This is a genomic window from Cyanobium sp. HWJ4-Hawea (assembly GCF_024345815.1).
Lineage (GTDB): Bacteria > Cyanobacteriota > Cyanobacteriia > PCC-6307 > Cyanobiaceae > Cyanobium_A.
On record NZ_JAGQBV010000018.1, the window covers coordinates 1 to 42,273 of the forward strand.

At 62.0% G+C, this 42,273-nt stretch carries 49 protein-coding genes and 2 tRNA genes; 25 read left to right on the top strand and 26 right to left on the bottom strand.

All coding sequences use genetic code 11. The annotated features are described in order from the left end of the window. Window positions 1-149 precede the first annotated feature (149 nt). Window positions 150-1,238 carry a chorismate synthase gene (gene aroC, locus KBY58_RS05670; RefSeq protein WP_255003378.1) on the top strand — a complete coding sequence of 363 codons (1,089 nt, stop codon included), beginning with the start codon at window positions 150-152 and terminating at the stop codon, window positions 1,236-1,238. On the opposite strand, the gene KBY58_RS05675 is transcribed toward aroC, so the two are convergent. The 4 genes from KBY58_RS05675 to psbO all read right to left on the bottom strand — a co-directional run bounded on the left by KBY58_RS05675 (window position 1,185) and on the right by psbO (window position 5,885). Next, window positions 1,185-1,805 carry a bifunctional 4-hydroxy-2-oxoglutarate aldolase/2-dehydro-3-deoxy-phosphogluconate aldolase gene (locus KBY58_RS05675; RefSeq protein WP_409995719.1) on the bottom strand — a complete coding sequence of 207 codons (621 nt, stop codon included), beginning with the start codon at window positions 1,803-1,805 and terminating at the stop codon, window positions 1,185-1,187. The genes aroC and KBY58_RS05675 overlap by 54 nt on opposite strands. An 83-nt stretch (window positions 1,806-1,888) precedes the next feature. After that, window positions 1,889-3,733, bottom strand: coding sequence for an ATP-dependent zinc metalloprotease FtsH3 (gene ftsH3, locus KBY58_RS05680; protein WP_255003379.1), 1,845 nt, complete (start codon window positions 3,731-3,733; stop codon window positions 1,889-1,891). 52 nt (window positions 3,734-3,785) lie between these two features. After that, a complete protein-coding gene (gene sat, locus KBY58_RS05685; RefSeq protein ID WP_254934595.1) occupies window positions 3,786-4,943 on the bottom strand; it encodes a sulfate adenylyltransferase in 1,158 nt (385 codons plus the stop codon). Between the two features lie 129 nt (window positions 4,944-5,072). Continuing rightward, entirely contained in the window at window positions 5,073-5,885 is an 813-nt protein-coding gene (psbO, locus tag KBY58_RS05690; protein ID WP_254934594.1) for a photosystem II manganese-stabilizing polypeptide, read from the bottom strand. 151 nt (window positions 5,886-6,036) lie between these two features. Between psbO and KBY58_RS05695 the strand changes: the two genes are divergently transcribed. Beyond that, entirely contained in the window at window positions 6,037-6,348 is a 312-nt protein-coding gene (locus KBY58_RS05695; RefSeq protein WP_255003380.1) for a hypothetical protein, read from the top strand. Here the strand turns inward: KBY58_RS05695 and coaBC are convergent. Then, on the bottom strand, window positions 6,293-7,624 hold the full coding sequence (coaBC, locus tag KBY58_RS05700) for a bifunctional phosphopantothenoylcysteine decarboxylase/phosphopantothenate--cysteine ligase CoaBC (RefSeq protein WP_255003382.1): 1,332 nt from the start codon (window positions 7,622-7,624) through the stop codon (window positions 6,293-6,295). The two genes, KBY58_RS05695 and coaBC, sit on opposite strands and share 56 nt — an antisense overlap. Next, entirely contained in the window at window positions 7,614-7,823 is a 210-nt protein-coding gene (locus tag KBY58_RS05705; RefSeq protein ID WP_254934591.1) for a DUF2555 domain-containing protein, read from the bottom strand. Before KBY58_RS05705 ends, coaBC begins: the two co-directional genes overlap by 11 nt. 50 nt (window positions 7,824-7,873) lie before the next feature. Here KBY58_RS05705 and KBY58_RS05710 point away from each other — a divergent pair. The 4 genes from KBY58_RS05710 to KBY58_RS05725 all read left to right on the top strand — a co-directional run bounded on the left by KBY58_RS05710 (window position 7,874) and on the right by KBY58_RS05725 (window position 8,864). Then, window positions 7,874-7,946: transfer RNA gene (locus tag KBY58_RS05710), tRNA-Ala, on the top strand. A 4-nt stretch (window positions 7,947-7,950) separates the two neighbouring features. Next, window positions 7,951-8,112, top strand: a complete 162-nt coding sequence (locus KBY58_RS05715; RefSeq protein WP_255003384.1) for a PCP reductase family protein — start codon at window positions 7,951-7,953, stop codon at window positions 8,110-8,112. 42 nt (window positions 8,113-8,154) lie between these two features. Continuing rightward, the gene (locus KBY58_RS05720; RefSeq protein WP_254934589.1) at window positions 8,155-8,349 is read left to right on the top strand and encodes a hypothetical protein; all 195 of its coding nucleotides are present in this window, start codon (window positions 8,155-8,157) and stop codon (window positions 8,347-8,349) included. Window positions 8,350-8,486: 137 nt separating this feature from the next. Next, on the top strand, window positions 8,487-8,864 hold the full coding sequence (locus KBY58_RS05725; protein WP_255003385.1) for a DUF565 domain-containing protein: 378 nt from the start codon (window positions 8,487-8,489) through the stop codon (window positions 8,862-8,864). On the opposite strand, the gene KBY58_RS05730 is transcribed toward KBY58_RS05725, so the two are convergent. After that, window positions 8,861-9,883 carry an aspartate carbamoyltransferase catalytic subunit gene (locus KBY58_RS05730; RefSeq protein ID WP_255003386.1) on the bottom strand — a complete coding sequence of 341 codons (1,023 nt, stop codon included), beginning with the start codon at window positions 9,881-9,883 and terminating at the stop codon, window positions 8,861-8,863. The two genes, KBY58_RS05725 and KBY58_RS05730, sit on opposite strands and share 4 nt — an antisense overlap. A 168-nt stretch (window positions 9,884-10,051) precedes the next feature. Between KBY58_RS05730 and KBY58_RS05735 the strand changes: the two genes are divergently transcribed. Then, a complete protein-coding gene (locus KBY58_RS05735; protein WP_255003387.1) occupies window positions 10,052-10,189 on the top strand; it encodes a hypothetical protein in 138 nt (45 codons plus the stop codon). A 24-nt stretch (window positions 10,190-10,213) separates the two neighbouring features. On the opposite strand, the gene KBY58_RS05740 is transcribed toward KBY58_RS05735, so the two are convergent. Further along, the gene (locus KBY58_RS05740; RefSeq protein WP_254934585.1) at window positions 10,214-10,510 is read right to left on the bottom strand and encodes a glycine/sarcosine/betaine reductase component B subunit; all 297 of its coding nucleotides are present in this window, start codon (window positions 10,508-10,510) and stop codon (window positions 10,214-10,216) included. Window positions 10,511-10,573: 63 nt separating this feature from the next. Between KBY58_RS05740 and KBY58_RS05745 the strand changes: the two genes are divergently transcribed. Next, window positions 10,574-11,359, top strand: a complete 786-nt coding sequence (locus KBY58_RS05745; protein WP_254934584.1) for a creatininase family protein — start codon at window positions 10,574-10,576, stop codon at window positions 11,357-11,359. A gap of 32 nt (window positions 11,360-11,391) precedes the next feature. Further along, window positions 11,392-11,679 carry an Asp-tRNA(Asn)/Glu-tRNA(Gln) amidotransferase subunit GatC gene (gene gatC, locus KBY58_RS05750; protein ID WP_255003388.1) on the top strand — a complete coding sequence of 96 codons (288 nt, stop codon included), beginning with the start codon at window positions 11,392-11,394 and terminating at the stop codon, window positions 11,677-11,679. A gap of 6 nt (window positions 11,680-11,685) precedes the next feature. Here gatC and crtR read toward each other — a convergent pair whose 3' ends face one another. Together crtR and KBY58_RS05760 are read right to left on the bottom strand one after the other, a co-directional pair. Continuing rightward, window positions 11,686-12,705, bottom strand: a complete 1,020-nt coding sequence (gene crtR, locus KBY58_RS05755; RefSeq protein WP_254934582.1) for a beta-carotene hydroxylase — start codon at window positions 12,703-12,705, stop codon at window positions 11,686-11,688. Between the two features lie 51 nt (window positions 12,706-12,756). Further along, window positions 12,757-12,838: transfer RNA gene (locus KBY58_RS05760), tRNA-Leu, on the bottom strand. A gap of 109 nt (window positions 12,839-12,947) precedes the next feature. Between KBY58_RS05760 and KBY58_RS05765 the strand changes: the two genes are divergently transcribed. The 3 genes from KBY58_RS05765 to KBY58_RS05775 all read left to right on the top strand — a co-directional run bounded on the left by KBY58_RS05765 (window position 12,948) and on the right by KBY58_RS05775 (window position 16,909). After that, window positions 12,948-13,448 carry a Ycf66 family protein gene (locus tag KBY58_RS05765; RefSeq protein ID WP_255003389.1) on the top strand — a complete coding sequence of 167 codons (501 nt, stop codon included), beginning with the start codon at window positions 12,948-12,950 and terminating at the stop codon, window positions 13,446-13,448. A gap of 102 nt (window positions 13,449-13,550) precedes the next feature. Beyond that, on the top strand, window positions 13,551-16,403 hold the full coding sequence (ileS, locus tag KBY58_RS05770) for an isoleucine--tRNA ligase (RefSeq protein WP_255003415.1): 2,853 nt from the start codon (window positions 13,551-13,553) through the stop codon (window positions 16,401-16,403). Further along, window positions 16,400-16,909, top strand: coding sequence for a cupin domain-containing protein (locus KBY58_RS05775; RefSeq protein ID WP_255003390.1), 510 nt, complete (start codon window positions 16,400-16,402; stop codon window positions 16,907-16,909). The genes ileS and KBY58_RS05775 overlap by 4 nt, the downstream gene beginning before the upstream one ends. Window positions 16,910-16,943: 34 nt before the next feature. Here KBY58_RS05775 and KBY58_RS05780 read toward each other — a convergent pair whose 3' ends face one another. Then, window positions 16,944-17,255, bottom strand: coding sequence for a hypothetical protein (locus tag KBY58_RS05780; RefSeq protein WP_254934579.1), 312 nt, complete (start codon window positions 17,253-17,255; stop codon window positions 16,944-16,946). An 8-nt stretch (window positions 17,256-17,263) separates the two neighbouring features. Further along, entirely contained in the window at window positions 17,264-17,881 is a 618-nt protein-coding gene (locus tag KBY58_RS05785; RefSeq protein ID WP_255003391.1) for a DUF3177 family protein, read from the bottom strand. A gap of 58 nt (window positions 17,882-17,939) precedes the next feature. Between KBY58_RS05785 and KBY58_RS05790 the strand changes: the two genes are divergently transcribed. The 4 genes from KBY58_RS05790 to KBY58_RS05805 are packed head-to-tail and all read left to right on the top strand — an operon-like array spanning window position 17,940 to window position 22,216. Then, the gene (locus KBY58_RS05790; protein ID WP_255003393.1) at window positions 17,940-19,205 is read left to right on the top strand and encodes an FIST N-terminal domain-containing protein; all 1,266 of its coding nucleotides are present in this window, start codon (window positions 17,940-17,942) and stop codon (window positions 19,203-19,205) included. After that, entirely contained in the window at window positions 19,205-19,903 is a 699-nt protein-coding gene (gene trmB / locus KBY58_RS05795; RefSeq protein WP_315858035.1) for a tRNA (guanosine(46)-N7)-methyltransferase TrmB, read from the top strand. The genes KBY58_RS05790 and trmB overlap by 1 nt, the downstream gene beginning before the upstream one ends. Beyond that, window positions 19,900-21,234 (top strand): IctB family putative bicarbonate transporter, encoded by a 1,335-nt coding sequence (locus KBY58_RS05800; RefSeq protein WP_255003395.1) that lies wholly within the window; start codon window positions 19,900-19,902, stop codon window positions 21,232-21,234. The genes trmB and KBY58_RS05800 overlap by 4 nt, the downstream gene beginning before the upstream one ends. Further along, window positions 21,227-22,216, top strand: a complete 990-nt coding sequence (locus tag KBY58_RS05805; RefSeq protein WP_255003396.1) for a BadF/BadG/BcrA/BcrD ATPase family protein — start codon at window positions 21,227-21,229, stop codon at window positions 22,214-22,216. The genes KBY58_RS05800 and KBY58_RS05805 overlap by 8 nt, the downstream gene beginning before the upstream one ends. On the opposite strand, the gene glmM is transcribed toward KBY58_RS05805, so the two are convergent. After that, window positions 22,203-23,609, bottom strand: a complete 1,407-nt coding sequence (gene glmM / locus KBY58_RS05810) for a phosphoglucosamine mutase (RefSeq protein WP_255003397.1) — start codon at window positions 23,607-23,609, stop codon at window positions 22,203-22,205. The two genes, KBY58_RS05805 and glmM, sit on opposite strands and share 14 nt — an antisense overlap. Before the next feature lie 48 nt (window positions 23,610-23,657). Continuing rightward, on the bottom strand, window positions 23,658-23,885 hold the full coding sequence (locus KBY58_RS05815; protein ID WP_255003399.1) for a hypothetical protein: 228 nt from the start codon (window positions 23,883-23,885) through the stop codon (window positions 23,658-23,660). A gap of 50 nt (window positions 23,886-23,935) precedes the next feature. On the opposite strand from KBY58_RS05815, the gene KBY58_RS05820 reads away from it, so the two are divergent. Further along, the gene (locus tag KBY58_RS05820; RefSeq protein ID WP_409995720.1) at window positions 23,936-25,945 is read left to right on the top strand and encodes a transglycosylase SLT domain-containing protein; all 2,010 of its coding nucleotides are present in this window, start codon (window positions 23,936-23,938) and stop codon (window positions 25,943-25,945) included. On the opposite strand, the gene KBY58_RS05825 is transcribed toward KBY58_RS05820, so the two are convergent. Beyond that, entirely contained in the window at window positions 25,931-26,419 is a 489-nt protein-coding gene (locus tag KBY58_RS05825; RefSeq protein ID WP_254934572.1) for a hypothetical protein, read from the bottom strand. The genes KBY58_RS05820 and KBY58_RS05825 overlap by 15 nt on opposite strands. After that, on the bottom strand, window positions 26,416-26,847 hold the full coding sequence (locus KBY58_RS05830; protein WP_255003401.1) for an NIL domain-containing protein: 432 nt from the start codon (window positions 26,845-26,847) through the stop codon (window positions 26,416-26,418). The genes KBY58_RS05825 and KBY58_RS05830 overlap by 4 nt, the downstream gene beginning before the upstream one ends. Window positions 26,848-26,922: 75 nt before the next feature. Here KBY58_RS05830 and KBY58_RS05835 point away from each other — a divergent pair, with 75 nt between their 5' ends. Then, window positions 26,923-27,501, top strand: a complete 579-nt coding sequence (locus KBY58_RS05835) for a thioredoxin domain-containing protein (protein WP_255003402.1) — start codon at window positions 26,923-26,925, stop codon at window positions 27,499-27,501. A 40-nt stretch (window positions 27,502-27,541) separates the two neighbouring features. Continuing rightward, a complete protein-coding gene (thyX, locus tag KBY58_RS05840; RefSeq protein ID WP_255003403.1) occupies window positions 27,542-28,267 on the top strand; it encodes an FAD-dependent thymidylate synthase in 726 nt (241 codons plus the stop codon). A 32-nt stretch (window positions 28,268-28,299) separates the two neighbouring features. On the opposite strand, the gene dcd is transcribed toward thyX, so the two are convergent. Together dcd and KBY58_RS05850 are read right to left on the bottom strand one after the other, a co-directional pair. After that, window positions 28,300-28,893, bottom strand: coding sequence for a dCTP deaminase (dcd, locus tag KBY58_RS05845; RefSeq protein WP_255003404.1), 594 nt, complete (start codon window positions 28,891-28,893; stop codon window positions 28,300-28,302). Window positions 28,894-28,908: 15 nt separating this feature from the next. Then, a complete protein-coding gene (locus tag KBY58_RS05850; protein WP_255003406.1) occupies window positions 28,909-29,508 on the bottom strand; it encodes a cob(I)yrinic acid a,c-diamide adenosyltransferase in 600 nt (199 codons plus the stop codon). Between the two features lie 225 nt (window positions 29,509-29,733). Here KBY58_RS05850 and ntcA point away from each other — a divergent pair, with 225 nt between their 5' ends. Genes ntcA through KBY58_RS05865 form a run of 3 tightly spaced genes read left to right on the top strand, consistent with a single transcriptional unit; the run spans window position 29,734 to window position 32,161 of the window. Further along, window positions 29,734-30,474, top strand: coding sequence for a global nitrogen regulator NtcA (ntcA, locus tag KBY58_RS05855; RefSeq protein WP_254934665.1), 741 nt, complete (start codon window positions 29,734-29,736; stop codon window positions 30,472-30,474). 41 nt (window positions 30,475-30,515) lie between these two features. Then, window positions 30,516-31,712: a DUF3084 domain-containing protein gene (locus KBY58_RS05860; protein WP_255003407.1), complete on the top strand. Its 1,197-nt coding sequence runs from the start codon at window positions 30,516-30,518 to the stop codon at window positions 31,710-31,712. Then, window positions 31,709-32,161, top strand: coding sequence for a resolvase (locus tag KBY58_RS05865; protein WP_255003409.1), 453 nt, complete (start codon window positions 31,709-31,711; stop codon window positions 32,159-32,161). The genes KBY58_RS05860 and KBY58_RS05865 overlap by 4 nt, the downstream gene beginning before the upstream one ends. Here the strand turns inward: KBY58_RS05865 and KBY58_RS05870 are convergent. The 4 genes from KBY58_RS05870 to psbH are packed head-to-tail and all read right to left on the bottom strand — an operon-like array spanning window position 32,139 to window position 33,510. Continuing rightward, the gene (locus KBY58_RS05870) at window positions 32,139-32,396 is read right to left on the bottom strand and encodes a DUF3146 family protein (protein WP_254934564.1); all 258 of its coding nucleotides are present in this window, start codon (window positions 32,394-32,396) and stop codon (window positions 32,139-32,141) included. The genes KBY58_RS05865 and KBY58_RS05870 overlap by 23 nt on opposite strands. Window positions 32,397-32,400: 4 nt before the next feature. After that, window positions 32,401-33,009 carry an aminoacyl-tRNA hydrolase gene (gene pth / locus KBY58_RS05875; protein WP_255003416.1) on the bottom strand — a complete coding sequence of 203 codons (609 nt, stop codon included), beginning with the start codon at window positions 33,007-33,009 and terminating at the stop codon, window positions 32,401-32,403. Window positions 33,010-33,041: 32 nt separating this feature from the next. Beyond that, on the bottom strand, window positions 33,042-33,287 hold the full coding sequence (locus KBY58_RS05880) for a TatA/E family twin arginine-targeting protein translocase (protein WP_254934563.1): 246 nt from the start codon (window positions 33,285-33,287) through the stop codon (window positions 33,042-33,044). Between the two features lie 22 nt (window positions 33,288-33,309). Continuing rightward, window positions 33,310-33,510, bottom strand: a complete 201-nt coding sequence (psbH, locus tag KBY58_RS05885) for a photosystem II reaction center phosphoprotein PsbH (RefSeq protein ID WP_254934562.1) — start codon at window positions 33,508-33,510, stop codon at window positions 33,310-33,312. Window positions 33,511-33,622: 112 nt separating this feature from the next. Here psbH and psbN point away from each other — a divergent pair, with 112 nt between their 5' ends. Further along, window positions 33,623-33,772: a photosystem II reaction center protein PsbN gene (gene psbN / locus KBY58_RS05890; RefSeq protein ID WP_254934561.1), complete on the top strand. Its 150-nt coding sequence runs from the start codon at window positions 33,623-33,625 to the stop codon at window positions 33,770-33,772. On the opposite strand, the gene KBY58_RS05895 is transcribed toward psbN, so the two are convergent. Beyond that, the gene (locus KBY58_RS05895) at window positions 33,760-36,744 is read right to left on the bottom strand and encodes an alpha-mannosidase (RefSeq protein ID WP_255003410.1); all 2,985 of its coding nucleotides are present in this window, start codon (window positions 36,742-36,744) and stop codon (window positions 33,760-33,762) included. The two genes, psbN and KBY58_RS05895, sit on opposite strands and share 13 nt — an antisense overlap. A 78-nt stretch (window positions 36,745-36,822) precedes the next feature. Here KBY58_RS05895 and KBY58_RS05900 point away from each other — a divergent pair, with 78 nt between their 5' ends. Both KBY58_RS05900 and KBY58_RS05905 read left to right on the top strand, forming a co-directional pair. Continuing rightward, window positions 36,823-36,942, top strand: a complete 120-nt coding sequence (locus tag KBY58_RS05900; protein WP_254934559.1) for a photosystem II reaction center protein I — start codon at window positions 36,823-36,825, stop codon at window positions 36,940-36,942. A 127-nt stretch (window positions 36,943-37,069) separates the two neighbouring features. Continuing rightward, window positions 37,070-39,526, top strand: coding sequence for a DUF3769 domain-containing protein (locus KBY58_RS05905; RefSeq protein ID WP_255003411.1), 2,457 nt, complete (start codon window positions 37,070-37,072; stop codon window positions 39,524-39,526). A gap of 13 nt (window positions 39,527-39,539) precedes the next feature. On the opposite strand, the gene KBY58_RS05910 is transcribed toward KBY58_RS05905, so the two are convergent. The 3 genes from KBY58_RS05910 to KBY58_RS05920 form a co-directional block, all read right to left on the bottom strand. Continuing rightward, window positions 39,540-40,166 carry a 3-isopropylmalate dehydratase small subunit gene (locus tag KBY58_RS05910; protein ID WP_255003412.1) on the bottom strand — a complete coding sequence of 209 codons (627 nt, stop codon included), beginning with the start codon at window positions 40,164-40,166 and terminating at the stop codon, window positions 39,540-39,542. A gap of 44 nt (window positions 40,167-40,210) precedes the next feature. Beyond that, window positions 40,211-41,614 (bottom strand): 3-isopropylmalate dehydratase large subunit, encoded by a 1,404-nt coding sequence (gene leuC, locus KBY58_RS05915; protein ID WP_254934556.1) that lies wholly within the window; start codon window positions 41,612-41,614, stop codon window positions 40,211-40,213. Between the two features lie 28 nt (window positions 41,615-41,642). Beyond that, a partial coding sequence (locus tag KBY58_RS05920; RefSeq protein ID WP_255003413.1) for a nicotinamide-nucleotide amidohydrolase family protein occupies window positions 41,643-42,273 on the bottom strand: 631 nt, incomplete at its 5' end.

The following is a 42,273-nucleotide window of genomic DNA, read 5'->3' on the forward strand; positions in this document are numbered from 1 at the left end:
CTGCAATCGGCTGAGGCTAAAAGCTTCAACTGTTTCCAGAGCAAATCGACGGAATCCCAGCCCCCCTCTCCTAGAGGGGGGCTTTTTTGTGGCTAAGACCCTGAAAGCAATGCCTGTTACTAACGTGTCGCAAGCCAAGGTGTTTACCAATGGGCAGCAGCTTCGGGAAGCTTTTTCGCATCAGTACCTTTGGCGAATCCCACGGTGGGGCCGTGGGGGTGATTGTCGATGGCTGCCCGCCGCGACTGGCCCTGGATCTGGAGGCCATCCAAACCGAACTCGACCGGCGTAAACCTGGCCAGAGCAAGATCACGACCCCCCGCAAGGAAGACGACCGGGTTGAAATCCTCAGTGGCCTACTGGATGGGGTGACCCTGGGCACGCCGATCGCGATGGTGGTCCGCAACAGGGATCAACGCCCCCAGGACTACAAGGAAATGGAGGTGGCCTTTCGCCCCTCCCATGCCGATGCCACCTACCAGGCCAAGTACGGCATCCAGGCCCGCAGTGGTGGTGGCCGTGCCTCAGCGCGGGAAACGATCGGACGGGTGGCCGCTGGAGCGATCGCCAAACAATTGCTGGCCAAGGTCCATGGCACCGAGGTGCTCGCCTGGGTGAAGCGGATCCACACCCTTGAGGCAGCGGTGGATCCAGCCACGGTGACCCTGGAGGCAGTGGAAAGCAACATCGTGCGCTGCCCGGATCCCGCCATGGCGGAGCGGATGATCGAGCGGATCGAGGCAATCGGCCGCGAGGGCGACTCCTGCGGCGGAGTGATCGAATGCGTGGTGCGGCAGGCACCAATGGGCCTGGGCATGCCCGTATTCGACAAATTGGAGGCAGATCTGGCCAAGGCGGTGATGTCGCTGCCGGCCACCAAGGGCTTTGAGATCGGCTCCGGCTTTGAAGGCACCCTGCTCAAGGGCAGTGAGCACAACGACGCCTTCCTGCCCACGGGCGATGGCTCCCTGCACACCGCCACCAACAACTCCGGCGGCATCCAGGGGGGGATTAGCAATGGAGAGGCGATCGTGATTCGCGTGGCCTTCAAACCCACAGCCACGATCCGCAAGGCTCAGCAAACCATCAACGATCGGGGTGAAGCCACCACCCTGGAAGCCAAGGGCCGGCATGATCCCTGCGTACTGCCCCGGGCAGTGCCGATGGTGGAGGCGATGGTGGCCCTAGTGCTGGCTGATCACCTGCTCAGGCAGCAGGGGCAGTGCAGCGTCCCCTAGGGCCAAAACAAGCTCCCTCAATGACTGCCAGGCCTTGTCGTGGTCAAAAGTTCCGCCATAGTCCAAAGTCCCGCCCAGGGCAACCGCATCCACCCCGGAGCTAAGCCAAGCCAGCACATCGGTGGGGGCCAAGCCCCCAGCCGCAATGCAAAACGGCAAGTCCCCAAGCGGTGCCCGTAGGCGGGGCCAATAGGCCGGCCCCAGGCTGCTGGCGGGAAAAAGCTTGACCAGCCCACAGCCGAGAGATTGGGCCCGGTAGACCTCGGAGGGGCTAAGCACCCCGGGCACAAGGGTTATGCCCAGCTGGCAGGCCAACTGCAGCAGGCCTGGGTCAAGCACCGGCGAAACGGCGTAGGTCAGGCCCGCAACTGCCGCAGCCTCCAGGGCCTCGACCTGCCGCACAGATGCTGCACCGAGGTTGAGAGAGGGAAAGCGCTGCTTCAATTCAGCGCACTGCTCTGACCAGGCCGGCAGCGGACTCCAGGCAATTTCGACATGCCTCACCCCAATCGCATCGAGCTGCTTGAGCCGATTAACCAGCTGGATGGGCTCAACAGAACGAAGCACCACCAGCAAGGGCTGGCGGTGCAGGGAGGAAATCAGGCCACTGGCATTGACCTGGAGAGGAGTTTTAGGGGAGTCGGCTTCGTTCAGACGTACTCGGCCACCCGCACGTCACGGCGAATCAGCAACTCCTGCAGATCTTCTGCATCCACCGTTTCCTTCTCGACAAGCATGTCGGCCAGCTCATCGAGAACAGAACGATTTTTGGAGAGCACCTCGGTGGCGCGTTTGTAGGCCTCAGAAACTAGCTGGGCCACTTCCTCATCAATGGCGGCTGCAGTGTCTTCGGAGAAGTCACGCTCGGCTGCGATATCGCGGCCAAGGAACATGCCACCCTGGCTGCGGCCAAGGGCCACGGGACCAAGGCGATCACTCATGCCAAAGCGAGTCACCATCTGCCTTGCCACCCGAGCAACCTGCTGGAGGTCGTTGGAGGCACCGGTGGTGACTTCATCTTCGCCGTAGACAATTTCCTCTGCCACCCGGCCGCCCAGGGCGACGGCCATTTGATTTTGCAGATAGGAGCGGGAATAGAGGCCCGACTCCATCCGCTCTTCGCTGGGGGTGAAGAAGGTGAGACCACCGGCCTGGCCGCGGGGAATGATGCTGATCTTTTGAACGGGGTCGTAATCGGGCATCAGGGCGCCGACTAGGGCGTGGCCACCTTCGTGATAAGCCACCAGGCGCTTGCGCTTCTCACTCATCACCCGATCTTTTTTCTCAGGGCCGGCCATTACCCGCTCGATGGCGTCGTTGACCTCATCCATCGAAACTTCGGTCAGTTGACGGCGGGCCGCCAAAATTGCCGCCTCGTTAAGCAAGTTGGCGAGGTCAGCGCCGGTAAAGCCAGGGGTGCGGCGGGCGACCTTATCGAGGTCGACATCTTTAGCAAGGGTCTTGCCCCGGGCATGGACCTCGAGGATCTGGAGGCGACCGCTGTAATCAGGCCGATCAACCACCACCTGACGATCAAAACGACCTGGACGCATCAGGGCCGAATCGAGCACATCGGGGCGGTTAGTGGCAGCCACGATGATGATGCCGGTGTTGCCCTCAAAGCCATCCATCTCGGTGAGGAGCTGGTTGAGGGTTTGTTCCCGCTCGTCGTTGCCGCCGCCTAGGCCAGCGCCCCGCTGGCGGCCCACCGCATCGATTTCATCGATGAAGACAATGCAAGGGGCGCTCTTTTTGGCCTGCTCAAACAGATCGCGCACCCGGCTTGCACCCACGCCCACAAACATCTCCACAAACTCAGAGCCTGAGATCGAGAAGAAGGGCACACCAGCTTCACCAGCCACAGCCTTAGCCAAAAGGGTTTTGCCCGTACCGGGAGGGCCCACCAGAAGCACCCCTTTGGGGATCTTGGCGCCGACGGCGGTAAAACGATCCGGATTTTTGAGGAAGTCGACGACTTCAGTGAGCTCTAGCTTGGCCCCCTCAATGCCAGCCACATCGCCGAAGGTCACCTGGGTCTGGGGCTCCATCTGCAACCGAGCCTTGCTCTTGCCGAAGCTCATGGCAGGGTTGCCGCCACCGCCCTGGGCGCGGCGCAACAGGAAAAACAGGCCGCCCAGCAGCAAGAGGGGGAACAGCAAGCTGCCTATGGCCTGCTGCCAGGCCGCTGGCTCGCGGCTGGGCTGCACTGCGATATCAACGTTGTGATCGGTGAGCAGCTTGAGCAAATCCTTGTCTGGTGCCAGGTTGACCACGGCACGGCGACCATCGTTTTCCACCACCTGGGCGGTGCCCCGGTCAGGGGAAATCAGAACCCGGGAAACGTCGTTGGCCTCTACGGCCTCAACGAAATCGCTGTAGCGAAGGGTCCGCGGAGCGTTGGCTGGATCGGGTCGATCCAGAAAAGCCGTGCCCACGGCAATCATCACGATTACCAAAATTACGTAGAGCCCGGCATTGCGCCAACGCTTGTTCACGGCTTATGAGAGGGAAGTAAAGGAATGTTAACCGGCCTTGCGGCCCGAATCGCTAGTTGGCAGATCGGAGCACATCCACCACGCTGCGGAAGGCGAACCACTCGGGAATTTCCTCGCCGCCGCGGAGCATTTGGCGGAATTGGGTGCCGCTGAGCTTGCGCACGTGCAGGCCCCGGGCCTCGGCGTGCTGGGCGGTCACGTAGCCCTCTTCCTCCGTATACACGAGGTTGAGCGAAGGCACGGTTTCCATGCCGAGCTCGGCGGCGTTATCCCGGGCAAAATCCTGGGCCTGGTATGGGCCGTAGAAATCCTCGCCAGTTAGGGACGACTTACAGCCGGCCATGTCGCGGCCAATGATGAAGTGGGTGCAGCCATAGTTTTTGCGGATGATCATGTGCTGCAGCGCTTCCCTGGGCCCGGCCATGTGCATCGAATAGGGCAGGTAGGCCCAGCGAATGCGCGGATTGTTCACCTCGGCGGCCAAGCGCTCGTAGGTCTGGAAGCGCACATCACCGGCGATGTCGTCGTCCTGGGTGGGCCCGCAGGTGGGATGCACCAACACCACACCACCGGCACTGACATTGCTGGCATCAAGGGCCCTGGTGAAGAGCTCGTAGTGGGCGCGGTGGATGGGGTTGCGGCACTGGAATGCCACCACGTCTTGACTTTCTGGAAGGGTGGAGCGCACCTCAGCAGGGGTTTTGCAGGGGAACTCCCGGCGGGGCAAACCGAGGCCCTGCACCTGGCCTCCCAAGTAGTAACGACCCCGCTCTGTGGCGATCATCTTCACCGCAGGATGCTCAAGGGAGGTGGTGCCGTAGCAGCCCTTGGCCTCCTTGGCCTTGTCGGGTTCCCAGCGGCTCTCCACGGTGAATAGGGCCAGGTCTTCGCCGCGGTAGGTGAGCAGCAAACGATCGCCGACCGCTATGGCTTCGTCGTTGGTGTCAAAGACAATCGGCAGGCCAAATAGGAGGCCGCTGGTGGTGCGGTTGGAGGCCACCACCGCGTCGTAGTCCGCCTGGTGCATGAAGCCCCTAAGAGGGGAAAAGCCGCCCACAACCAGCAGCTCCACATCACAGGCATTGCGATCACTGCACTCCAACACCCGGATGGCGCTAGCCCTGACTTCCTCCTGGGCCTCGGCCGCCACCATCAGGTCGACCAGGGATCCCCCATGGGGTGCGATCAAGCCGGATGCGGTGGCAGCCATCTAAGACCAACGGGTAAGTGGGATGGATTCTCCCAGACAGCTTGGGAAGCCCCAAAAGACCAATAAAAAAGGGCCCAGCCGGGCCCCTTGCTTTTCATGTTCTGGAAAGGTTCAGGCTTTGGCAGCCAATCAGACCTTCTCGAGCCGGCCATAGAGCTGGCCGATGATTTTCACGTCCACCACCGCCTTAGTGCCCATGTCCGAATCGGAGGGCTGGATAGCGGTGAAAACCCCGGCAAATTCACCGGTGCTGGCATCAACCTTGGTGATCGAAAGGTTCATGGTGCCGGTGCCATCCACGTAGCGCTTCACTGTTTCACCGGTGAACTCATCACCAGCAGGCACCAGGCCCATGGCCGAGCTGTAGCCGGTGGTTAGGCCCCGACCTTTGGGATCGAGGAAGTTGCTGGTGCGATAGCTGGGGGCGCGGAAGCTGCCGTCGAAGTCGGTGCTGGTGGTGATGGAAGATCCATCGGCACTGGCTAGTAGTTCCTTACTGGAGAAGGTGAAAGGCACCTCTTCACCGCCGGGCAGCAGCACGGTGATCGGCTGGAAGTCGATGCCACCTAGCTCCTTGAAGGAGAGGCCATCGGGGCCCACCCCGAGATCTCCATAGACCTGGTCAAGGCTGGAGGTGAAGCGGGTGAGGATCTTGCTAGAGACAAACTGGGCTTCCTGGCGCTTGTTGGCGGGCTCACCCTTCACATACACCTCGGAGGGGTGCATGCAGATTTCCCGCAGCTGATATTTGGCTGAGGAATCAAGGGCGATCGAACCCCGGGCCGAATCGGGCAGGGTCGGGCAATCGTTGGCCAGGCCTGTGTTGTGGATGTCGTCGTAGGTGAGGTTGGCTCGATCCACGGCCTTGGCCCCACCGCTACAGGCGGTCACCAGGCTCAGGCACAGCGCCAGCACTAGGGCCAGCAGAGGACGAAAACTCATGGGAGAAGGCCGCAGAGACAGCGGATCGGAACTGGGCTTCGGCGGATCCTACCGGTGCAAAACCCTCAAAACCCGTACGATGTCGCGGCTCTCAACAAGCCGTATGGAGAGCAGCGACATCGCGACTGAAAGCACCCATAAGTACTGAGATATGAGCCTGACTCCTGCCCAGCAAACCAGCCTCGGCCGCGCCCTAGGGGAGTTGCAAAGCCTGGCCGACGAAATCAATGGCAATCCAGAGGCCCTGCTTGAGCTGTTGCGCCAACTAGAAGGCCTGCATCGCACGATCCAAGACGGCCCTTTCCGCGGCAGCCTGCCCGCCGGCCGCAACCAACTGTTTGAGTTGCTTCAAAACATGGAAAGCAGTGGCGGCTGGCCTTACATACCAAGGCTCCAACTGCGCACCTTTATCGATCTGATGCAACCGGATCCAGATCCCGAGGGCCAGCCGCTGCCGGTCTGAGGGCGCTGAGCAATTGATGGGCAATCGCCAGCTTGGGGGCTAGGGGCAATTGGGTTTCCTTGCCATCAGCGTCGAGCAACCAGCCCTGATTTAGGCCACTGGCAAACCCCGCATGGGGTAAATCAATTGGATTGGCGAAGAGCAAATCACAGCCCTTACGGGCCAATTTCGCCCGTGCCTGTGGCAGGCCTAAACCGCTTGGATCTAGGTGGGTTTGGGCAGCAAAACCAAGGATGCGCTGGGCTGCCGGCTTGCGGGCCACCAGCTCCGCCAGCAGATCGGGCACCTCTTGCCAGTCAGCGGTGAGAGCAGTCGCCAATTCGGCCTTGCTGAGCTTGCTGGCCATCGGCGCCGCCCGTCGATGGTCGGCAACGGCAGCGGCCATCGCCACGGCATCGGCATCGGGCTGGACCGCCAGCAACTCGGCCTGCATTTGGGCGGCGGTTTGCACCGGTGTGCAGTGCAAACCCTCCAGCAGGGCGGGATCAAGGGCCAGGGGGCCGTGCACAAGCCGCACCTGGGCACCCCTGAACCTGGCCGCCTGGGCCAACAACACCCCCATCAGGCCTGTGCTGCCATTGCTTAGGAAGCGCGCAGGATCAAGGGCCTCCCTGGTGGGGCCCGCACTTACCAGCAGCTGCAGACCCTGCCAATCCCTTTGCCAACCCCACAGGGCAAGGGATTCCAAGGCCACCAGCAACTGGGCTGGCTCGGCCATCCGACCATCCCCAAGCCGATCACAGGCCAAGAGCCCTGGGGCTGGAGCCAGGGGCAACACCCGCTGCTGGGCCTGGAGCAGCTGCCAATTGCGCTGCACCGCCGGGGCCTGCCACATGGAGGTATTCATTGCCGCTGCAGCCAGCACCGGCGCCTCAGTGGCCAAAAGGGTGCTGGCCAGCAGGGTATCGGCCATGCCCTGCACCCAACGGGCCAGGCTCGTGGCACTGAGGGGGGCAAGGAGCACCAGTTCGGCCCACTCCGCCAACTCCACGTGGAGGGGGCGGCCGGCCAGATGGCTCCACTGGTCCGCATCGAGATAGCAGCGGTGGCGACTCAAGGAAGCCAGGGCCACCGGGCTAACCAGGGCAGCGGCACTGGGGGTAAGCAGGCAGCGCACCTCGGCACCCCGCTTAGCCAGGGCGCTTACCAGCTGGGGCAGCTTTACCGCAGCAATACTGCCGCTGATGGCGACCAGGATGCGGCGACCAGCCAGGGGATCGGCCGGCAGCCCTGTTGCGGCCGGCAGCGCCGATGGGGAGGGCGACTCAATCCTCATCAAAGGGCTCTTGATCCACCAGGTGCACGTAGGGGCGCGCTAACTCGGGGCGGTGAATGGCCAGGGCCCGCATCAAGTGCCAATCCGCCAGGCCATCGAAGGCCGATGGATAGTCGTCTTCTTCCAGTCGATGGGCCAGCTCAGCGGTGGTCTCTTCGTCAAAGGCAGCTAGCCGTTCTGGGGTAATCGCGGCGCTCATGGCAGAAAGGGCTTGGGGAACTGACCTTTGGAGATAATGGCTCCGCTGAAGGGGAATTAGCTCAGCTGGTAGAGCGCTGCGATCGCACCGCAGAGGTCAGGGGTTCGAGTCCCCTATTCTCCATTCCATGGAATGGACCCCAAGCGCCGAAAGTCGGCTCAAGGAAGTGCCGTTTTTTGTACGGCCCGTAGTGCGCCGCAAGATCGAAGGACTAGCCGTGGAAGCTGGAAAAAGCGAGGTGGATGAAGGCTTTTACGAGAGCGCCAAAGCCCAATTCGGTCAGAAGTAAACCGACGATGCGGTAAAAGGGACAACAAGTAACGTTTTTTTCATGTCCCAATCAAAGCGTGAGCAGGTGGTAAGCCATCTTCGCTACATCCGCCAAGAGCTTCGGGAAATGCACCAGGGGGTTCAGGAAGACGGTTTGCTGCCAGAGGCTGGTGAGGTGCGGGGCGTGATGGCCCAGATGGAAGCGCTGCTGGAATTGCTGGAAGGGAAATCCCGCAAGAAAGACAGCGATTCCTGAGCCAATTCAGGCCAGAGCCCAGCCTGGCCTGCGTCAAGCATTAGCTCTTTTGTGGCGATCCCCTATCAGTAGCGTACAAATATTGCTACTACGCCACTGATGGTGTAAAAATGGTGTAGTAGGGCTCGGGCCGGGTGATGGGGATCACCGCAAGCCAGCCCCCTGCCCACAACACCTTGCAGCGCTACCAGCAAACCCGCTTCCAGCTGAGGGTGGCCCAGGCATTGGCCCAGCTTGAGGCTTGGTCCACCAACCCCTGGCGACGCCTATCCCTGCAGCTAATCGTGCTGCTGGTGAGTTTCAGCATCGGCGGCGGCATTGGCACCATCAGTGGCGCCTTGGCCGAGCTAGATCCACTGGGGGCCCTGATTTGCGTGGCCGCAATCGAACTGGCCATTCGCACCCGTGGCCCGCTGATTAGGCGCCAAAGCAATCCCCTCAGCCTGCAATTGCTCGACATGGCCAGGATCGGACTGCTCTATGGCCTACTACTCGATGGCTTCAAGCTGCTCTAGGCGCTAGCCCCCTTTGCCGCCAGCAAATAGAGCAGGGCCATCCGGATCGGGATGCCATTGCGCACCTGCTCTTCCACCAGGCTGGTGGCCGGATCATCCAGCAAAGCCCCCGCCAGCTCCACGCCCCGATTAACCGGGCCCGGGTGGAGCACTGGCACGGGCTTCCCGCAGATGGCCAGGCGCTGATGGGTAAGGCCGTAGAGCTGGTGGTAGCGATCCAGACTGGTGAGCAAGTGCTGGTGCATCCGCTCCTTTTGCAGGCGCAGGGTCATCACCGCATCGGCTCCAGGCAGGGCCTCCTCCAGGCTGCGCACCACCTGGATAGGGCCGCGCTGGGCCACCGGATCAGCTGCCAGCCCAGGGGGGGGGGCATCAACGAAGCCACTAAAGGCATCGGGCAACAGGGTGGCGGGTCCGCAGAGCACCACCTGGGCACCGCAGGCGGTCAGCGCCCAGAGGTTGGAGCGCGCCACACGGGAGTGGAGCACATCCCCCACAATCACAATCCTTTTGCCGCGCAGGGCCTCTGGCGTGGGCAGCTCGGGGTTGAAATGGCGCGCGAGAGTAAAGAGATCTAGGAGGCCCTGGCTCGGGTGACTGCGCAGACCATCGCCAGCATTGAGAACCGCCACCGATTCACCGGCCTGGTCAAGGTCCCTGGCCAGGCCCTGGGGTACGCCAGCACAGCGATGCCTAACCACCAGCACATTGGCCCCCATCGCCACGTAGGTGCGGGCCGTATCGAGGATGCTTTCGCCCTTACTTAGGGAGCTGGAGGAGGGCGAAAAGCTCTGCACATCAGCTGAGAGCCTTTTAGCGGCCAGCTCAAAACTGCTTCTAGTGCGGGTGCTGGGCTCAAAAAACAGGCTGGTCATCAGCCGGCCCTGGAGGGCCGGAAGCTTGCGGGCACCCGCCACGGGCATGGCCCGAAACCGCTGGGCCAATTCCAATACGGTGGCGTAGTCGGCTAACGAGAGGGCCGCCAGATCCAGCACATGGCGGTGACTCCAGTTGCTCAAGGGCGGGGTCGGTTCACAGATTCAGATTAAGGGATGCGCATCCACGAAGCTGAGGATTTGGAGGCGGCGCTGCGTTACGCCGTAGGTGAGTGGTAAAGAACAGAAGCTGCTCAAGGGGGCCTCAACCCGCCAGAGTGGATGCGTTAACACCCTGCGGCAGCCGGCACCATGGACACCTCAGGCTTCAGCCTCGCCACCGTGCTGATTTTTGGCAGCGGGATTTTTGTCTTGACGACCCTGTTCTTTGGTACCAAGGGCGGCTACTACGACACCGACAAGTACGACGGCAACGGCACAGCCCACTGAATTGTCTAGCAACCATCCGGTTGCCTAGGGATTGCTGAGCCGCTCAGCCTCGGGGCAGTCTTCCGAGGTGATCACGTCGTCGGGATCACCACTGCGGCATACGTAGGCCAACCGGGTACTTACGGCCCCAATCGAATCGAGGCGCACGCTTTCTTCCCAGCTATGGGTTTCGTCGTCGTCCTCGGCGTCGTAGCGCAGGGTTACCAGGTCGCCCTCAACGGCCACCACTAGGGCCTCTTCCACCCAGCGCTGCTGGTCCCGCAGAAACACCCAGACCGGGCGCTGTTCAGAGCAGAATTGATCGAGCTTGCGTTGCAGCATGGGCCCATGGCGCAGCTGGCATTCCAATCTTAGGCAATCCCACCCGGGGTCTCGCTGTTCACCATGACCATTTCCCTTCCAGGCCCGGCCACCACTGAATCGATCCGTCTGCAGCTGCGCAGCTGGCCCGAAGTGGAGACCTATCTCGAGCACTGCAAAGGTGTGATCGTGCCCCTGGGTTCCACCGAGCAACACGGCCCCACGGGCGCCATCGGCACCGATGCCCTCACCGCAGAGGCCGTGGCCCTTGAGGTGGGTCGCCGCAGCGGGGTACTCGTAACCCCAGCCCAGGCCTTCGGCATGGCGGAGCACCACCTGGGCTTTGCCGGCACCATCAGCCTGCAGCCCTCCACCCTGCTGGCCGTATTGCACGACATCGTGCTTTCCCTGGCCCGCCATGGCTTCGAGCGGATCTTTGTGATCAATGGCCATGGCGGCAACATCGCCACCAGCAAGGCAGCCTTTGCCCAGGCCCATGCCAGCGCCGCGGCCAGGGGGCTGCCGAATGCCGATCGGCTGCGCTGCAAGCTCTCCAACTGGTTCATGGCCGGACCCGTAATGCAGGAAGCCCGCCGCCTCTACGGCGATCGGGAAGGGCACCACGCAACCCCCAGCGAAATCGCCCTCACCCTGCAACTAGAGCCCAGCCTGCAGAGCAAGCAAAGGCCCCTGCCTGAGGCAGCGCCCGCAGGGCCTATCCACGGTCCAGAAGACTTCCGCCGCCGCCACCCCGACGGCCGCATGGGCTCAGATCCCTTCCTGGCCCAGGCCGATCACGGCGCCACCTTCCTCGATTTGGCCGCCACCGCCCTGGTTGCCGACCTAGAAACCTTCCTGGTCGGCGGCTAGCGTCGGTTCAAGCTTCAGCCGGTGGGCTTTCCATGAGCAAGATCAGCGCAGACGACGTGCGCAAGGTGGCCCAACTAGCCCGGCTCGCCTTGCCAGAGGAAAAGATCGCCACCTATACCGGCCAACTCGAGCGCATCCTTGGCTACGTGGCCCATCTCGAGCAGGTGGATACGGCAGGGGTGCCCCCCACAACCCGGGCCGTGGAAGTGGTCAATGTGACGCGCCAGGATTCCGTTGAGCCCACTGGGGTTCGCGATGACCTGCTCAACCTCGCCCCCCAGCGGGAAGGGGACTTTTTCCGGGTTCCGAGGATCCTCTAAAAATATTTAGCGGTTGGGCGACACTGCCGTTTGATGAAGCACTTCGAGCACACGACGCCTGGCATGGCGGGTGGGCATCAAGGCTGCAATTGGACGCAACTTGCTGCGGCGCTTGCTGTGGCTGCGAACCCCTAGAAATATGTCGTATAGGAAGTTAAATCCATCGCTCTTAGTTTCAAACAAGCCCAGCCTTTGGGGAGATCCCTTGGCATCGAGTATGTGGCTGGTGGCGTGATAGGCAGGACGATACTCAAACCAGGGAATAGATGGCCATAGATGGTGTATTAGGTGGTAGTTCTGGCCCATGATCAGCCAGTTCATCATTCGGCTTGGATAAACCCGGGCGTTGTGCCAGCGGTTGCGCGACTGAAAAGGCCGGTGGGGCAAATAATCGAAAAACAAACCAAGGGTTACGCCCACCATCAAGGCTGGGGCAAACCAGCAGTTGAAAACAAAATTGAGAAATCCATGGTTAGCTGCGGCTATCACAATTGAAGCGAAAACAGCCCTGGCAATTCCCCACTCCAGCAGCTCATAGCGGCGCCACAGCCGACGCTGGAAAAAGAAAAACTCGTGATAGAAAAATCGAGGTGCAATCAGCCACAGCGGCCCAAAAGTACTAACTATGTGGTCGGGATCATGCTTTGGATCATTCACATGGGCATGGTGCTGAAGATGCACCCGCGTGAACACCGGAAAACTAAAACCGAGTAACAGTGCCGCCCCATGGCCCATCACCGCGTTCCAGAAGCGATTGGGATGGGCGGCGTTGTGGCAGGCGTCATGGATGACCGTGCCCTCCAAATGCAAGGCCAAAAAGCCAGTTGCTAGCAGCACATAGAGGGGCCACTGGCCCACAAACCATCCCCAAATCGTGATGGCCGCCATTGCATAGCCACCCAGAAATAAGCCCACCGTTGGATTCCAAGGGGCGGGGGGATCAAGAAATTCCTTAGGAACGGAACGGGGCAGCTCGGCGGTCACCACAGAAAGTTGATGGGGGGTGGCAGCAAGGTCCAGGGTCATTCCGAATGCTGCTACATGGCTAATAAAAACGCGAGTTCTAGGAACCGCTGATGCCCACCGGGGGACTTGAACCCCCACGACCTAAGCCACTGGTACCTAAAACCAGCGCGTCTACCAATTCCGCCAGGTGGGCGAGCAAGGACTTTAAGGAAGACCCCGCAGCCAACAGCCGAACCATGGCCAGAATGGCCAGCGGGCGCTTTGCTTGCCCCCACACTTGCCCCAACACTTGCCTGGACACCATGGTTGCCACCTTGGGAGGCTCGGTAGCCCTGCTGCTGGGGCTGGCGGTGCTGCTCCTGCCCCTGCTGGCAACCGAACTAAGCCGGCCCCGTGATTCGGCCTGGGGGGCGGTGCTGCTGCTCCTGGGCCTGGTGCTCGTAACCAGCAAAGACCGACTCCAAGGCGCGCCGATGCTTGGGGTGCTCTGCGGTGGCCTGCTGCTCTCTCGCCTGGCCCTGGAGGTGGGCCAGGGGCGCTGGCGCCAGCTCAGCGAAGCAGAGCAGGACAGCTTTAGTTCGCCAGAGCGCTGGGGCAGCAGCCTCCAGCAACTGGCTGCCGTCAGCGGCAAGCTGCTGCAGGCCCTGCCCAAATCACTGCCCAAAGCCCCCTCCAAAGCCAAAGCCACTACCAAACGCTGGGTGCGCCCAGAGCCCGAGGTGCAGGTGGTGGGCTCCCTGAATGAAGTGGAGAGCTTGCTGCTAGCTGAAACCAGCAGCGCTCAAAACAGCCAGGCGGGATAATCGCCCCTTGATGCCAAAGGCGATGTGAGCGCGCGTCCGGACAATTCCACCCCGGCTTCTGCCTACAAGGACACGCTCAACCTGCTGCAAACGCCTTTCAACATGCGGGCCAATGCCAAGGCACGCGAACCCGAGCTGCAGCGCTTTTGGGCAAAAAGTCGGCTCTACGAAAGGCTTAGTCAGCAGAACCCCGGAGAAAGTTTCACCCTCCACGACGGCCCCCCCTACGCCAACGGGAACCTGCATGTGGGCCATGCCCTCAACAAGATCCTCAAGGACATCATCAACAAAACGGCCCTGCTCCAAGGCAAGAAAGCCCGCTTTATTCCCGGCTGGGATTGCCACGGTCTGCCGATCGAGCTGAAGGTGCTCCAGGGCCTCAGCAGCAGCGAGCGCCAGGAGCTCACACCGATCAGCCTGCGCCAAAATGCCCACGCCTTTGCCCTAGAGCAGGTGGAGGGCCAAAAAGCCGGCTTCCAGCGCTGGGGCATTTGGGGCGACTGGGACCAGCCCTACCTGACCCTGCAAAAAAGCTACGAAGCCGCCCAAATCGGCGTATTTGGCCAAATGGTCTTGGCTGGCCACATTTACCGGGGCCTTAAACCCGTGCACTGGAGCCCCAGCTCCCGCACCGCCCTGGCGGAGGCGGAGCTGGAATATCCCGAAGGCCACACCTCCCCAAGCGTGTATGTGGCCTTCGCGGTGGAAACCCTGCCAGAAAGCCTGGAGGCCCAACTAGCCGCCGCCGCCGCCACGGAAAACCTGGCGGTGGCGATCTGGACCACCACCCCCTGGACCCTGCCGGCCAACCTGGCCGTATCGGTGAACGGCAAGCTCAACTACGCCATCTGCCGCAGCAGCTGTCCGACCAGTGGCAGCAGTCGCCACCTACTGGTGGCAGCAGATCTGGTGGAGGGCCTGGAGAAAAGCCTGGGCATGGCCCTGGAACCGCTGCTCACCCTCAAGGGGGCCCAACTAGAAGGCATCACCTATCGCCACCCCCTGCTCGAGCGCTCCAGCCCGGTGGTGCTCGGCGGCGACTACATCACCACCGAAACCGGCACGGGCCTGGTGCACACCGCCCCGGGCCATGGCGTCGACGACTTCAACACCGGCAAGAAATACGGCCTGCCGGTGCTCTGCCCGGTGGATGAAGCCGGCACCCTCACCGCCGAGGCCGGCCCCTTTGCGGGTACCAACGTGCTCAAGGACGCCAACCCCACCATCATCGAAGCCCTCAAGAGCGCAGGGGCCCTGCTCGCCGAGGAGCGCTACGAACACCGCTACCCCTACGACTGGCGCACCAAAAAACCAACGATCTTCCGCGCCACCGAGCAGTGGTTTGCCTCCGTGGAGGGGTTTAGGGAGCAGGCCCTAGCCGCCATTGCCGAGGTGGAGTGGCTGCCAGCCAGTGGCCGCAACCGGATCGAATCGATGGTGAGCGAGCGGGGCGATTGGTGCATCTCGCGCCAGCGCACCTGGGGCGTGCCCATTCCCGTTTTTTATCACCGCCAAAGTGGCGAAGTGCTGCTCAACGCAGACACCCTCAGCCACATCCAAGCCCTGATTGCCGAGCACGGCGCCGATGTCTGGTGGGAGCGCGATGAGGCGAGCCTGCTGCCTGACACCTACGCAGACCAGGCGGCCGATTACCGCAAGGGCACCGACACCATGGACGTGTGGTTCGACTCCGGCTCCTCCTGGGCCGGGGTGCTCGGTGGCCTCGAGGGTCAACAGCCCCGCGCAGCCGAACTGCAATACCCGGCCGATCTCTACCTGGAGGGCTCAGACCAGCACCGGGGCTGGTTCCAATCCAGCCTGCTGACCTCCGTGGCCGTCAACGGCCACGCCCCCTACCGGCGGGTGCTCACCCACGGCTTCACCCTCGATGAGAAGGGCCGCAAGATGAGCAAATCCCTGGGCAATGTGGTCGATCCGGCCGTGTTGGTGGAGGGCGGCAAAAACGAAAAGCAAGATCCCGCCTATGGCGCCGATGTGCTGCGCCTCTGGGTGAGCTCGGTCGACTACTCCGCCGATGTGCCCCTGGGGCCAGGCATCGTCAAGCAACTGGCCGACGTCTACCGCAAGGTGCGCAACACGGCCCGCTACCTGCTTGGCAACCTCCACGACTTCGACCCCAGGCCCCAGGCCGAGGGGGGCCACGCCGTGGTCTACGCCGAGCTGCCCCTGCTGGATCGGTGGATGCTGCAGCGCACCGCCTCCCTAATCAGCTCCGTAACCGCAGATTTTGAGAGCTACGAGTTTTACCGCTTCTTCCAGGCCCTCCAGAATTTCTGCGTGGTCGACCTCTCCAACGTCTACCTCGACATCGCCAAGGATCGGCTTTATGTGAGTGGGGCCAATGACGCCCGCCGCCGCAGCTGCCAAACCGTGCTGGCCCTGGTGGTGGAGCGGCTGGCCGGGCTGATTGCGCCGGTGCTCTGCCACATGGCAGAAGACATCTGGCAAAACCTCCCTTACCAGGTGGCCGAGGCTTCAGTTTTTGAGCGGGGCTGGCCCACCGCCCCGGCCCCCTGGGGCGAGGCCGACCTGGAGGCCCCCATGGCCCAGCTGCTGGAGCTGCGGGCCCAGATCAATCGGCAATTGGAAAGTTGCCGCTCCCAGGGCGAACTGGGCTCCTCATTGGAAGCGGCCGTGCACCTTGAGATCGGCGCCAGTGCGGCCGCCGAATTGCAATCGGCCCTAGATCTGGTTGAGGGCAGCGCCCACCCCAGGGTCGACAACCTGGCCGACTGGCTCCTGGTGTCCGAGCTGTCAATGCAAGCCACCAGCAACCCAGTGCTTGCCGAGGCAGAAGAAGCAGGGGTAAGGGTGCAGATCGTCAGGGCGGCCGGCGAAAAATGCGAGCGCTGCTGGCACTACGAAACCGACATCGGCAGTCACACCAGTCACCCCAGCCTCTGCGGACGTTGCGTGGCGGTGTTGGCGCAATGAACGCAGCGCTGCCGGCGGCGCAACTGATCGAACAGCTCCAGCTACAACCCCACCGAGAAGGCGGTCACTACCGCGAGACCTACAGGGCTAAGGAGCTGGTGACGACACCCCGCGGACCCAGGCCCGCCAGTACGGCGATCCTGTTTCTGCTTACGGCAGGCGAGCGCTCGCACTGGCATCGCATCGCCTCCGACGAGCTCTGGCATCACCTCGGTGGCGGTGGACTGGTGATCCATGAGCTCTGCCAGGCGGGGAAGGTTCTCTCCACCCACCTAGGGCTGGATCTCAGCGCGGGTCAGACGCCCCAGCATGGGGTTCCGGCGGGGAGCTGGTTTGCAGCAGAGCCCATGGCAGGCAGTCCCTGGAGCCTGGTGAGCTGCACCGTGGCACCTGGATTTGACTTCGCCGACTTCGAGCTGGCGAGCCAGGCCCAGCTGGCCTCCCATGCCTCAGCCCTGGGCCGAGGCTGTCCCCACTGGCAAAGCCTCTGTGCGGAGTTGCCCTGAGGTGTGCCTGGGCAGGGCAGAAACGGGGGCGCCGTCAGAGCCAGCTGGCGGGATCGAGAAACCGCTCCACCGCCACTGGAGCAGCCAGCTGCTGCTCCGCTACAGGATTGAGAGGGCCCAGCAACAGTTCAGCCGTCTCGATCAAGGCTCCATCTGGCAAAAGCGGCTGATCAGGGTCGTAGGCCGTGGGATGGGTGGTGCTGCTGGAGAAGCCCCGATACATAACCAGCTCAAACGCTTCAGCGGTCCCACCAACTCCCTGCCACTGCCCACGCAAGCGAAGCACCCGATCGGGGCGATCGCGACTGAGCAGCTCCAGCTGGGCCATCAGGCCCAAATTGGCCATGGCCACCCTCAGAACTCACCGGCAACCCGGCCCTGCTTCGGCAGACGCACCAGCAGCCACTGCAGCAGCCCCACCACGTAGGCCACCAGGGCCAAGTAGCCCACAAAACCCGCCAGGGTTGGGGACCATTGGGCGCCGAAAACAAAACCAAACACGCCAGTCACCTGGACATTGAGGGCTTGGGGAGCCTGCAGCCAAGGGATGCAGGCAGCACTGGCCAAGGCCGCCTTATTCAGGCAAACCAAACTGGTGGCACTTAGGGCAGCCCCCAGCAGGGCCCAAAAGGTCAGGCTCCAACGCCAGATGCGCACGGTTAGGGGCAGTGGGCGCCAGGGGGGCAAATCGGCCAGTTCTTCGTTGATATCCACCCAAAACCAAACCGCCAGCACCACCAAAAGCTGGCCGACCAGGGCCATCAAAAAGCCCAGGGGCCGCTGGTTGGCCAACAACAACACGCTGATCAGCAGCAGGCTGGCCACCTTCCAGTAGATCTGCAGCAGTCGGACAAGGGCGCCCTCGCGCCGCAAGGAAGCCCAGACCAGGAGCACCAGGGGCAGGGCCACGCTGAACAACACCGCCAGGCGGTAGTCGAGCCACACCAGCGAGCGGTACAGCGTTTCGGGCACAGGGATGGTTCGGTAAGACGCCATTATCCGTGCACCCCGCTGGCGATAGGGTCCAGCGATGGCTGCCTTTTCCCTGCCGAACTGGTTGAAGCTTGGTGCCACCCCTGGCGACCAGGGCCCTTGGTGCCGCACGGCCTTGGCCACCGATGCCTCCCTGCAGGCGGCGGTTGATGCCGTAGCCAGCCAACTGCAGGGCACGGGTTCGGCCGATTTAGCCCTGGTATTTGCTTCGGCCAGCTACGCCAGCGACCTGCCCAGGCTGTTGCCCCTGTTGCAGGCCCAACTACAGGCCAGCCATTGGCTTGGCTGCCTAGGAGGCGGGGTGGTGGGCACCGATGCCGCCGGTAAACCCCATGAGCTCGAGCATGCTCCAGCCCTGAGCGTCAGCCTGCTGCGGCTGCCGGGAGCCGAACTGCGCCCCTTTGCCATCGACACCCAATCCCTCCCCGACCTAGACGGTTCTGCCCAGCCGTGGCAGGAGTTGGTGGCTGCGGAACCCAGCGACTGCCCCTCGATGTTGCTGCTGGTGGATCCCAGCTGCAACGCCATCAACGACCTCATCAACGGCCTCGATTACGCATGCCCCCAGGCCACAAAGATCGGTGGAATTGCCTCCCAGCACAGCTCCGCCCATGGCTCCCTGCTCTTTGGCGACAAGGTCACCAAGGGGGCAGTTGGCTGCTTGATCGGCGGCGACTGGCGCCTAGATCCGGTGGTGGCCCAGGGCTGTCGCCCGATCGGGCCAGTGCTTGAAATCGAGCAGGCCCAGCGCAACGTGATGCTGGAGGTGAGCGAGGGCAACAAACGCAATAGCCCCGTGGCCGCCCTTCAAGCGATCCTCTCCAGCCTCAGCGCCGACGAACGGGAGCTAGCCAAGAATTCCTTATTTTTAGGGGTTGGCCGCAGCAGTTTCAGCCTGGAGGCGGCGGACCAGCAGGCCTTTTTAGTGCGCAACCTGATTGGGGTGGATCCCCGCAATGGGGCCGTTGCTGTGGCCGAGCGCCTTCGGGTGGGCCAGCAGGTGCAATTCCAGCTGCGCGATGGCACCACCTCCCGCCAGGAGTTGCAGCAGCTACTCGAAGACCAACACCGGCGCCAGAGCCAACCCCTAGCCGCCTTCCTATTTGCCTGTTTGGGCCGGGGCCAGGGGCTCTATGGCGAACGCGATGGCGATGTGGGCGTGGCCCGGGAGATTTTCGGCGATGTGCCCATGGCTGGGGCCTTTTGCAATGGCGAAATTGGCCCAGTGGCCGGCAGCACCCACCTGCACGGCTACACCGCCAGCTGGGGATTTTTTGTCCCAAATGCCGATGCCGTCGACTGATGCGGCAACACGTCAATCCGCTCAGTCGCATCTACCAACACCCCCTGGCCCTGCCGCCACCAAGGGAGTTATTCAGCGATCCAGATCGGCCAATCCACCTAGACATCGGCTGCGCCAGGGGCAGATTTCTACTGGCCATGGCCCAGGCCCAACCGGAGCGCAATTACCTGGGCGTAGAGATCCGCCGGCCCCTGGTGCAGGCCGCTGAATTAGATCGAGTCGCCCTGGGGCTCACAAACCTGAGATATCTCTTTTGCAATGCCAATGTGAGCCTCCAAACCTGGCTGCAGCAGTTGGGGGGAAGTCAGCTAGAGCTGGTATCGATCCAGTTCCCTGATCCCTGGTTCAAAAATCGGCACCACAAACGTCGGGTGCTCCAACCCGAGCTCCTGCTAGCCATCGCCGCGGCCCTCGATCCAGGCCGGGAGCTGTTTATCCAGAGTGATGTGCTGGCAGTGATCGAGCCAATGGTGGAGCTGATCGAAGCCAGTGGCTGCTTTGCAAGGCCAAGCACCGACGAGCTGCCATGGCGCCATAACAACCCCCTGGCCTGCCCGACTGAGCGGGAAACCCTAGTGCTGCAGGAGGGTTTGCCCGTATACCGGGTGCTCTATCAACGCAACCAACAGGCCCCACCAGGGGCAAATTTCTACGTTGGCACCGATAATCCGCCAAACAGCCCAGCTCCCCTCCCTTGAGCAGCTCCGCCAGCGCGCCAGCAGTTCCCCTAATCCTGCGCTGGCAGGGAGTGCTGGCCAACTACCCGGCGGGCCAGCTAGGCCGCCAACTGACCCTGATCTCAGGCATCGTGCTGTGCGCCTTGATGGCCGGGCTGCCGCTGGTGACCCGCACTGGCATGACTTTGCTGATTGCCGCCAGTGGCCTGCTCTGGGTATTGATAGCCCTGCGCACTCCAGCCGGGGACATCGGTTCAATCAATCGCTGGCTGCTGGGGATCATTGCCTTAGCACTCCTTGCCACGGGGTTTTCGCCCGTGCCAAGCGCCGCCCTGCATGGCTTTTTAAAACTGCTGAGCTACCTGGGGGTTTACGCCCTGATGCGCCAGTTGCTCGCTACAGAACCGATCTGGTGGGATCGAATTGTGGCTGCCCTGCTGGCCGGCCAGCTGGTGACCAGTGTGTTGGGCATTCGCCAACTATTTGGCGACACCAGTGAACTAGCCCGCTGGGCCGACCCCAACTCCGTGGCAGACGGCACGATCCGGATCTACGGCACCCTCGATAACCCAAACCTGCTGGCCGGTTACCTACTGCCGGCCATACCGCTGGCGCTGGTGGCCCTGTTGCGCTGGCCTGGCATGGCCCGCAAGGCCTTTGCCCTGGCTGCCCTGCTGCTGGGCATAGCGGCCCTGGTGCTCACCTACAGCCGCGGAGCCTGGATGGGGTTGGTGGCAGAAGCCGCAGTGGTGGTGGTTTTGCTTGGCAGCAGCCTCACCCACAGCTGGCCGCCCCTCTGGCGCAGGCTATTTCCCCTATTGCTACTGGTGCTGGGCGCTGCGGCTCTGGTGGTGGTGGTCACCCAGGTGGAACCCCTCAGGGTGCGGGTGCTCAGCCTGGTGGCGGGCCGCAATGACAGCTCCAACAACTTCCGCATCAACGTGTGGCTAGCGGCGCTCGACATGATCCAGGCCCGCCCCTGGCTGGGTATCGGCCCCGGCAACGACGCCTTCAATCAGATCTATCCCCTCTTTGCCCAGCCCCGTTTCAATGCCCTGAGCGCCTATTCAATCCCGCTTGAACTCAGCGTGGAAGCTGGAATCCCCGGGCTGCTCGCCGGCATCGGCCTGGTGCTCTGCTGCCTGCGCAGCGCCCTTGGCCAATGGGGCCGGGGTGGCTTTTGGGCCCTGCCGGCCCTGGCGGTGCTGGCCGTGATCGCCGGCCTGGGGGTGCAGGGCCTCACCGACACGATTTTCTTCCGCCCAGAGGTGCAGCTGAGCGGCTGGTTCTGCGTAGCCACCTTGGCGGCGGCCCCAACTGCTACAAGCACACCGCCTAATTCCCGTGACTGAAGCTGGCCTGTTGGCCGGCTTTGATGCCGGCCAAACCCACACCACCTGTCGCCTGGTCGATGCCAGCAGTGGCGAAACCTGGGCTGAGGGCCAGGGCCCCGGCGTCAGCCACCTCGCCTCGCCCAGGGGCCCGGAGCATTTTTGGGCGGCGCTGCAGGCCAGCCTGGAAGCTGCCTATGGACATAGGCATGGGCATGGCCAGCAAAAACCAGCGCTGCTGGCAGCTGCCATTGGCGCCAGCGGCATCGAAGTGGGCAGCCCGGGGGCCGAAAGCGAATTACAACTTCAGGGCAAAACCCTGGCGGCAGGGGCCCTGGGGCTGCAGATGGGGCGGATCTGCGTAACGGGGGATGAGCGCACCGCCCTGCGGGGGGCGATGGGGCAGGCTCGGGCAGGAATTCTGGTGATCAGTGGCACCGGCACGATTGCCGTGGGCCGCAATGGCGCAGGCCTCGAGCACCGCTGTTCAGGCTGGGGCTGGTTATTGGATGGCGCCGGTTCGGCCATGGATATCGGCCGAGATGGGCTGGCCCTCAGCCTGCAGATGGCCGATGCCCGAGTGGCCGATGGCCCCCTCCGCCAGCAGATCTGGCAGCACCTGGGCCTTGATCCCCAGGCCCCAAGCTCCCCCCAAGCCATCAAGACCATGGTGGTGGCTCCGGGCTTTGGGGCAGCAGGTTTTGCGCGCCTAGCCCCGGTGGTGGCCGAACTCGCCCAGGCCGGTGATAGCCATGCCCTGGCGATCTTTAAGCGCTCCGGCCAAGCCCTCGCCCAGATGACGGCAACGATCAGCGGCAGGCTTGATCTGGAAGCCCCCCTGGTCTGGGCTGCGGGCGGAGCCCTACTTCACCTGGCCCCCCTAAGCAGTGCCTTCTCGGAGGCATTGGCGATCGCTTGCCCTGGCGCCCAGCTAGCGGCCGCAGCTGGAGATGCTTGTGATGGTGCCCTAGGCCTGGCTCGGGAGCTACTTAATGCCCGTTGAGATGGTGCTCGGCCTCGGACGCCAGGTGGGCTGCCCAATGGTCGACCAGTCCTTGCTCAGCCGCCTCCACCATCACGCGCAATAGGGGCTCGGTGCCACTGGCCCGCACCAGCACCCTGCCCTGGCCATCCATGGCCGCCTCGGCCCGCTCCACCGCCATGCGCATCGGCTCGCAGTCCTGCCATTGCTGGCGCCGAAGGCGATCGGGAACGGTCACATTCACCAGGCTTTGGGGATAGGGGCTAAAGCTGGTATCCAGCCAATCCGCCAGGCTCTGGCCCCGGTGATGGAGAAGGGTGGCCACCTGCAGGGCCGTCAGCAGGCCATCACCGCTCATGCCATGGCGGGCCGAGAGGATGTGGCCCGATTGCTCACCACCTAGGCCGGCCCCCAGCTGCTCCATGGCCTGGTGCACAAACTGATCGCCAACGGCGGTGCGCTCGAGCACCCCCCCCTTAGCTTGCCAGGCCTTTTCGAAGCCCAAATTGGACATCACCGTGGCCACGATCCGATTGGCCGGCAGTTGGCCCTCAGCCAGTAGGGCCGATCCCCAGAGATAGAGGATCTGGTCCCCATCCACCAGGCGGCCCTTGCCATCAACGGCGAGCATCCGATCCGCATCGCCATCAAAGGCAAAGCCCATGCTGGCGCCCCTCTCGAGCACGCCCTGGCGCAGCTTTTCGAGGTAGGTGCTGCCGCAGTCGACATTGATCTGCTCGCCATCCGGGCTGCCATGGAGCACGCTCAGATCGGCGCCCAGCTCCTTAAAAACAGCTTCACCGCAGGCGGTGGCAGACCCCCAGCAGAGGTCCAAAACAATCTTGCAGCCCTGCAAACGCCTGCCACGGACGCTCGCCAACAGAGCGCGCTGGTAATCAGCCAGCAGATCGCCTCGATCGAGCACCCTGCCATTTCCGGAGAAGCCTGGCCCTCCAGCACCTGCAGCCTGGCCAGCCAGGCCCGACAGGCCGGCTTCCACCGCCTGTTGCTGGGCGCGGCTGAGCTTGGCGCCAGAGGGGCCAAACATCTTGATGCCATTGTCGTGGGGTGGGTTGTGGCTGGCGGAAACCATCAGGCCGCCACTGGCGTTGAGGCGGCGAATCGCCCCTGGCACCGCCGGGGTGGGGCAGAGGCCCATGCTCCAAACCTCCCTTCCTGCTGCCGTAAGGCCCGCGCTGAGGGCAGCCTCAAGCATCGGGCCACTGCTACGGGAATCCTTGCCGATCAATATCGGCCCGCCCGGGGGCAAAACCTGGCCGCACCAGTAGCCCACCTGCATCGCCAAAGCGGGGCTGAGCTGGCTGCCCACCCGGCCGCGAATGCCATCGGTGCCGAAGCCCGCAACCGCACCGCCAAGGGGAAGGCCAACGGGATGGGGGACCTTCTCGACCATGGGGCTTTGCTCGAAGGAGGCCAGGCTAAGTGGCCCGCCTCGGCCGCCCTAGCGCCAGCGTGGCGGCCACCAAATCCAGATCAACAATTCGCCAATGGCCCAAAGCAGCAGGGCTCCCACCACCCAGCCAGGCAGCCAATTCAAAGGCCAATAGGGCCTCAGTAGCAGCAAGGCGCCAGTCGCTGCCCAAACCCTCAGGCTGCGTAGCCGTTGGGAGGCACCTGGCAGCTGCACCTGACCTTGCTGGAGCCAGGACCAACGCGGGGGCCATCGCATGGCAGACAAAACAGGCCGTGGTGTTCCCACAATGGCGCCATTGCCGCTCCATGCCCTTGGCCCGCCTCGTCCAGTTACTTGCCCTTAGCTGCCTCGGCAGCTTTGGCCTGCTGCTGGCTGGCGATGCCCTGCTCGAGTGGGGCCCCCAGCCCAACCCCCAAACCCCCCGTTGGCAGCTCGAAGGCTGGCGCCAGCTAGCTGCCGATCCCGAAAAACGCCGGGAAGCCAGCCTGCTGTTGGCCGCCCAGGCAAATGCCGATCCCAGACGCCAACTGCAACTACTTGGCAACCAGGCCTGGGGGCCTGACCCCATTGCGGGAGTGGTGCTCAAACAACAGGCCCTCGCCCAGACTGCCCTGGGGGAGCACCAGGCAGCTGAGCTGCTCTGGCAGCAACTGCAGCGCCGTTTCCCCAAAGATCCCAGCAGCGCCGATGCCCTTTACAGCCTGGGGGCCAGCCGACCTTCCCTACGCCAGCAGCTCCTCAAGCGCTTCCCGGCCCACCCCGCCGCCCTGGCCGCGGCCCTGGAGGCGGGCCCCAGCCCCAAAGACCAACGCCAAGGAGCCCTGCACCTGGCCCGCTGGGGTATCCGCTGGCCCGGTGCAGATCGAAAACTCCAGGCGGTTTGCCGCCGGGAGCGGGCCCTAAAACCAGCCGAACGCAACCAGTTGGCCACGGGCCTGGCCCAACTGTCAGATACCGACAGAGCCCAGGCCTGCCTGCGGGGAACAGCAGCCTCGCCAACCACCACCCTGGCCCTGGCCAAAGCACTCCTCAAGGGCCCAGGTGGCGGGCAGGGGCAAGCCCAGCTGCAGCAAGCCGACCAGCTGCTGCTGAGCCTGGCCCAAGGCCATCCCCAAAGTTTGGAAGCGGCCGAAGCCACCCGTCTCCTGGCGGAGGGCGAAGGTGCCAGCAACCTGCAAGCCCTCGGGCAACTACCTGAAAATCTCAGGCAGAGCGCGCCTGTGCAAGCGCGGCTAGCCCTGGAAAACGGCAAGGTTGAAAGTGCCCTTGCCGTGCTCAACCGCTGGCCCAAGGATCCCGCCAGCTGGGAACTCCAATGGCAAGCAGCCCGCCTGGCCCTACTGAAGGGCCAATGGTCCACGGCCCGCCAGCTGCTCTCTAGCCCCACCAACCAATATTTGCCGCTTGATCTATCGGCCCGTCAAAAGTTTTGGTTGGGCTTTTCGCTGTTGCGCCTAGGCCAGGAAAGGGCCGCCAGGGCGCAATGGGAGCTGGTTCAAAAGCAACATCCCGAGGGCTATTACGGCTGGAGGACAGCGGTGCGTTTGGGCCGCGGCGATCAGCAGTTGAAAAGTGCTGGAACATCAGCCTTGGCCAAACCAAGCTGGAGCCCCTTGGCCAGCCCATCGCCATCGCTTAATCGGCTGTGGCGACTGGGCCTCAACCAGGAAGCCTGGGAACACTGGCGCCACCAGCGCGGCGGTCAAGCGCCCCAGCGGGCCCAGGAGCTGCTGCTCGAGGGTCGCTTGCGCCAGGGAGCCGGCGACGACTGGATCGGCTTGGGCCAATTGGAACAGGCCGGACTCAAGCTCCAGCCCCATCAGTGCAACGCGAGGAGCCAACTGCTGAACGCCCAGAGAAGGCCGCGCTTTGTGGAAATTTTTAACCCCGTGGCAGAACGCCACGGCCTGGCGGCCAGCCTGCTGGCAGGGGTAGCCAAACAGGAATCGCGCTTTTCCCCCGGCGTCAAATCAGTGGCCGGAGCGGTGGGCCTGATGCAGCTGATGCCAGAAACCGCCCAGGAGCTCGCCGGCCGGCCGCTGGGCAATGAAGAGCTTGAAAATCCCCAAATCAGTGCAGACCTAGGTGGTCTTTACATCAAACAACTGTTGGGTCTGTGGGCCGGCAACCCGATCCTGGCCATTGCCAGTTACAACGCGGGACCCGGGGCCGTATCCCGTTGGGCTTCCCGTCCGATTGGGCCATGGCCGGAACTTTGGGTAGAGGCCATTCCCTATCCCGAAACCCGGCTCTACGTAAAAAAAGTGCTCGGCAATGCCTGGACTTACCAGCAAGAGCGCTTAGCCAATTGTTAAGCCGGGATCTTGGCTGGAAATGAAGTGGCCTGCGGTCGCCCCAAGCAACACCAGCAGGGTGAGGGCTGCGGTTAGCAGCGCTGGCGGGGGCACCACCCGAATCCGGGCCAAATCAACCCGCGCCAGCAGCACCCCAGAAGCCAGGATCAGCACGTGGCTAAGCACCTGCAAATGCAGCATGTAGAGCCCGCCAATGGTCACGATCAAAAGGGTGATCACCAAACTGATCACTCGGCTGGCCGCCATCAGGCTGGAAACCCGTTGCAACAGCAAATCGGGCATGGTGCAAATCACCACCACCACCACCGCATGCAGGCAATCGAGGGACCAAAACAGACTGGGCCACTGAAGTGAATCGACGTTGATCCCAGGGGGGTGGCCCCAGCTGAGCCCCTCATAGACCGCAATGGCCACCAACACCAACAGCATCGGCGCCCGCAGGGGCAGCAGCAGTAGGCGCAAGGCGGCTTTCACAGTTTTTTCATGACAGTTGGCTGGTCAAGCACTAGGGCAATCGCGTCCAGTGGGCAGCTGGGGATGCACTGCTCACACACCAGACAGCGTTGCGCATCAAACTGCAACTGCCAAGACGGCGCGTCAAAACCCAAGGCCCCACTGGGGCACACGCTCGAGCAAATGCCGCAGTCGACGCAGCGTGCCGGGTCGACCTGAATCTGGCCTGGGGCGCGGTTTATGCCCAGACCCTGGCCCTCGAGCCAATGTTCCGCTGCGGCGAGCTCATCGATGTCGCCTGAGAGTTCGACCACCATCGTGCCGCTCTGGTTTGGAGCGATTTGGGCCCGCAGGATTTTGGCGGCCACATCAAAATCGACCGCCAGCCGGTAGGTGATTGGCTGGTGAACAGCCTCCCGGGGGAAATGCAGGGTTAGACGCCGTTTCATCGGGGCCGCTCAGCTATGGGGCCGCTCAGCTGTGGCGTCCTGCAAAAAGCTAGCAAGCACTGGCAAAGTGCCCCCATGATCGAAACTCCGGATCCGGGTCCTAGCCAGCAGCGCGGCCACAAGGAAAGCTTGCTGCTGCTGCTTTTAGCGGTTGTTTTGGCCGGGGCCGTGCTCTGGTTTCGCGGTGGCCTCCATCCCGAGGCGCCCCTCGAGCGCATGGCTCGCCAATCTCCAGACCTCCAGGTCGCCCTCGCCAATGGCAAACCAAGCATGGTGGAGTTCTACGCCGACTGGTGCGAGGCCTGCAAATCGATGGCACCGGCGATGGAGACGATGGAGTCCCAACACCGCGGAGAGCTCAATGTGGTGCTGCTCAACGTCGACAACCCCCGCTGGCAACCACAGATGGATCGCTATGGCGTCAATGGCATCCCCCAGCTGGAATTGTTCAACGACCAAGGCGTCGACATTGGCCGCTCAATCGGCGCCCGCAGCGGCGCAGAACTGCAGGCCATGGCCCAGGCCCTAATCGCCAAGGAACCCCTGCCCAAGTTCGCCGGGATGGGTGCCATAAGCACGCTTGACGTCGCCGAGCAGAATCAAGCCAAAGGGGTGACATCCCCAAGCCAGGCCGGCCCCCGCAGCCACGGCTAATCCGACCAACCATCTCTGATAACCGCCAACCCAACCCCCCATGGATCCCCGTTTCCGGGTGGCCCTTATTGCCGCCACCCCAAATCCCCAGCAGTGCGTCTATGCCGGCATGCACCAGGACTACAGCGAGGGCTTTGTGGCAGGCGATTCGGCCAACTGGCCCGAAGAAACTAAGGCTGGGGAGATTTGTGTAAAGCGTTTGCTGTCTGGGGAGAGGGGCCACTACGGCCCCCTGGAGCATGCCCAAATTGTGCTGAATGTGGGCTGGTTTCCCCATTCGGTGATGCAACAGGCCCGCACCCACCGGGTGGGGGTGAGCTTCGATGTGCAGTCGATGCGTTATACCGGCGATCGCATCTGTAAAGCCGCAGCAGGGGAGCTGGAGCTGGAGGAGGTTTTCTACCTACGCCCAGAGGGTAATTACAGCGACCGGCAAGGTAAAAAATACGCCTACACAGGCGAGCAAAGGGCCATCGACCTGGGGCTTTGTCAGCAGGCCGCTGAGCGCTACAGGGATCTACTGGCGGCAGGTTTTGCGGAGGAGCATGCCCGCGGCATCCTGCCCTTCGACTATCGCCAACACTTTGTGGTGAGCTTCACCCTGCGGGCCTTTCTTCACTTTTTAGATCTGCGGGCCAAGCTCGATGCCCAGCAGGAAATTCGCGAACTCTGCGACCTGATGTGGCCCCACCTGCAAACCTGGACACCCCAGTTTGCAGATTGGTATGAGAGGAGCCGGCTCCACAAAGCCCGCCTGGCGCCCTAGGACTCCCTAAAATTCGCTAGAGCTCCCGGTACTTAAACTTTGGCAAGGGTCACCCGCTCTGGCTGATGTTGATATTTACCGGCCCGATCCTGATAGGTGGTCTCGCAGGGATCTCCCTCAAAAAAGAGCAACTGGCAAATTCCCTCATTGGCATAAATGCGGCAATCAGCCCCCGAAGAGTTACTGAACTCCAAGGTGAGATGGCCCTCCCAACTGGCTTCAGCTGGGGTGGTATTCACAATGATGCCAAGGCGGGCATAGGTGCTTTTGCCGAGGCAGATCACGGTGATATTGGCTGGCACCCTCATCTTTTCCAGCGCCACGCCTAGGCCATAGGAATGGGCCGGCAAAATGAAGTAGGACCCGTCGGCATCTTCGGCGAGGGCTGCTGGTTCGAGGTTGGCGGGATTGAAGCGCTTCGGATTCATGATCGTGCCCGGCACATGGCGGAAGATCAAAAACTCCTTGGGCGAGAGGCGCAGGTCGTAGCCATAGGAAGAGCAACCAAAGCTCAGTACTGGCGAGGCACCATTCTCTGGATCGAGATGCCTAACGAGGCTGGATTGAAATGGCTCGAGCATGCCCACTGCGGCCTGCTCCTTGATCCAAAGGTCGTTTTTAAGCATGACGGGAGAGAGAACCTAAAAGCCGCGACGCAGCTCGGTGACTTGATCAGCCAGGGCCATCAGGGCAGGCCCCATGGCAGGGCCAGTAAGGATGACATCCAGGTGGGCTGGACGGCGCTCAAGCGCATCGAGCACCTCGGCCGGCTGGAGGTAGCCCAGCTCCATCGCCAAGCCAAGTTCATCGAGCACCATTAGGTCCACCGCCCCACTGATCAGCTGCTCGCGGCTGAAGGCCCAAACCTCCTGCACGGCGGCCAAGGCGCCGCCATCTGCAAATTCAGCTTGCGCAGTTTCGGCCAAACAAGCTGGCACCGCAGGGCGCAGCCACTGCAGGCGGCCACATAGCCAAACACTGTTGGCCACCCCCTGCTCCACCCCGCCCTTGAGCAGCTGGGAAACCAGCACCCGGCTACCAAGACCAGCAGCTCGTAGGGCCTGGCTGAGAACGGAGCCAAAGCTGCCCCGGAAAGGGGCCGTATGGATCTGAAGCAGACCTTCCGACTGCTCGGCAATGCGTAAGGGCCTGGGGGCATGGGCCTGGATGCCACCGGCCACCAACTCCAACCGCTGCGGGCGCTGGTGGTTTGGGTTGGCAGCAGACAGGCTGGCGGTCATCAACTCCCCGGAGATCTGGCTTTAGGAACGCAGCCAGCCCTAGGGGCGAATGCCGCAGAATCTGAATGTAGCGGCGTAGGGGCCTTTTACAAGGAAAGGACACTACCGATAGTGGAAGCATCCGTACTACTGGTGCCGCGCCAGGGCATGGGGCGCCAAAAAGGTGCGGGTTGCTACATGTTGAGGCAGCGGTGGTACCTAGGTTCCTGCCATCTGTCCAGCACGATGGTTGGCGTGATCCACGGATTCAGCCGTACGGCCAACACACCGTCAACCGGCTCCCCCGGCAGCGTGGCGGGGGTCGGTGTGGCGAGCCAGGGCTCCGCAACCCTGCTGGAGGTAATCCGCTCCCTTTCTGGTAGCAGCGTTGAAACGGTTGAACGGGGGAAAACCATCTTCTTTCCCGGAGACCCCGCAGAACGGGTCTACTTATTGCGCCGCGGCGCTGTCCGCCTCTCACGGGTCTACGAATCCGGAGAGGAAATCACGGTGGCCCTACTCCGCGAAAACAGCCTTTTCGGGGTCTTGTCGCTGCTGACGGGCCAGCGTTCAGACAGGTTTTATCACGCGATTGCCTTCACCAGGGTGGAGATGGTGACGGCGCCGGCCACCTCCGTAAGGCGGGCCATTGAGCAGGACGCCAGCGTTGGACTGCTCCTGCTGCAGGGCCTTTCTTCGAGGATTCTGCAGACCGAAACGATGATAGAAACCCTCACCCACCGCGATATGTCTTCGCGGCTGGTGAGCTTTCTGCTAGTTCTCTGCCGGGATTTTGGGGTGCCTGGCAACGAGGGGATCACCATTGATCTGCGCCTCTCACACCAGGCGATCGCCGAGGCCATTGGCTCCACCCGGGTAACAATCACCCGCCTGCTGGGCGACCTACGCAACGAAGGGCTGGTGCAGATCGATCGCAAAAAAATCACCGTGTTTGATCCGATCGCCCTGGCCAAGCGCTTTAGCTAAAGCCTTTCGCCGGGGGATACTGGTACCCCCTGCTGAAACCTGTGTCGGGCTGGCTTCTGATCCTGGCGCTGCTCGTGCTTGGGGGCGTGCTCTCGACCCTTGGTGATCGCCTGGGCAGCCGGGTGGGCAAGGCCCGTTTAAGCCTGTTTCAGATGCGGCCCCGACGCACGGCCGTGTTGATCACCGTGCTCACCGGCAGCGTGATCAGTGCCGTGTCTTTGGGCTTAATGCTTTTGGTGAGTGAACGGCTGCGGGTGGGGCTTTTTGAGCTCGACAAGCTGGAAACTCGCCTGCAAACCAGCCGCAGCAACCTGGCCACGAGCGAAGCCAAGCGGAAGCAGGCAGAAAAGGAGCAGGCCCGCTTCCAGGGCCAACTAAACCAATCGGAAGCCAGGCTGGTGACCCTGCGTGGGAGCCTGGCACCGCTGCTGGCCCAGCGCCGGCAACTGGAGGCGGAACGCAGCCGCTTGGGCCGCGACCTACAGGTGCGGGATGCCGAAATCCGCAGCAACGAAAGGGATTTGGCCCAGGTGCGCAGCCAAATTGCCGCCGGCACAAAAGAGCTCAAGGATCTGGAGACAAACCTGATTGCCTTCCGCCGGGGCGATGTGGTGATCAGCAGCGGTCAAATCCTGGCCAGCGCCAAGGTGAAGCTGGAGCAGCCAAGCCAGGCAAAATCCGTGGTTACGGCCCTGTTGCAGCAGGCCAACCTCAATGCCTTTCGCAGGGTGCTGCCGGGCCAGAACGCTGATCGGCAAATTCTGCTGGTGCCCCGTAGCGACATTGCCAAACTCGAAGAAATGCTTGCCAAACCAGGCAGCTGGGTGGTGAGCCTGATTTCGGCAGCCAATGTGTTGCGCGGGGAAAGGCAGGTGCTGGCCTTCCCCGACCTCCGGCCAAACCGACCCGTGATCAAGGCCGGTGAAGTGCTTGCCAGCACCATCCTGGAAGGGGATCTCAGCAATCCCGAGGCGATCAACAGACGCCTAAATCTGCTGCTCGCTGCCGCCTATGCCCGAGCCCAGCGCCAGGGCACGGTGGCGGATGGCCTTCAGGTGGATCCAGCCGCGGTGCGGCAACTGAGCTCGGAGTTAAGCGAACGACCCAGGGGCCTTGTCGTTGCCCTTTCGGCGGTCGCTGTTCAAAGTGCTGACACTCCCGATCCAATTGCGGTGGAACTGCGCTGGGATCGGGATGGCGATCTACAGAAGGGTGGCGCCCGGGGCAACCTTCGGTGAACTGGAAACCGAATTGCCTAATTGCCGGCATCGACCCAGGCCGCAGCAAATGCGGTCTCGTCATTGCCGATCGGGTGGGCGGCTGGATCGAACAGGCCGCCATTCTCGAACCGGAAGCGGCCCTCGCCTGGCTGGGCCATTGGCGGGGCGAAGGCCTAGCCAGCCTGGTAATTGGCAACGGCACCGGCAGTAGGGGCTGGCTTCATGCCATTGCCCCATTGGGTATGGAAACCCATCTCGTGGACGAATACGGCACCACCCTGGCCGCCCGGCATCGCTTTTGGCAGCTATTCCCCCCCAAAGGCCTCAGGCGCCTAGTGCCCAGGGGCCTGCGCCTCCCCCCCCGCGACCTGGATGATCTAGCGGCCCAGCTACTGGTGGAAGGCCACCTGAAACGGGAACTCAAGCGCCGGGACAGCGCCCTGATCAGAACTTGGCCCGCACCGTAAAAACGTAGTCACCACCAGGCTCCAGCTGGTAGTCAGCCTTCAGCAAAAAGCGCAGCAGGGCATCTTGGATCAGGGCCCGGCCCAGGGAGGGCTCCACACTTAATTGACCCCGATCGAATGCCCAGCTAAAGGTCCACTTAAAACCGCCCGCACTCACCTCACCCTCCAACAGCCGTTGGCTAAAGCTCTGGTGAAGCACCCTCAATTGCGCCGTGGTGGCAGGAAGTCGAGCCATGCAATCAGGTTGCGGCCTCTTCTGGCTTGAAACTGTTCAAACGATTGCCAGCCCGCTCGAGCCCCAGGCGCAGAATTAAGTCGATGCCACTCTCAACCTCGGCCAACACCGATTTGAGTTGGGGCTGTTCACCTGAGGCAAAGCTGCCCAACACGTGGCCCAAGGTGCGCTCTTTGCGCTCAATTGGGTGGAGGGCAGGGGCCCCAATGCCAATGCGTAGCCGGGGAAAATCCTGGGTGCCCAGGTGGCTGATCGTGCTGCGTAAACCGTTGTGACCGCCTGCACTACCGCTGGCGCGCAGGCGCAATTTGCCCAGGGGTAGGTCCATGTCGTCGACCAGCACCAACAACTGCCCAGGCTCCAGGCCAAACCAATCGAGGGCAGCACGAATCGAGCGGCCGCTCTCGTTCATGTAGGTCTGGGGCATCAACAACCTCAAGCGCCTATTTCCCTGGCCCACTTCAGCCAGGAGGCCGTGCAACTTGGCCTGATTACGAAAGCTAGCCTTTGCCGCTGCCGCCAACTGCTCAAGGGCCATGAAGCCCACGTTGTGGCGAGTGCCGGCATATTTGCTGCCCGGATTACCCAGGCCCACAACCAGCTGTAAAGCCAGAGCTGGCGACTCAGGATTCAAGGCCACTCCCGTCAGGCCGCGGGCGGCTCTTCGATAACCGGCTCTGGCATAGGAACGGGCAGTTGAACTGGGGCTTCAGTTTCAGGATTCATGGCACCACGGAACTCCTTCTCAAATTCCGAGGAGGCCGATTGAAATCCCTTCAGGGTTTTGCCCAGGGTCTTACCCAGCTCAGGCAGGCGCTTCGGTCCAAACACCAGCAACCCAATGGCAGCAATAACTGCCATTTCGGGTAATCCGATGCCAAAAAAATTCATGGAGCTGGGGGGTGATTGGAGCTCAGCCGAAGCCGTTCCAGTTCACGTTGATGCCTTCCAGCAGCAGCGACTTGTTGTACAGCTGCAGGATCACCAGCAGAAACACTAGGAAAAGCACCATGAAGATGCCCATCACCGGAGTGGTGCCCCAACCCGGCACAACCTTGCCGTACTCGGAATTCAAGGGGCGGAGCAGATTTCCGAGGCGGGTCCGTTGGGCCATGGCTGCTAGGTCCTCTCGCTCAAAGAATTGCAATAGCTACTGTAAGGGCCTCGCTGGCTCCGATGCGTTGGGCTGTCGAGACTTGTGACGCAATTCGCCAGGTAAACGCCCCATGGACCCCGCCGCTACTGGCTCACCTGCCCTTTCCATAGCCATGGCCGTTTTGGCCGTACTGCTTGCCCTGACTGGCTTTGGCGTCTACACGGCCTTTGGCCCTCCGTCGAAGCAACTGACCGATCCCTTTGACGATCACGAAGATTGAGTTGGTCCTACCAACCAAAAACCCAGGGCCCAGGGTTTGAGTTCAACTGAGAGCTTTTGGGGCGATTGCTGATCCAGGCCGTCCAACCGCGCCAAAAGCGTCCAATCGGCCCCCAAATCCAATTGGCGGCGACCTGGCGAGCTGTTTTGAACAGCCACTAGCAGCTCGCCGGGGCCTGAACCGGCCCTGCAACTAACCAGCTGGAGACCATCCCCCAGGGGTGGCAAGCCAAGCTGAGTAGCGGGGCCAGGGATTGGTGATTCGGCGGGCCTAAGCCAGAGGGGCTCCCGAAACCGGATTGCCTGCTGCGGCACCTGGTCCTGTTGCCAATGGCCAGGGCAGGGCATCAGCGCCAGGCGTAGGCGCTGATATCCGTTGTCTGCGCCTGGATCAGGCCAGGTGGGGGCCCGAAGTAGCGAAACCCCAAGGGCTCCAGGGGCAGCAGACACCCCCTGGGGGCCATCGAGCAACACGGCCAAGCCCCCCTGGCCAGGCACCGATGCCAGCCAACTGATCACGGGCACTTCCCAGCGGGCCAGTTCGCGGGGGGTGATGGCCTGGGCGGGGCGTTCCAAAATGCCCCCACTGGTGTCGGCTGCCCAGCGCTGGGCAGGCTGCAGCAGGGGAATCTCCAGGCGCAGCAGTTCATGGCGGGCTCGCCAGTCGACCTGCAGCAGCAGCTCAACCCAGCTCGATCCAGCCCGCAGGCGCACCTCCAGACGCACGGAGCTGTCGCCGCAGTAGCCCCGTTGCACAAAGCTGCAACAAAGGGGCCCCTGTTCTGTCAGTACCGGACCTTCCTGCCAAGCCCATGGCAGGGGATGCTCGCGGTAATCGGCTGCCAAATCCCAGGCATCCCAGAACTCACCGGAATCGCCAAAGCGCTGCCAAGCCAGGGGGGCGGCCAACTGGGGGACCCCATCGGCACCCCAGAGCTGAACAAGCCCCCCAGCTCCCACTTCCAGGCCCACCAGGCCGTTATCTACCCGCCAGCGGCCCTGGCTGTTGGAATCGCCAGCGCGCCCGGGCAGGGTTTCCAGCTCCACCGTATGGCTGATCCCGGCAAGACCTGCAGCCGGTGCTGGCTGGGCACCCAGTTGGCGTTGCAGGGGCTGGGCCACCACCCCCGCCAGAGACGGCAGCTGAACCCAACTGGCACCGCCGTTAGAAGGCTGCTGGGGCAACGGTTGACCGTGGCAACTCCACTGGCCTGGTGGCAAGCGCAGCACGACCGCCTGGGGCGCCAGGGGCTGGAGTTGGGCGACCCACCAATGCTGGCTGGACTCACTCTGCGGGTCGGCTTGCGGGTGCCTACCGCCAGCCAACCAGGCCTGCAGGGCCCAATCCCGTTGCTGCCTGGCCTGGCGGCGGGCCTGGCGCCATTGGGGCTCGGCCTGCTCAAAGACCTCAGGAATAGATGTGCCCGGCAGGATGTCGTGAAACTGCTGGAACAGCAGCACCCGCCAATCGATAGCGGTAGGTGCCAAAGCCCCGGCGGCCAAGCTGGCCCCGGCGAGGCCAGTCGCCAGCTCCGCCTCCCGAAGCAGGCGTTCGAGGCTGCGGTTATGCCGCTTCTGATCCGGCCGACTGGTGGCGCAGCCCCGATGCAACTCCAGGTAGAGCTCATCGCGCCAAACCGGCAAGTCATCTTTAGCGGACTCCAGCCCAGCCAAATAGGTCCGCAGGCTGCCCTGGTGCTGCTGCACCGCCTCCCCTTGCTGGTGCCACAACTCCAGCTGCTCGAGCATTTCAGCGGTGGGGCCGCCGCCGTGGTCGCCCACGCCCGGTAACCAAAGGGCCTGGGGAGAACCCGTGGCAGCTGTCCACTCCAGGCGATAGCGCTCCATCGCCACAGGGTCGCCGTCGGTCCCAATCGGAGCCGTCATTAGGGCGAGGACCTCAGCCCCACAGCGGCCACGCCAGCGGAACAGCCTGTGGGGGAAGGGATTGGTGGCATTCCAGAACAACTTGTGGGTGCAAAACCAGCGCACCCCTGTGGCCTGGGCCACCGCTGGCAGCCCCGCCCCAAAGCCAAAGCTGTCCGGCAGCCAGGCCAACCCGTGCTCCAGCTGGGGGAAGGTACGGCGGCTGTAGTGCTGGCCAAGCTGGAATTGACGCAGCAGCGAGGCCGTGCTGATCAGCACGCAATCACTCTCCACCCAAGGGCCATTGATCGGCTCGAATCGCCCCGCCGCCACCGCCTCGAGCAGCTGGCCAAACAGATCGGGGCGGCCCTGCTCCAGCCAGGAGTAGAGGGCTGGGGTGGAATGGGCGAAATGGAGCTCTGGAAATCGCTCCATCAGCGACAACACTGAGGCGAAGGTACGTTCGGCGGCCTGCCAGGTGTCGGCCACTGGCCACAGCCAGGCCAAATCGAGGTGGGCATGGCCCAGCACGTGAAAACGGGCATTGGCGGCTGGCTCAGAACCATGCCGACGCAGGTCGGCCAGGGCCTGCTTTGTTTCCAGCAAGAGACCCTGGGGATCAGCAGGGTCCTTGGGCTCCAAGACCAGCGCACTGGCGATCAGGGCCCCGTCGTCGTGCAGGGGGCTGCGCAGGCGCAGTTCCAAAGCCAAGGGGGGCCCTTGCCACCAACTGGCCGGCAGGGGCCAGCGGCAGGCGGTATCGAACAGGTCACCACCATGGACAAGGCGGCCATCCACCCAGAGTTCTGCCTGGTCAGCCCACCAACGCAGGGTGAGCCTGGCGATGGCCTGGTCAGCAAGCCCCCGCCAGGCCTCAGGGCAGACCAACTCCAGCCTGAGCTGATGCCATTGGCCTCCCCTGGGCCAAATCACCAGGCCCCGGGCCTGCCAATCGGGGCGATGCTGCCCGCCCCAGGGGTGTTGCAGGGCAGCGGCTTCGGAGCCATCGGGCTGAATACAGCCCCAAAGGGACTGGAGGTCCCAGCTGAAACGTGACTGAAACGTTTCAATCCGCTGGGTCTGAGGTGCACCAGGGGCCTCTGGCATCGTTGGATAGCAAGCCAAGTCCCATAGGATGATGCGGCTGCCCAGGGGCTGCCGCCCGTCTCCACCCAAGACCGAACCATGCTGGCTCTCAAGATCTCGGTTTATTCGGTCGTCTTCTTATTTATTGGGATTTTCGTGTTTGGCTTCCTAGCCAGCGATCCCAGCCGCACCCCCAGCCGCAAGGACCTCGAGGATTGAATCGGCGGCCTGCGGTGCTGGGGGCTTGTTCTCCTAAATGCCTGTGGCATGATCACGGGCTCCTAAACCCGTTAAGCCCGACGTGCGTGGCCTGCAAGATCCAGCTGCGCCGTTAAGGGGCTTTCTTTTGGGTTCGCTCGTCGCCGTACTGCCCTCAGCTCAGGTGTGGGCGGCGCCAAAAATGGCAATTCCAATGCCGGGCTCGGCAAACACCAGCCAGGGATCCACCAGTCCAAGTAAGCAACCAGCTACAGAGCCAATTACCCCGGGCCAAGGGCAGGGTTTTGTGAACATCCGTGCCGACAAACAGGGATTTGACGGACAGCTAAATCGCTACGTAGCCACGGGCAAGGTTCGACTGCAATTCAACGGCTGGACCCTGCTGGCAGATCGGCTGGAAGTTGAGGAGAAAAGCCGCAGCTTCTATGCCACAGGGCAGGTGCGACTGCGTAAAGGAGACCAGTATCTCCAAGCCAGCAGCATTCGCTATAGCTATTGGGAAGGGATTGGTGAGCTTGAAGACGTCTATGGAGTAATTGACCAAGACACGCTCAAAGCAGATACTTCGCTGTCCGAAGCGCCTGATACCGCTAGAACCACAGCAGCCGCTGATATTCCTTTTGTCTGTCCGCCACTACAGGCAACTGGCAAATCAACCGCCATCAGCCTGATACCACCAAGCAGGGTCAACCTGCCAGTCATGGCAGCAGGAGCCGGCTGCCCAGGCAGCCAGGGCGTGGCAAGACCAAAGCGAATGCAAGAAGCCCTGGAGCAGGTGGCCTTTAAGCAAGGGGCCTATGAAGAACCAGCACTTATCAACCAGAAAGCCGAAACCAATTCCTCGGAGGGCTATGCAGGCAATGAAATCAACCAGCGGGTGCGCAATGTGCAATATCAACGCAGCTTCAACACCGGGATCAAGGTCAATTTTTCAGGGCTAATCGGCTATACAACTCCCTCAAGCCTTGGTGGCGGTTCAGGCTCTCGCTCTTTTGATAAGTCTAAAGATTTAATCCGCCGCATACGTTTTCAAAGTAGCAATCTAAGAATCAGCAAACAGGTTTGGACCTCGCGTCAAATGGCCTTTACCAACGACCCATTCACGCCAGCCCGCTCCTGGACCATGGCCCGCAATGTGACCGCCGCCATGGCAGCCGATGGCAGCACCAAAATCTGGGCACGCAATGGAAACATTATCCTTGAAAACAAGCTTTCTCTGCCAGCTGTTTTCAGCACAACTCTGAATCAGCAAAAGCCAAGTTATGCTTTTGGAGTTGACAATCAAGATCGTGATGGATTTTTCGTTGGCTACAACGTAAAACCCATTCAACTGGGATCTGGCGGCGGCACCCTCAAACTCCAGCCCCAGCTACTTCTAGAAAGGGCTATCAGCGGTCAAAACAGTTCATTTGTAGCCAAGGGAGCCAGCCTGGCCAGCCCGACGGTCACCAAATCCAACACAGCCGCAGACGACTTTGGCTTGATCGCAATTACAAATTTACCGATTAAGAGGTTTAACTTTAATTCTTTTGTGAGCCTGTCGACTCTTAATCCCGAAAATATTCCCTCGGGAACACGCAGCGTAAATCGAATCAGCACACCACTTAAGCTGCCCCTACTGGGAAGTTCCTCAGCAAGTGCATATGGCAACTACCGAGAGAGAATATACAACGGAAGCCTTGGCCAACAGACACTTGTCTACTCATATGGGCTCGAGATAGGCGGCAGCAACGTGCTCCAAACCCAACGCAGCCAACCATTGGCACTAAAAGAAACTGGCGACATAAGTTTCGCCAATCCTGCGGTAGCTAGCGCCGAATTAGAAAAGAATGATTTTAGCAAATCAACTTCAGCAAGCCCATTTTTTCAACCTATTAACTTTAGCTGGAATCTGAGCTCAGGCAATTTTCAAGCAACACTCTTTGATACCGGCGCCCTCGCTACCCTTTGGCGAACGACCGCCTCTGGAACAGTTTCATCCGGGTTTTCCATCTGGAAAGGCAAGGCCCTATCCACCAAAACAAATCCGATAGCAGGCCTTAACTATTCAGCTACGGCAATAACACCAGGACTCAGCGTTGATTTTGGAGCCAGCGGTCTGGCTGCCAACTACGGCGATGGCAGCAATCAAAACACCATCACATTCTTTGGCGGGCCATCCCTGACCCTTGGACATTTTGAAAAGCCCTTTTTTGATTACACCCGCCTTTCTGCATCGATTTCGGGTACCTTCCTGGGGGGGATTAGCCCCTTTGGCTTTGATCGCTCTGTTGATAACCGCACCATTTCATTTGCCGCCAGCCAGCAGATTTATGGACCCCTAGTAGTCGAGGGCGGCGCCACATACAACATCGATCCCAACTCAATTTATTATGGCAATAATTCCTACTCATACATAGAAGTCAAATGGCAACGCCGCTCCTATGAGCTCGGGGTGTATTACAGCCCCTACGATGGCATCGGCGGCATCAGGGTGAAGCTCAACGATTTTGATTTTGATGGCACTGGCGTGCCCTTTGTGCCCACAGCGCCCTCTGCTAGAAAATTTGATGCCTCAATGCCGATTCAGCGGCGGTCAAGCTAAATCAACAATCAAGTTATTGAGCAGTGATAAAGCTATTGAGATAGGGCAGCTGATTCGCGACCCTGTTGAGCTCGCGGTCATGGCTAATTAACTGCGAAGTGGCATCCCACTGACCACTCAGCAACATTTGCCTGGCACCAACTGCCAATTGCAGGGGCCATTGCTGAGCTGACGAGCTTGTGGCAACTAAAGCCTCAAGATCAAGGCTGAACTCCTGGGCTGGATCGGCCTTAGCGGCCTCCTGGAGGCTCAAAATCCCAGCATGGTCTGAGGTGAAACAGGGGATGCCCAAGGCCAGGCAATTGCCGTAGAAGATCTCAGCAAAGCTCTCCCCTACAACCGCCCGAATACCCCAGCGCATCAAGGCCTGGGGCGCATGTTCGCGGCTGGAGCCACAACCAAAATTGCGGTTCACAAATAGCAGGTTGGCTCCCTGTTGGGCGGAGCGATCTAAGGGATGCTCACCCTTTAGCTCCCCACGGTCATCTGCAAATACCTGCTGCCCCAAACCATCAAAGGTGACGCATTTCAAAAATCGAGCCGGAATAATCCGATCTGTATCGATGTCATCGCCGCAAAGCACCACGGCGCGGCCACTCACCTTGCCGATCAGGCCCAGGGGGAAGAGGGGTGCAGACATCACAAATAGGGCAAGGGGAACAGGGAAAAGAGAAACCTGAGGAACTACAACAACTCGCGCACATCACTGACCTTGCCAGCAATTGCAGCTGCGGCAACCATCGCCGGACTCATTAACAGGGTGCGGCCGCTGGCAGAACCTTGGCGACCCTTGAAATTGCGATTGCTGGAGCTAGCGCTGATCTGGCGCCCCTCGAGGCGGTCTGGATTCATGGCCAGACACATCGAACAGCCTGGTTCGCGCCACTCAAATCCAGCCTCCCGAAACACCACATCCAGGCCTGCCGCTTCCGCCGCTAGCGCAACCTGCTCTGAACCTGGCACCACAAAAGCCTTGATTCCTGGCGCCACGTGGCGGCCCTTAGCGATGGCCGCCGCGGCCTCCAGGTCGCTGAGCCGGCCATTGGTACAACTGCCGATAAAACAAACATCAATGGGCAGTCCCACAATTGGCGTTCCTGGATTTAGGTCCATGTAGCGGTAGGCCTCCTCAGCCAGGGGGCGCTCGTCGGCTGGTATTTGCTCCAGGGTTGGCACTGTTTCATTGACGCCTATGCCCTGGCCTGGCGTAATCCCCCAGGTAACCGTGGGAGCAATCGTGCTGGCATCGAAGCGCAGCTCATCGTCGAAGACCGCCTCGGGCCCACTCGCCAAGCTGCTCCACCAGGTCAGGGCCCGACTCCAGGCATCCCCAGTGGGCGCGTAGGGCCTCCCTTCGAGGTAGGCAAAAGTGGTGGCATCGGGGTTCACATAGCCGCAGCGGGCCCCGCCCTCAATCGCCATATTGCAAAGGGTCATGCGCTCCTCCATCGAGAGGGCAGCAATGGCCGGACCCGCAAATTCATAGGCATAGCCCACACCACCCTTCACCCCGAGGCTGCGGATGATGTGCAGCACCAAATCCTTGGCATAGACCCCTGGTTGCAGCTGGCCATCCACCCAAAGGCGCCTCACCTTGAGCTTGCCCATCGCCAGACTTTGGCTGGCCAACACATCTCGCACCTGGCTCGTGCCAATGCCAAAGGCGATAGCACCAAAGGCCCCGTGGGTGGAGGTATGGGAGTCGCCGCAGGCCACGGTCATGCCGGGCTGGGTTAGGCCCAGCTCTGGGGCGATCACATGGACAATCCCCTGGCGGCCGCTGCCGAGCCCGTGGAGGGTGATGCCGTGCTTAGAGCAGTTGCGCTCCAGGGTGACCAGCATCTCCTCGGCCAGGGAATCGGCGAAGGGCCGGGCCTGGGATGTCGTGGGCACGATGTGGTCAACGGTGGCAACCGTGCGCTCCGGATGGCGCACGCCAAGGCCCAAATCCTGCAGGGCAGCAAAAGCCTGGGGACTGGTGACCTCGTGAATCAGGTGCAAACCGATGAATAGCTGGCTCGAACCACCGGGCAGCTCGGCGACCTGGTGCAAATCCCAGACCTTGTCGTAGAGGGTGCCGGAGCTCAAGGTGCAGGGTTCAACTTGGTACTTAAGCCTAAAAGAGCTGCAGACGCAGCCGATTTAGCGATTCCCCCACCGTGAGGGCCTGGATCAACTGTCGACCATGGCGCTCGCCGAAGCGCAGCAGCTCAGAACTACTCCCCTTTGGCCCAGCAAGGCCGAAATAGACCGTGCCCACTGGCTTATCGGGGCCACCGCCACCCGGTCCGGCGATGCCTGTCACGGCGACGCCCCAGGTGGCGGATGTGGCGCGGCGGACCCCTTCGGCCATGGCAATGGCCACCGGCGCACTTACGGCGCCATGGCGCTCCAACAATTCCGCAGGCACCCCAAGCAATTCCTGCTTGATGGCATTGGCATAGGCGATCACCCCGCCCAAAAAACCATCGGAGGCCCCTGGCACCGCCGCCAAAGCTGCCCCTAGCCCACCTCCCGTACAACTTTCTGCCACCGCCAAGGTTTCAGCCCGCTGGCGCAATTGTTCGAGCACAACCCAGGCCAAATTCTCCGCATCGGCGCCAAAGCAGTCCAGGCCCGCTCTGAGTTTGATTTCAGCCTCAACAGGCTGCAGCAGCGACCAAGCAGCCAGCTCGGATGCGGCCTTAGCCGTAATCCGCAGCTTTACTTCCCCCGCACTTGCATAGGGCGCCACCGTGGGGTTGGCC

Bases quoted from the DNA above. Each gene is read 5' to 3' on its own strand.
- aroC (WP_255003378.1), top strand. From the start codon at position 150: ATGGGCAGCAGCTTCGGGAAGCTTTTTCGCATCAGTACCTTTGGCGAA.
- sat (WP_254934595.1), bottom strand. From the start codon at position 4,943: ATGGCTGCCACCGCATCCGGCTTGATCGCACCCCATGGGGGATCCCTG.
- psbO (WP_254934594.1), bottom strand. From the start codon at position 5,885: ATGAGTTTTCGTCCTCTGCTGGCCCTAGTGCTGGCGCTGTGCCTGAGC.
- KBY58_RS05695 (WP_255003380.1), top strand. From the start codon at position 6,037: ATGAGCCTGACTCCTGCCCAGCAAACCAGCCTCGGCCGCGCCCTAGGG.
- coaBC (WP_255003382.1), bottom strand. From the start codon at position 7,624: ATGAGGATTGAGTCGCCCTCCCCATCGGCGCTGCCGGCCGCAACAGGG.
- KBY58_RS05705 (WP_254934591.1), bottom strand. From the start codon at position 7,823: ATGAGCGCCGCGATTACCCCAGAACGGCTAGCTGCCTTTGACGAAGAG.
- KBY58_RS05715 (WP_255003384.1), top strand. From the start codon at position 7,951: ATGGAATGGACCCCAAGCGCCGAAAGTCGGCTCAAGGAAGTGCCGTTT.
- KBY58_RS05720 (WP_254934589.1), top strand. From the start codon at position 8,155: ATGTCCCAATCAAAGCGTGAGCAGGTGGTAAGCCATCTTCGCTACATC.
- KBY58_RS05725 (WP_255003385.1), top strand. From the start codon at position 8,487: ATGGGGATCACCGCAAGCCAGCCCCCTGCCCACAACACCTTGCAGCGC.
- KBY58_RS05735 (WP_255003387.1), top strand. From the start codon at position 10,052: ATGGACACCTCAGGCTTCAGCCTCGCCACCGTGCTGATTTTTGGCAGC.
- KBY58_RS05740 (WP_254934585.1), bottom strand. From the start codon at position 10,510: ATGCTGCAACGCAAGCTCGATCAATTCTGCTCTGAACAGCGCCCGGTC.
- KBY58_RS05745 (WP_254934584.1), top strand. From the start codon at position 10,574: ATGACCATTTCCCTTCCAGGCCCGGCCACCACTGAATCGATCCGTCTG.
- gatC (WP_255003388.1), top strand. From the start codon at position 11,392: ATGAGCAAGATCAGCGCAGACGACGTGCGCAAGGTGGCCCAACTAGCC.
- crtR (WP_254934582.1), bottom strand. From the start codon at position 12,705: ATGACCCTGGACCTTGCTGCCACCCCCCATCAACTTTCTGTGGTGACC.
- KBY58_RS05765 (WP_255003389.1), top strand. From the start codon at position 12,948: ATGGTTGCCACCTTGGGAGGCTCGGTAGCCCTGCTGCTGGGGCTGGCG.
- ileS (WP_255003415.1), top strand. From the start codon at position 13,551: ATGCGGGCCAATGCCAAGGCACGCGAACCCGAGCTGCAGCGCTTTTGG.
- KBY58_RS05775 (WP_255003390.1), top strand. From the start codon at position 16,400: ATGAACGCAGCGCTGCCGGCGGCGCAACTGATCGAACAGCTCCAGCTA.
- KBY58_RS05780 (WP_254934579.1), bottom strand. From the start codon at position 17,255: ATGGCCAATTTGGGCCTGATGGCCCAGCTGGAGCTGCTCAGTCGCGAT.
- KBY58_RS05790 (WP_255003393.1), top strand. From the start codon at position 17,940: ATGGCTGCCTTTTCCCTGCCGAACTGGTTGAAGCTTGGTGCCACCCCT.
- trmB (WP_315858035.1), top strand. From the start codon at position 19,205: ATGCGGCAACACGTCAATCCGCTCAGTCGCATCTACCAACACCCCCTG.
- glmM (WP_255003397.1), bottom strand. From the start codon at position 23,609: ATGGTCGAGAAGGTCCCCCATCCCGTTGGCCTTCCCCTTGGCGGTGCG.
- KBY58_RS05815 (WP_255003399.1), bottom strand. From the start codon at position 23,885: ATGCGATGGCCCCCGCGTTGGTCCTGGCTCCAGCAAGGTCAGGTGCAG.
- KBY58_RS05820 (WP_409995720.1), top strand. From the start codon at position 23,936: ATGCCCTTGGCCCGCCTCGTCCAGTTACTTGCCCTTAGCTGCCTCGGC.
- KBY58_RS05830 (WP_255003401.1), bottom strand. From the start codon at position 26,847: ATGAAACGGCGTCTAACCCTGCATTTCCCCCGGGAGGCTGTTCACCAG.
- KBY58_RS05835 (WP_255003402.1), top strand. From the start codon at position 26,923: ATGATCGAAACTCCGGATCCGGGTCCTAGCCAGCAGCGCGGCCACAAG.
- thyX (WP_255003403.1), top strand. From the start codon at position 27,542: ATGGATCCCCGTTTCCGGGTGGCCCTTATTGCCGCCACCCCAAATCCC.
- dcd (WP_255003404.1), bottom strand. From the start codon at position 28,893: ATGCTTAAAAACGACCTTTGGATCAAGGAGCAGGCCGCAGTGGGCATG.
- KBY58_RS05850 (WP_255003406.1), bottom strand. From the start codon at position 29,508: ATGACCGCCAGCCTGTCTGCTGCCAACCCAAACCACCAGCGCCCGCAG.
- ntcA (WP_254934665.1), top strand. From the start codon at position 29,734: ATGGTTGGCGTGATCCACGGATTCAGCCGTACGGCCAACACACCGTCA.
- KBY58_RS05870 (WP_254934564.1), bottom strand. From the start codon at position 32,396: ATGGCTCGACTTCCTGCCACCACGGCGCAATTGAGGGTGCTTCACCAG.
- KBY58_RS05880 (WP_254934563.1), bottom strand. From the start codon at position 33,287: ATGAATTTTTTTGGCATCGGATTACCCGAAATGGCAGTTATTGCTGCC.
- psbH (WP_254934562.1), bottom strand. From the start codon at position 33,510: ATGGCCCAACGGACCCGCCTCGGAAATCTGCTCCGCCCCTTGAATTCC.
- psbN (WP_254934561.1), top strand. From the start codon at position 33,623: ATGGACCCCGCCGCTACTGGCTCACCTGCCCTTTCCATAGCCATGGCC.
- KBY58_RS05895 (WP_255003410.1), bottom strand. From the start codon at position 36,744: ATGCCAGAGGCCCCTGGTGCACCTCAGACCCAGCGGATTGAAACGTTT.
- KBY58_RS05900 (WP_254934559.1), top strand. From the start codon at position 36,823: ATGCTGGCTCTCAAGATCTCGGTTTATTCGGTCGTCTTCTTATTTATT.
- KBY58_RS05910 (WP_255003412.1), bottom strand. From the start codon at position 40,166: ATGTCTGCACCCCTCTTCCCCCTGGGCCTGATCGGCAAGGTGAGTGGC.